Origin of the sequence: Lysinibacillus telephonicus, assembly GCF_003966145.1 — a bacterium.
GTDB lineage: Bacteria > Bacillota > Bacilli > Bacillales_A > Planococcaceae > Ureibacillus > Ureibacillus telephonicus.
On the sequence record NZ_RXNR01000006.1, the window covers coordinates 1 to 57,671 of the forward strand.

At 35.8% G+C, this 57,671-nt stretch carries 55 protein-coding genes and 1 other annotated feature (1 of these 56 running past the window's edge); of the genes, 5 read left to right on the top strand and 50 right to left on the bottom strand.

Going from position 1 to position 57,671, the window contains the following annotated elements; all coding sequences use genetic code 11:
* The first annotated feature begins 512 nt into the window (after positions 1-512).
* Entirely contained in the window at positions 513-2,060 is a 1,548-nt protein-coding gene (locus EKG35_RS03005; protein ID WP_246020147.1) for a methyl-accepting chemotaxis protein, read from the top strand.
* 51 nt (positions 2,061-2,111) lie between these two features.
* Here EKG35_RS03005 and pyrE read toward each other — a convergent pair whose 3' ends face one another.
* The 12 genes from pyrE to lspA form a co-directional block, all read right to left on the bottom strand.
* The gene (gene pyrE, locus EKG35_RS03010) at positions 2,112-2,741 is read right to left on the bottom strand and encodes an orotate phosphoribosyltransferase (protein WP_126292841.1); all 630 of its coding nucleotides are present in this window, start codon (positions 2,739-2,741) and stop codon (positions 2,112-2,114) included.
* Position 2,742: 1 nt separating this feature from the next.
* Positions 2,743-3,450, bottom strand: coding sequence for an orotidine-5'-phosphate decarboxylase (gene pyrF, locus EKG35_RS03015; protein WP_126292842.1), 708 nt, complete (start codon positions 3,448-3,450; stop codon positions 2,743-2,745).
* A gap of 1 nt (position 3,451) precedes the next feature.
* Entirely contained in the window at positions 3,452-4,363 is a 912-nt protein-coding gene (locus EKG35_RS03020; protein ID WP_126292843.1) for a dihydroorotate dehydrogenase, read from the bottom strand.
* Positions 4,360-5,133, bottom strand: coding sequence for a dihydroorotate dehydrogenase electron transfer subunit (locus tag EKG35_RS03025; protein WP_126292844.1), 774 nt, complete (start codon positions 5,131-5,133; stop codon positions 4,360-4,362). The genes EKG35_RS03020 and EKG35_RS03025 overlap by 4 nt, the downstream gene beginning before the upstream one ends.
* Positions 5,133-8,330 carry a carbamoyl-phosphate synthase large subunit gene (gene carB, locus EKG35_RS03030; protein ID WP_126292845.1) on the bottom strand — a complete coding sequence of 1,066 codons (3,198 nt, stop codon included), beginning with the start codon at positions 8,328-8,330 and terminating at the stop codon, positions 5,133-5,135. Before carB ends, EKG35_RS03025 begins: the two co-directional genes overlap by 1 nt.
* Positions 8,323-9,423, bottom strand: a complete 1,101-nt coding sequence (locus EKG35_RS03035) for a carbamoyl phosphate synthase small subunit (protein ID WP_126292846.1) — start codon at positions 9,421-9,423, stop codon at positions 8,323-8,325. The genes carB and EKG35_RS03035 overlap by 8 nt, the downstream gene beginning before the upstream one ends.
* A complete protein-coding gene (locus EKG35_RS03040; protein ID WP_126292847.1) occupies positions 9,423-10,697 on the bottom strand; it encodes a dihydroorotase in 1,275 nt (424 codons plus the stop codon). The genes EKG35_RS03035 and EKG35_RS03040 overlap by 1 nt, the downstream gene beginning before the upstream one ends.
* A 2-nt stretch (positions 10,698-10,699) precedes the next feature.
* On the bottom strand, positions 10,700-11,575 hold the full coding sequence (locus tag EKG35_RS03045; RefSeq protein WP_126292848.1) for an aspartate carbamoyltransferase catalytic subunit: 876 nt from the start codon (positions 11,573-11,575) through the stop codon (positions 10,700-10,702).
* 342 nt (positions 11,576-11,917) lie between these two features.
* Positions 11,918-13,252, bottom strand: coding sequence for a uracil-xanthine permease family protein (locus tag EKG35_RS03050; RefSeq protein ID WP_126292849.1), 1,335 nt, complete (start codon positions 13,250-13,252; stop codon positions 11,918-11,920).
* Positions 13,253-13,276: 24 nt separating this feature from the next.
* Positions 13,277-13,822 (bottom strand): bifunctional pyr operon transcriptional regulator/uracil phosphoribosyltransferase PyrR, encoded by a 546-nt coding sequence (gene pyrR, locus EKG35_RS03055; protein ID WP_126292850.1) that lies wholly within the window; start codon positions 13,820-13,822, stop codon positions 13,277-13,279.
* Between the two features lie 362 nt (positions 13,823-14,184).
* On the bottom strand, positions 14,185-15,096 hold the full coding sequence (locus EKG35_RS03060) for an RluA family pseudouridine synthase (RefSeq protein WP_126292851.1): 912 nt from the start codon (positions 15,094-15,096) through the stop codon (positions 14,185-14,187).
* Entirely contained in the window at positions 15,096-15,572 is a 477-nt protein-coding gene (gene lspA / locus EKG35_RS03065) for a signal peptidase II (RefSeq protein WP_126292852.1), read from the bottom strand. Before lspA ends, EKG35_RS03060 begins: the two co-directional genes overlap by 1 nt.
* A gap of 151 nt (positions 15,573-15,723) precedes the next feature.
* Between lspA and EKG35_RS03070 the strand changes: the two genes are divergently transcribed.
* Entirely contained in the window at positions 15,724-16,137 is a 414-nt protein-coding gene (locus EKG35_RS03070) for a hypothetical protein (RefSeq protein WP_126292853.1), read from the top strand.
* An 865-nt stretch (positions 16,138-17,002) separates the two neighbouring features.
* Here the strand turns inward: EKG35_RS03070 and ileS are convergent.
* From ileS to EKG35_RS03235, 33 genes are all read right to left on the bottom strand, one after another.
* Complete coding sequence (gene ileS, locus EKG35_RS03075; RefSeq protein WP_126292854.1) at positions 17,003-19,762, bottom strand: isoleucine--tRNA ligase; 2,760 nt, start codon at positions 19,760-19,762, stop codon at positions 17,003-17,005.
* Positions 19,763-19,879: 117 nt separating this feature from the next.
* Positions 19,880-20,119, bottom strand: a binding site (T-box leader).
* 204 nt (positions 20,120-20,323) lie between these two features.
* On the bottom strand, positions 20,324-20,866 hold the full coding sequence (locus EKG35_RS03080; protein WP_126292855.1) for a DivIVA domain-containing protein: 543 nt from the start codon (positions 20,864-20,866) through the stop codon (positions 20,324-20,326).
* Between the two features lie 94 nt (positions 20,867-20,960).
* Positions 20,961-21,746, bottom strand: coding sequence for a YlmH family RNA-binding protein (locus tag EKG35_RS03085; protein ID WP_126292856.1), 786 nt, complete (start codon positions 21,744-21,746; stop codon positions 20,961-20,963).
* Between the two features lie 78 nt (positions 21,747-21,824).
* On the bottom strand, positions 21,825-22,106 hold the full coding sequence (locus tag EKG35_RS03090) for a YggT family protein (RefSeq protein WP_126292857.1): 282 nt from the start codon (positions 22,104-22,106) through the stop codon (positions 21,825-21,827).
* A gap of 261 nt (positions 22,107-22,367) precedes the next feature.
* A complete protein-coding gene (locus tag EKG35_RS03095) occupies positions 22,368-22,838 on the bottom strand; it encodes a cell division protein SepF (RefSeq protein ID WP_126292858.1) in 471 nt (156 codons plus the stop codon).
* Positions 22,839-22,854: 16 nt separating this feature from the next.
* Positions 22,855-23,523 (bottom strand): YggS family pyridoxal phosphate-dependent enzyme, encoded by a 669-nt coding sequence (locus tag EKG35_RS03100; protein ID WP_126292859.1) that lies wholly within the window; start codon positions 23,521-23,523, stop codon positions 22,855-22,857.
* 75 nt (positions 23,524-23,598) lie between these two features.
* Positions 23,599-23,838, bottom strand: coding sequence for a PRC-barrel domain-containing protein (locus EKG35_RS03105; RefSeq protein WP_126292860.1), 240 nt, complete (start codon positions 23,836-23,838; stop codon positions 23,599-23,601).
* 66 nt (positions 23,839-23,904) lie between these two features.
* Positions 23,905-24,687, bottom strand: a complete 783-nt coding sequence (sigG, locus tag EKG35_RS03110; RefSeq protein WP_126292861.1) for an RNA polymerase sporulation sigma factor SigG — start codon at positions 24,685-24,687, stop codon at positions 23,905-23,907.
* A 147-nt stretch (positions 24,688-24,834) separates the two neighbouring features.
* Entirely contained in the window at positions 24,835-25,542 is a 708-nt protein-coding gene (gene sigE / locus EKG35_RS03115) for an RNA polymerase sporulation sigma factor SigE (RefSeq protein ID WP_126292862.1), read from the bottom strand.
* A 26-nt stretch (positions 25,543-25,568) separates the two neighbouring features.
* Positions 25,569-26,393, bottom strand: coding sequence for a sigma-E processing peptidase SpoIIGA (locus EKG35_RS03120; RefSeq protein ID WP_126292863.1), 825 nt, complete (start codon positions 26,391-26,393; stop codon positions 25,569-25,571).
* Positions 26,394-27,123: 730 nt separating this feature from the next.
* Positions 27,124-28,275 carry a cell division protein FtsZ gene (gene ftsZ, locus EKG35_RS03125; RefSeq protein ID WP_126292864.1) on the bottom strand — a complete coding sequence of 384 codons (1,152 nt, stop codon included), beginning with the start codon at positions 28,273-28,275 and terminating at the stop codon, positions 27,124-27,126.
* 32 nt (positions 28,276-28,307) lie between these two features.
* Positions 28,308-29,597, bottom strand: a complete 1,290-nt coding sequence (gene ftsA, locus EKG35_RS03130; protein ID WP_126292865.1) for a cell division protein FtsA — start codon at positions 29,595-29,597, stop codon at positions 28,308-28,310.
* A 101-nt stretch (positions 29,598-29,698) separates the two neighbouring features.
* Positions 29,699-30,070 (bottom strand): small basic family protein, encoded by a 372-nt coding sequence (locus EKG35_RS03135; protein ID WP_126292866.1) that lies wholly within the window; start codon positions 30,068-30,070, stop codon positions 29,699-29,701.
* Between the two features lie 3 nt (positions 30,071-30,073).
* Positions 30,074-30,793: a DUF881 domain-containing protein gene (locus EKG35_RS03140; protein WP_126292867.1), complete on the bottom strand. Its 720-nt coding sequence runs from the start codon at positions 30,791-30,793 to the stop codon at positions 30,074-30,076.
* A 51-nt stretch (positions 30,794-30,844) separates the two neighbouring features.
* Complete coding sequence (locus tag EKG35_RS03145; protein ID WP_126292868.1) at positions 30,845-31,561, bottom strand: DUF881 domain-containing protein; 717 nt, start codon at positions 31,559-31,561, stop codon at positions 30,845-30,847.
* The gene (locus tag EKG35_RS03150) at positions 31,539-32,381 is read right to left on the bottom strand and encodes a cell division protein FtsQ/DivIB (protein ID WP_126292869.1); all 843 of its coding nucleotides are present in this window, start codon (positions 32,379-32,381) and stop codon (positions 31,539-31,541) included. Before EKG35_RS03150 ends, EKG35_RS03145 begins: the two co-directional genes overlap by 23 nt.
* 188 nt (positions 32,382-32,569) lie before the next feature.
* Positions 32,570-33,649, bottom strand: a complete 1,080-nt coding sequence (ftsW, locus tag EKG35_RS03155) for a putative lipid II flippase FtsW (RefSeq protein ID WP_126292870.1) — start codon at positions 33,647-33,649, stop codon at positions 32,570-32,572.
* A gap of 242 nt (positions 33,650-33,891) precedes the next feature.
* Positions 33,892-35,241, bottom strand: a complete 1,350-nt coding sequence (murD, locus tag EKG35_RS03160) for a UDP-N-acetylmuramoyl-L-alanine--D-glutamate ligase (protein WP_126292871.1) — start codon at positions 35,239-35,241, stop codon at positions 33,892-33,894.
* Positions 35,238-36,212 (bottom strand): phospho-N-acetylmuramoyl-pentapeptide-transferase, encoded by a 975-nt coding sequence (mraY, locus tag EKG35_RS03165; protein ID WP_126292872.1) that lies wholly within the window; start codon positions 36,210-36,212, stop codon positions 35,238-35,240. The genes murD and mraY overlap by 4 nt, the downstream gene beginning before the upstream one ends.
* Positions 36,213-36,581: 369 nt before the next feature.
* A complete protein-coding gene (locus tag EKG35_RS03170; RefSeq protein ID WP_126292873.1) occupies positions 36,582-38,504 on the bottom strand; it encodes a penicillin-binding transpeptidase domain-containing protein in 1,923 nt (640 codons plus the stop codon).
* Positions 38,505-38,569: 65 nt separating this feature from the next.
* Complete coding sequence (locus EKG35_RS03175; RefSeq protein ID WP_185807626.1) at positions 38,570-40,786, bottom strand: penicillin-binding protein; 2,217 nt, start codon at positions 40,784-40,786, stop codon at positions 38,570-38,572.
* The gene (gene ftsL, locus EKG35_RS03180) at positions 40,783-41,154 is read right to left on the bottom strand and encodes a cell division protein FtsL (protein WP_126292875.1); all 372 of its coding nucleotides are present in this window, start codon (positions 41,152-41,154) and stop codon (positions 40,783-40,785) included. Before ftsL ends, EKG35_RS03175 begins: the two co-directional genes overlap by 4 nt.
* Positions 41,155-42,105: a 16S rRNA (cytosine(1402)-N(4))-methyltransferase RsmH gene (gene rsmH, locus EKG35_RS03185; protein ID WP_126292876.1), complete on the bottom strand. Its 951-nt coding sequence runs from the start codon at positions 42,103-42,105 to the stop codon at positions 41,155-41,157.
* Positions 42,106-42,138: 33 nt separating this feature from the next.
* Positions 42,139-42,570, bottom strand: a complete 432-nt coding sequence (gene mraZ / locus EKG35_RS03190; protein WP_126292877.1) for a division/cell wall cluster transcriptional repressor MraZ — start codon at positions 42,568-42,570, stop codon at positions 42,139-42,141.
* Positions 42,571-42,832: 262 nt separating this feature from the next.
* A complete protein-coding gene (bshC, locus tag EKG35_RS03195; RefSeq protein ID WP_126292878.1) occupies positions 42,833-44,449 on the bottom strand; it encodes a bacillithiol biosynthesis cysteine-adding enzyme BshC in 1,617 nt (538 codons plus the stop codon).
* 126 nt (positions 44,450-44,575) lie between these two features.
* Entirely contained in the window at positions 44,576-44,965 is a 390-nt protein-coding gene (locus tag EKG35_RS03200; RefSeq protein WP_126292879.1) for a DUF3397 family protein, read from the bottom strand.
* Positions 44,965-45,864, bottom strand: coding sequence for a ketopantoate reductase family protein (locus tag EKG35_RS03205; RefSeq protein ID WP_126292880.1), 900 nt, complete (start codon positions 45,862-45,864; stop codon positions 44,965-44,967). Before EKG35_RS03205 ends, EKG35_RS03200 begins: the two co-directional genes overlap by 1 nt.
* A 77-nt stretch (positions 45,865-45,941) precedes the next feature.
* Positions 45,942-47,474: an acyl-CoA carboxylase subunit beta gene (locus EKG35_RS03210; RefSeq protein WP_126292881.1), complete on the bottom strand. Its 1,533-nt coding sequence runs from the start codon at positions 47,472-47,474 to the stop codon at positions 45,942-45,944.
* 32 nt (positions 47,475-47,506) lie between these two features.
* Positions 47,507-47,719 carry an acyl-CoA carboxylase biotin carboxyl carrier protein subunit gene (locus tag EKG35_RS03215; RefSeq protein WP_126292882.1) on the bottom strand — a complete coding sequence of 71 codons (213 nt, stop codon included), beginning with the start codon at positions 47,717-47,719 and terminating at the stop codon, positions 47,507-47,509.
* Positions 47,720-47,803: 84 nt separating this feature from the next.
* Positions 47,804-48,187, bottom strand: a complete 384-nt coding sequence (locus tag EKG35_RS03220) for a transcriptional regulator (protein WP_126292883.1) — start codon at positions 48,185-48,187, stop codon at positions 47,804-47,806.
* Between the two features lie 369 nt (positions 48,188-48,556).
* Positions 48,557-49,318, bottom strand: coding sequence for an enoyl-CoA hydratase/isomerase family protein (locus EKG35_RS03225; protein WP_126292884.1), 762 nt, complete (start codon positions 49,316-49,318; stop codon positions 48,557-48,559).
* Positions 49,319-49,640: 322 nt separating this feature from the next.
* Positions 49,641-49,814, bottom strand: coding sequence for a 50S ribosomal protein L32 (gene rpmF, locus EKG35_RS03230; protein WP_036202717.1), 174 nt, complete (start codon positions 49,812-49,814; stop codon positions 49,641-49,643).
* A 24-nt stretch (positions 49,815-49,838) separates the two neighbouring features.
* The gene (locus tag EKG35_RS03235; RefSeq protein ID WP_126292885.1) at positions 49,839-50,372 is read right to left on the bottom strand and encodes a YceD family protein; all 534 of its coding nucleotides are present in this window, start codon (positions 50,370-50,372) and stop codon (positions 49,839-49,841) included.
* Between the two features lie 153 nt (positions 50,373-50,525).
* Between EKG35_RS03235 and EKG35_RS03240 the strand changes: the two genes are divergently transcribed.
* Positions 50,526-51,740: a nucleotidyltransferase gene (locus EKG35_RS03240; protein ID WP_126292886.1), complete on the top strand. Its 1,215-nt coding sequence runs from the start codon at positions 50,526-50,528 to the stop codon at positions 51,738-51,740.
* 401 nt (positions 51,741-52,141) lie between these two features.
* Here EKG35_RS03240 and EKG35_RS03245 read toward each other — a convergent pair whose 3' ends face one another.
* The gene (locus EKG35_RS03245; RefSeq protein ID WP_246020153.1) at positions 52,142-53,188 is read right to left on the bottom strand and encodes a SepM family pheromone-processing serine protease; all 1,047 of its coding nucleotides are present in this window, start codon (positions 53,186-53,188) and stop codon (positions 52,142-52,144) included.
* A gap of 118 nt (positions 53,189-53,306) precedes the next feature.
* Here EKG35_RS03245 and EKG35_RS03250 point away from each other — a divergent pair, with 118 nt between their 5' ends.
* Positions 53,307-54,218 (top strand): hypothetical protein, encoded by a 912-nt coding sequence (locus EKG35_RS03250; protein WP_126292887.1) that lies wholly within the window; start codon positions 53,307-53,309, stop codon positions 54,216-54,218.
* A 156-nt stretch (positions 54,219-54,374) separates the two neighbouring features.
* Here EKG35_RS03250 and coaD read toward each other — a convergent pair whose 3' ends face one another.
* Genes coaD through EKG35_RS03265 form a run of 3 tightly spaced genes read right to left on the bottom strand, consistent with a single transcriptional unit; the run spans position 54,375 to position 56,885 of the window.
* Positions 54,375-54,860, bottom strand: a complete 486-nt coding sequence (gene coaD / locus EKG35_RS03255) for a pantetheine-phosphate adenylyltransferase (protein WP_126292888.1) — start codon at positions 54,858-54,860, stop codon at positions 54,375-54,377.
* Between the two features lie 38 nt (positions 54,861-54,898).
* A complete protein-coding gene (gene rsmD / locus EKG35_RS03260; protein WP_126292934.1) occupies positions 54,899-55,444 on the bottom strand; it encodes a 16S rRNA (guanine(966)-N(2))-methyltransferase RsmD in 546 nt (181 codons plus the stop codon).
* 16 nt (positions 55,445-55,460) lie between these two features.
* Positions 55,461-56,885, bottom strand: a complete 1,425-nt coding sequence (locus EKG35_RS03265) for an RNA polymerase II (RefSeq protein WP_126292889.1) — start codon at positions 56,883-56,885, stop codon at positions 55,461-55,463.
* Between the two features lie 143 nt (positions 56,886-57,028).
* Here EKG35_RS03265 and EKG35_RS03270 point away from each other — a divergent pair, with 143 nt between their 5' ends.
* Complete coding sequence (locus EKG35_RS03270) at positions 57,029-57,418, top strand: DUF7147 family protein (RefSeq protein ID WP_126292890.1); 390 nt, start codon at positions 57,029-57,031, stop codon at positions 57,416-57,418.
* Between the two features lie 24 nt (positions 57,419-57,442).
* Here EKG35_RS03270 and EKG35_RS03275 read toward each other — a convergent pair whose 3' ends face one another.
* On the bottom strand, positions 57,443-57,671 hold the 3' portion of the coding sequence (locus tag EKG35_RS03275; RefSeq protein ID WP_126292891.1) for a YlbG family protein. Its footprint extends 44 nt past the window's final position; 229 of the gene's 273 nt are visible here — the last part of the coding sequence; the start codon falls outside the window, past its right edge; its stop codon occupies positions 57,443-57,445.

The window sequence follows — 57,671 nt, forward strand, 5'->3', positions numbered from 1 at the left end:
TAATTGTAAATAAATTTCCAAATGGATGGGGACACCTTTGATTGGGTATTTACTTTTTTGCCTCTAAACAGGGAAGGTGAGTAAACTGAAAATTATGACACTATTTATGCAACACTAGTGAAAAAAAATAAATAATTAAATAAAATCCACTCTCCTTTAATAGAGCTTTGCCTTCGCTTCTTTCTATTAAAGAGGGTGGATTTTCTATTCTCTTGAACTTTCTAGCTTATCTATTATTAAATTTAATTACTAATTAATCTTTTTAGTTCGTTCTACTTTCGTTCAGATTTTGTTCAATTCCCTCGTATAAAATAAAAAGTATTACAATCTTATAAGTATTTGAATAACAGTAAAACTGTTTTATGGAGGGGAATTATGTCAATAGGAAAAAAAATCGGGATTGGTTTCTTTACTGTAATAGTAGTATTTGTCATTTCATTAAGCCTCATTATAAAAGAAATAAACAATATTAATACTAAGTTGAACAAGCAATTGATGAACAAGTTGCCCAAGTGCAATTAGCAAATGATATAAAATTCGGAATGGCTATGCAAGGGCTTTATGTAAGAGCAATTATGATTGATGATACACCAGAAACACGTGACAACTTATCGACATATTCAAAATTTTTGGATAATAAAATCTTGGAACTTAGTAATCAAGCAACTGAAAATGAGTTAAAAAAATATGCTGATGAAATTTCAATGTATAATAATAATTTTAACGAAGCTATAGAAAAGATGTGGAATTACTATAACACCGGTGATAAAGAAAGTGCCATCAAAGTTGTAGTGGAAGAAGCTAAAACAGCAAACTCTGGTATTTCCGATTACTCTGATAAAATCTTAAACTATCAAGAAGATTTATTAAATAAAGTTTCTGCAAGTGCAAAGGAAACAGTTGAATTAACAAGAACAATTACTATTGTTTCTATTATTGTCGGAATATTAATAGGCATTATAATTATTATTTATGTTCGCCGTACGATTTCAAATCCATTACAAAAAATCGTCGATAGGGCAAATTTAATTGCAGAAGGCGATTTATCTGAAAAAGAGATTATACATAAGTCTAAAGATGAAATCGGTCAGCTTTCAATTGCATTTAATAAAATGAAATCTAACCTACAGCTTTTAATACGCAATGTACAATCGGGTACTGAGCAATTGTCGGCTGCTGCCGAAGAATTGTCTGCAAGCACTGAAGAAATGGCGGCAACTTCGGAAGATATGGCTAAACGAGTTGAGGAAACTGCAGAAATAGCAAAGATTTCATCAAGTGCTTCAAATGAAAGTGCAAGAGCAATGGATGAAACCGCTACTGGTATTCAAAAAATTGCAGAATCAGCACAAGCACTTCACCAAAATGCAACAGACTCTTCTGAAACTGCTGCCATAGGAAGTAAAAATGTTGAGCAAGCTCAAAATCAAATGAACATTATTAAAGAATCCTCTTCAGTTGTAAATAACTTAGTACAAAAACTAAGTAAACAGTCTGAAGAAATTGAAAATATTACACAGGTAATTACAGACATAACAGAACAAACAAATTTACTTGCCTTAAATGCAGCAATTGAAGCAGCTAGAGCTGGAGAGCATGGTAAAGGTTTTGCTGTCGTTGCAGAAGAAGTAAGAAAGCTTGCTGAAGAATCAAAACTCTCTGCAAGTAAGATTGTTGAAATAACAACTTTAATAAAAGCGGATACTAAAAATGTTGAAAATGCGGTAAATGACTCGCTTCACTCCGTTCATGAAGGCGTCGATATTATTGCCGAAACAGGGAAATCGTTTAACTTAATTCAACAAGCAATTTATTTAATGAATGACCAAATAAGTAATATTTCAGCTGCTTCCCAGCAAATATCAGCAAGTGCTGAAGAAGTCGCAGCTTCAGTTGAAGAAATTTCAAAAGGTTCTACTAATGCAGCTGACCATATGGAAACAATTGCTGCTTCAGTAGAAGAGCAAACAGCAACGATGGTTGGAGTAAACAATGTAGCTATAGAATTATCCGACCAATCAGTCGAGCTGCAACAACTGCTCAAAAAGTTTAAAGTATAAAATAATAGGTCAACTCAAAATTTGGTTAATTTTGAGTTGACCTTTAATATTTTATAGCTCCCCGGCTTTTAGTTTTTTATGCCAGTCCTTCAGAAATGGTATCTCTTCAGATTTAATTGCTCCAGACTCCATTGCCGCTTCTACTAAATAATCAAAATTTGTTAAACTTACATATTTAACGTTTCCATCCTTAAATGCCTGCTCTGCACGAGGCAAATTATATGTATATACACAAACTACTCCAACTACTTCACAACCAGCAGCACGCAATGCTTCAACTGCTGTAATAGATGAACCACCAGTAGAGATGATATCTTCAACTACGACTACTTTTTGACCTGCTTTAATTTTTCCTTCTATTTGGTTTCCACGCCCATGTTCTTTTGCTTTTGAACGTACATAAACCATTGGCAATTCTAAAATATCTGAAACCCAAGCAGCATGAGGAATACCAGCAGTAGCAGTACCAGCAACAACTTCTGTCTCAGAGAAATATTCCTTAATATTTTGTGCAAGACCATTTGCAATTTGTTTACGAATAATAGGATCTGAAATAGTTAAACGTGTATCACAGTAAATTGGTGATTTTATTCCAGATGCCCAAGTAAATAATTCATTCGGGTTTAACTCAACTGCACCAACCTTTAACATTGCATGTGCAATTTCTTTTTGTAATGACATTTTAGTTTTCCTCCCATAATTCGCTTACTGTTTTATATGCTTCAACTGGATCTTTTGCATTTGTTATTGCACGCCCTACTACAATTAAAGAAGAACCATCTCTGCGCGCTACGTCTGGTGTTGCTATTCGTTTCTGATCATGTATTTCTCCACCAGCTAAACGAATCCCTGGTGTTACACGTAGAAAATCTTCTCCGCATTGATTTCTAATTACATTTGCTTCATGCACCGAGCAAACTACTCCATCTAAGCCTGCTTGTTTTGTAATACTTGCATAATGTAATACTGATTCAAGCAAGGATAAGGTGATTTTTTGTTGCTGCTGCATTTGTTCTTCTGTTGTAGATGTTAGTTGTGTGACACTAATTAATTTTGCACGCTTCATACCTGATGGAGTCCCTGCCTCTAATCCTTCAAGTGCACTTTCCATCATATTGACGCCACCTGCTGCATGAACATTGACTAAATCGACGCCTAGTCTTGCTAAACCTTTCATTGCGGATTTAACAGTATTCGGAATATCATGCAGTTTTAAATCTAAGAAGATGTCATGGCCATGTTCCTTTACTTTGCGCACTATATCGGGACCTTCCTGTAAATAAAGTTCCATCCCGATTTTTACAAACAACGGCTCATTAAATTGACTCAAAAAAGCGAATACTTCTTTTTCACTAGGGAAATCTAGTGCAATGATTGGCTTACTATTCATTTTATCGATGGCTCCTTCCAATTAGTTCTTTAATATGTGTCACGCCTAATTCTTCCAATTTCTTCGGTAGTGCATCGATAATATTCGGACATACAAAATGATCTACAAAATTGGCAGTTCCAACTGCTACTGCTGAGGCTCCGGCAGACATGAAATCTATAACATCTTGGACGCATGACACACCGCCCATTCCAATAATCGGAATATCCACTGCTTTATACACGTCATATACCATTCTAATGGCAACAGGCTTTACTGCTGGCCCTGACAGCCCCCCTGTACCGTTTGCAATAACAGGCTTACCTGTACGTTCATCTAAGCGCATACCAATTAATGTATTAATCATTGTGATTCCATCTGCACCAGCAATTTCAACTGCTTGGGCAATTTCAACAATATTTGTTACATTAGGCGACAATTTGACATAGACAGGAACCTTTGAAACAGCTTTTACCGCTTCCACTAATTCACGTGCTATAACTGGATCTGTTCCGAAAGTAATACCACCATGCTTGACATTCGGACATGAAATGTTTAATTCTAAAGCTTTTACATTCGGTGCTGTACTAATTCTTCTCGCTACTTCAACATAGTCTTCTATTAATGTACCAGCAACGTTTGCAATAATAGGTACATCGTATTTCTCCAACCAAGGAAGCTCATCACTCATTACTTTATCAAGCCCTGGGTTTTGTAATCCGATTGCATTTAACATACCAGCAGGTGTCTCGGCTACACGAGGAGTTGGGTTTCCAAGACGTTTCTCAACTGTAGTTGCTTTTATCATAATTGCACCCAATTTTGACAAATCATAAAGCTGTGCGTATTCATGCCCAAAACCAAAACAGCCTGAAGCTGGCATAATTGGGTTTTTCAAATCCAATCCTGGGAGTTGAATGCTTAGCCGACTCATAGTTTAACAACTCCTTTCGGAAATACTGGTCCATCAGAGCAAACTTTTACATAATCCTTTTCTGAATCCTCTGTTGTTTTGCAAATACATGCAAAGCAAGCTCCGATACCACAGCCCATCCGTTCTTCAAATGACAGATAGCCTGGTTTATTAGGATAAAATTGTTCAAGGGCGCGAAGCATTGGCAGCGGACCACAAGAATAGAACACATCAAATTCTGGCTTTAACTCTCCAAGTAAATCTGTTACAAAGCCTTTTGTTCCCTTAGACCCATCTACTGTTACAAAATGTGTTTCACCTAATGTTGAAAACTTGTCCTCATAAAAAGCCACGTCTTCTGTAGCAAAACCAAATACATGGATTGTTCGAACTCCGCGTGCATTTAACTGTTTGGATAACTCATATAAAGGCGGTACACCAATTCCTCCTCCTACTAATAAGGCTGTTTTGCCTTTAGGAAGTTCATCAACAGGGAATCCATTTCCAAGCGGTCCAAGAACATCTACTTCGTCTCCTACTTGCTTTTCGGATAGAATCGTTGTACCACGGCCCTCTGCACGATAAATAAGTGTTACCTCTCCTGCTTCTTTGTCAATATTAGCTATACTAATTGGTCGTCGTAGGAGCGGCTCAAAGCTTTGCGACACACGAATGTGGACAAATTGTCCAGGATTCATTTCCTGAACAATTTGACCTTGTAAAGTGAGTTCAAAAATGTGATGAGCGATTTCTGTTTGACGAACGACAACCATTCGTTCTTGTTGAATCATTAATGGAATACCTCCGCTTTTGGCATTTCTTCTGCTGTGAATGTCATCGATTCAATAATTTCTAACATTGCCTCTGCTGTATCAAGTGATGTTAAACATGGCACACCATTTTCTACTGATTCACGACGAATACGGAATCCATCGCGAGCAGGCTGTTTCCCTTTTGTTAACGTGTTAACAACGAGTTGTGCTTCGCCATTTTGAATAACATCAAGTAAAGTTTTTTCTTTCGAGCCGATTTTGCCAACAACATCAGCCTGCACACCTGCTTCAGCAAAGCTTTGTGCCGTGCCTTCTGTTGCCATAATGCGATAACCAACCGTATTAAAACGTTTTGCTAATTGAATTGCTTCTTCCTTATCTTTATCAGATACTGTAAACAATACTGTACCGTAAGTTTTGATTTCCATACCTGCTGCAACAAAGCCTTTATACAATGCTTTTTCAAATGTTGCATCTTTCCCCATTACTTCACCCGTAGATTTCATTTCAGGCCCTAATGTAATGTCGACACGGCGCAGTTTTGCAAAGCTGAATACCGGTACTTTTACAAAGACACCTTTTTGTTCCTTAGCAAGTCCTGTTGGGTATCCTTGCTCTACAATCGATTGCCCTAAAATTGCCTTTGTCGCAATATTAGCCATTGGAATGTTTGTAATTTTACTTAAGAACGGCACAGTACGGCTTGAGCGAGGATTTACTTCAATTACATAAATTTCACCATTCGATAATACATATTGGATGTTCATTAATCCAATAATGTTTAATCCTTTTGCTAAGCGTGTTGTATAATCAACTAAAGTTGCTTTTTGCTGATCCGTTAATTTTTGTGGTGGATATACAGAAATTGAGTCGCCGGAGTGAACCCCTGCACGTTCAACATGCTCCATAATTCCTGGAATTAATACATTTTCTCCATCACAAATTGCATCAACTTCAATTTCCTGCCCTGTTAAATAACGGTCTACTAATACTGGATGATCAGGAGAAGCCTCTACTGCATTTTCCATATAATGCTCTAATTCTTGTTCATTATAGACAATTTCCATCGCACGCCCACCTAGTACATATGAAGGACGCACTAACACTGGGAAGCCAAGTTTTTTTCCAATCTCCAGCGCTTCCTCAGTTGATACAGCTGTCTCACCTGCTGGCTGTGGAATGCCTAATTCATGTAATGCCTGCTCAAATTTATCACGATTTTCAGCGCGGTCAATATCTTCTAAGTTTGTTCCTAAAATCTTCACACCATGCGCTGCTAATTTATCAGCTAAGTTAATTGCTGTTTGACCACCGAATTGAACAACAACCCCTATAGGTTTTTCAAGATCAATAATGTGCATTACATCTTCGATTGTTAATGGTTCAAAGTAAAGCTTATCTGAGATTGAGAAGTCAGTTGAAACCGTTTCAGGGTTTGAGTTAATAATGATTGCTTCATAACCTGCTTCTTGAATTGCCCATACAGAGTGTACTGTTGCGTAGTCGAATTCTACACCTTGACCGATACGAATCGGGCCCGAACCAAGTACTATAACGGATGGTTTATCTGTTACGATTGATTCGTTTTCCTCTTCATATGTTCCATAGAAATATGGTGTTGTTGATTCGAACTCAGCAGCGCAAGTATCCACCATTTTATAAACAGGGATAATGCCTTGTTCTTTACGGTATTGGTAAATTTCCTCTGCAGTAGTATCCCAAAGCTCAGCAATTTTCTTATCTGCAAAGCCTAAACGTTTTGCTTGGCGTAAAATTTCGGCATTATTTACGTTTTCAGATAACGATGCTTCCATATTAATAATGTTTTGCAGTTTGTTTAAGAACCATAAGTCAATCTGAGACCATTCATGAATTTGCTCTGCTGTAACACCTCGTCTCATTGCTTCTGCAATGAAGAATAATCGCTCGTCACCAGCTTTGCGAATGCGTTTTTCAATCCAGTTGTCTGAATTGTCTTCAGCATGCTTTAATTCAATGTGTGTATGACCAGTTTCAAGAGAGCGTACGGCTTTTAAGATTGCCTCTTCAAAAGTACGGCCAAGAGCCATAACTTCTCCTGTTGCCTTCATTTGTGTTCCTAAATTACGTTTGGCAGATTCGAATTTATCAAATGGCCAGCGTGGGATTTTGGCAACAATGTAATCAAGTGCCGGTTCAAAGTCTGCATAAGTTGATCCTGTTACTGGATTGATAATTTCATCTAAAGTCAAACCTACTGCAATTTTCGCCGCTAATTTTGCAATTGGATAACCTGTTGCTTTTGATGCTAGCGCTGATGAACGTGATACACGTGGATTAACTTCGATTACATAATAATTGAAGCTGTTTGGATCAAGCGCTAGTTGTACGTTACAGCCGCCTTCAATTTTTAATGCGCGAATAATATCTAAAGAGATATTACGCAGCATTTGATATTCGCGGTCGGATAATGTTTGAGATGGCGCTACTACGATTGAATCGCCTGTATGGATTCCTACTGGGTCAAAGTTTTCCATATTACATACAACGATTGCATTATCGATTGAATCTCGCATTACTTCGTATTCGATTTCTTTGTATCCAGCGATTGATTTTTCAAGCAAACATTGTGTAACTGGACTATATTTTAATCCGCTTGTTACGATTTCCTCTAATTCTTGTTCGTTGTTGCAAATACCGCCGCCTGTTCCACCAAGAGTGAATGCCGGGCGAACAATTACAGGATATCCAATTTTCGCAACAAATGCTTTTGCTTCTTCTAAATTATGAATAATATCTGATTCAGGCACAGGTGCACCTAATTCATACATAAGATTACGGAATTGGTCACGGTCTTCTGCTTTGTTAATGGCATCTAGCTTAGTACCTAGAATTTCAATGCCTAGCTCATCTAAAATTCCAGAGTTGTTTAATTCAATTGCCATATTTAATCCAGTTTGCCCACCGAGTGTCGGAAGAATCGCATCTGGGCGTTCTTTACGTAAAATACGGGATACGAACTCTAAAGAAATAGGTTCTAGATACACCTTATCTGCAATCTGAGTATCTGTCATAATTGTTGCAGGATTTGAGTTGATTAATATTACTCGGTAACCCTCTTCTTTTAATGAAAGACAAGCTTGTGTTCCTGCATAGTCAAATTCTGCTGCTTGACCGATGACAATTGGACCTGATCCAATTACTAAAATAGTTTCTATATCTGTACGTTTAGGCATGTTGTTTCTCCTTCCCAGCATGTACTTCCATTAGTTCGATAAATTCATCGAATAAGTGATTTGAATCTTCCGGCCCAGGTGAAGCTTCTGGGTGGTATTGTACTGTAAATACAGGATATTTTTTATGACGCAGCCCTTCAACCGTGCCATCATTTAGGGCAATATGTGTTACTTCTAGATCTGTACCTTCCAATGATTTTTCATCAACTGCATAACCATGATTTTGTGAAGTTAATTCTGTACGTCCAGTGCGTAAATCTTTTACTGGATGATTTGCACCTCGATGTCCGAATGGTAATTTGAAACTTTTTGCTCCACAAGCAAGTGCAAATAATTGGTGCCCTAAGCAAATTCCGAAGATTGGCACTTTTCCGATTAGGTTGCGTATTGTTTCAATACCTTCCGTAACATCCTGAGGGTCCCCAGGTCCATTTGATAGCATAATACCATCTGGATGCCATGCTAAAATAGTTTCAGCAGATGTGTTATATGGAACAACTAACACATCACAGTCACGTTTATTTAATTCACGTAAAATACCATGCTTCATTCCAAAGTCCATTATGACAACTCGTTTGCCACGTCCTGGACTCGGATATGCTGCTTTTGGAGAAACTTCTTTTACATGATTTGTAATAAGAGGTGTTTCTTTTAGTTTTGCAACTACTTCCTCTACATTAACTTCTTCATCTGCCGCTGTAAGAATTGCCTTTACAGCACCTTTCGAACGAATGATGCGTGTTAATTTACGCGTATCAATTCCTTCAATTCCTGGAATGTCTTGAGATAATAAATAATCATTTAGTGAAATGTCATTTCGAAAGTTTGATGGCTGTTTTGCCAACTCACGACAAACCATCCCTCTAATTGCTGGAGTAATCGATTCAAAATCATCACGGTTAATTCCATAATTTCCGATTAAAGGATATGTGAAAGTAACAATTTGTCCATAGAAAGATGGGTCAGATAATGTTTCTTGGTAACCCGTCATACCAGTTGTGAATACGACTTCACCTTGGGAAGCGCGGTCACTTCCAAATGCAATACCATTAAAAACTGTTCCGTCTTCCAAAATTAATAAACGTTTTTTCATTATTTCTCCTCCTTATAGACGATGTTGCCTTCAAAAATTGTCATAATTGGCCAACCTTTTGCAGCCCATCCGTTAAACGGTGTGTTCCGTCCTTTTGAGACAAACTCTTCTGCATGAATTGTTTGCTCTTTATTTAAATCGATGATAATCAAATCAGCTGATGCACCTACTTCAATTTTTCCATAAGGCAAGTTGAAAATTTGTGCTGGCTTTACTGTCATCCAATCAATTAATTGTTTTAAAGTCCATTTGCCTGTCTCTACAAATTGTGTATATAAAAGTGGGAATGCTGTTTCAAAACCGACAATTCCAAATGGCGCCCCAACCATTCCACAGCATTTTTCTTCAACTGTATGAGGTGCGTGATCCGTTGAGATACAGTCGATTGTTCCATCAAGTAGTGCTGCATGCAGGGAATCTTTATCCTCTAGAGCACGCAGTGGAGGATTCATCTTCCAGTTCGCATCATCCCCAGGAATATCCATCTCTTCTAATAACAGATGATGAGGACAAACCTCGGCTGTCACTCGGATGCCAGCTGCTTTTGCATCTCTTACTGCTCTCACTGATTCTTTCGTCGAAACATGACAAACGTGATATCTAGCACCTGCAGCTTCAGCTAGTAATACATCTCGAGCAATTTGCACTGATTCACAAACAGAAGGAATTCCTGGTAATCCAAGCTCTTTATTTCGTTTTCCTTCATGCATTACGCCATCATAAATTAATGAATTATCCTCACAATGTGCAACAACTACCATATCAAGCTTCGCTGCATCCTTCATTTGCTCGAACATTGTTGCAGCTAGCTGAACACCTACTCCATCGTCCGAAAATGCGACTGCACCATGGGCTTTTAAGTTAGCTAAATTGGTCCGCTCATCACCAGATTGTGCAACAGTTAGTGAACCATATGGAAGGACACGAACAACTGCACTTTCTTTAATTAATCCATTAATGAGTTGTAAGTTTTCCACTGAATCTGGCACTGGTTTTGTATTTGGCATCGCACAAATAGTAGTAAAGCCGCCTTTAGCCGCAGAAGCTGAACCAGTTGCGATTGTTTCTTTATGCTCAAAACCTGGTTCACGCAGATGAACGTGTAAATCAACAAAGCCGGGTGCTAGTAGGTTCCCATTGCCATCAATAATTTCTGCACCTTCTGGCTGTTTTCCACCAATTGCAATGATTTTTCCATTATCAATCGTTACACTTGAGTTTATTAATTCGCTTTGCTCGTTTAATAGTTTTATATTTTTTATATGTTTCGTCATGTTTATCTTCCTTTCAATATTGTTTCAAGTATCGCCATTCTGACAAAGACGCCATTTCTTACTTGATCAAAAATTCGGGAGCGCTCGCACTCAACTAATTCTGAAGCAATTTCTACATCGCGATTTACTGGTGCTGGATGCATAATTATTGCATTTTTTTTCATTTTTGCTTCACGCTCGAATGTTAATCCAAATTGTTCATGATAGCTTTCCTTTGAAAAGCTCTTATTTACAATATGACGTTCGTGCTGAATGCGTAATAACATGACAACATCGCTATCTTCAAGCAGTTCATCCCACGAATGATGGGCCGCGTAATCGCCTGCCCATTCAGGTGGGCAAAGGAAGCGTATATTAACACCCAGCCTTTTTAGAGCAGTTGCATTTGATTTTGCGACACGGCTATGAGAAATATCACCGACGATTGTTACATTCAACCCTTCAAATGAACCAAATTCCTTATAAATCGTATATAAATCTAGTAAGCTTTGTGAAGGATGCTGACCTGCTCCGTCCCCAGCATTTATGACTGCGACATTAATTCCTTCAAGTAATTCGTTATAATATTCATCTTCTTTGGCACGGATTACAACCGCATCCATCCCTATCATTTCTAGTGTTTTGACCGTATCGTACATTGTCTCTCCTTTTAATGCACTTGAAAAACTAGCATCAAATGGAATCACTGTACATCCTACTTTTCGCTCTGCCATTTCGAAACTTGTTTTTGTTCGTGTACTTGGCTCAAAGAACAGATTTGATACATTATATGACCGGTTAAGGACGCTTTCTTCTCCTGCCTCGAACTGTGCTGCCCGTTCTATTATCATCATTACTTCTTCATTAGATAAATGTTCCATTGAAAGTAAATTTCTCATTGCCTCTTCCTCCTGATAAGAAAAGCGAAAGCGCCCTGCTCAGCCCCGCGTCGGCGAAGGAGCCACATCGTGTGGCATCGCCGACATGACTCACATCGTGTGAGCCCCATGCGCTGGAAGGCCGGAATCGATAAGCTTTTCTAGCTTTCGACCCGAGGACAGACCGCGACCTCGAGGGGCTGGGCGCTGTAGCTAGACATTATTCAATGCTTTATAGTAAAAAAACCTCGCAAGCTTGCGAGGCGTAGGAGGTATGACAAGGCAAAGCACGTTAAATTTTAACGCACTGCCGCCATAATTCCCCTTTTTTGCCTCTCTGGACAATTCTTTAAAAGGTAATCTTTATTCATCTAACTCTTTAACTTCTTTATCTCTTCCCGGCAACATAAAGTTGAGAATAACACCAACAATTGCAGCTAAAGCCATTCCTTCAATTGCAAATGTATCTGTAAATCTCAAGGCTGCTCCGCCAATTCCCATAACAAGAATTACTGAAGCAATTACCATGTTTCGGCTATTACCAAAGTCAATGTTGTTTTCTACAAGCATGCGAAGACCACTTGATGCAATAATCCCGAACAATAGGATTGAAATCCCACCGAGTACTGATGTTGGAATTGTTTGTACTAACGCCATTGCTTTTCCAAAGAAAGAGAACAGAATGGCTAGTACTGCTGCACCGAGTATTACATAAACAGAGAATACTCTTGTTATCGCTAATACTCCTATATTCTCACCATAAGTTGTTTTTGGTGGACCACCAATAAGTGCACTTACAAATGTTCCTAAGCCGTCACCAAGCAAAGATCTGTGTAATCCAGGATCCTTTACATAGTTGCGGTTAACTACTTTGCCTAAAACCAACTGATGACCGATATGTTCTGAAATTGTTACAATAACGATTGGCACCATTGCTAGTAAAATAGTTAACGTTACATTAAAGTCATAGTGTACACCTGGTATTAAAAAGTCTGGCAAAGCAAACCAAGATGCCTCTTTTACAGGTGTAAAATCAACAATACCTACAATTGCTGAATATATGTATCCAACAATGATTCCTAATAGAATAGGCATAGTACTTAATACATTTTTAAAGTAAACATTGAAAATAATTGCTGCCAGCAATGTAACTAGTGCTGCAGAAAAATGCAAGACACTGTATTGTTTCACCATTTCAGCAACACCTGTATCTGGATTTACTTGCTCTACATTAATATTCATTGCCATATCTACCGCTGTTCCGGCAAGCCCTAAACCGATTACCATAATGACAGGTGCAACAACGATTGGCGGTAGAAGGCGCATTAGCCATTTGTAGCCTGTTTTCCAAATTAATAATGACACAATCCCATATACAACCCCGACTGCCATAGCACCGATCATTGCATTTCCTGGATTAACACTTGCTCCATTGTCATCTAGCCCACCAGCTGCGATTAAGATTGGAGCAATAAAGGCAAATGATGAACCTAAATAGGCAGGTACTTTAAATTGTGTAATTAGCAAGAAAATGATTGTTGCAATCCCACTAGTTAGTAATGCAATTGCAGGACTTAATCCTACGAGCTGCGGTACTAATATAGTTGAGCCGAACATTGCAAACATATGTTGAAAACTTAGCGTAATCAATTGTCCAGTTGTTGGTTTTTCATTGATGTCTAAAACCGCATTTGCCATGTTTTTTCCCTCTTTTTTTTAATGTTAGTCTGCTTTGTGTAGTGTTACGTTATCTTCCCCATCTACTTCAGTTAAACGAACGACGATTCTCTCCGAACTTGATGTAGGAATGTTTTTTCCTACATAGTCTGCACGAATTGGTAATTCTCTGTGTCCTCTATCTACTAGTACCGCTAACTGAATTTGAGAAGGTCTTCCTAAGTCTATTACTGCATCAAGTGCTGCACGCACTGTTCGTCCTGTGTATAGAACGTCATCAACAAGAACAATTTTTTGTGCCTCTACTACATAATCAATATCAACTTGTTGTACAAGCGCCTCGCCATTTTCATTTTTCGTTGATAAATCATCACGGTATAAAGTGATGTCTAGTTCACCTGTACGTATTGGTTGACCTTCTATTTTTTCAATTTTTTCTGCCAATCGTTTGGCTAAAAATGCACCTCGTGTTTTGATTCCAACTAAAATACATTGATCAATTCCTTTATTGCGTTCAATAATTTCATGGGCGATCCTTGTCAAAGCTCGATTCATTGACGGCCCATCCAATAGTTCTGTAATTTGTGGCATATCTTTTTCCTCCTCCCTATTTGAAAATAAAAAACCTCTTAAGCGCCAGCTTAAGAGGTTGGATATACATGTTGAAAGTGCATGCTTGGAAATTCTCTAATGATAATAAGCATAACATTGCCTATTAGGACACGATTCGACATTTGAATTCTTCAAATGAACAATGTGCTGCACACAAGAGCATAGAAATTCCCTTACATTTCTACAAGTACCTTCTCAGCCTCTCTGGACTGCCATTAAAGGTGAATATTTAATTTTTTGTCAGTTCCCATCTCTGTGGGTTTATTTATTTATTCACTGTTGTCAGTATAGTCTTATAACCTACTTAAGTCAATAATGTTTTTGAAATAATTTTCTCAAAGTTATTGATTTTGCCGTAACTGTTCAAGTAATGCCACAAAATCATCTGGAAGCGGTACTTCAAATTCTAAATATTCTTTTGATGTAGGATGAATGAATCCTAACACGCCTGCATGAAGGACTTGTCCACCAAAATCAATCGTTTTTTTAGGCCCGTATTTTGGGTCTCCTACTAACGGAAATCCAATATAGTTCATATGTACACGGATTTGATGTGTACGTCCTGTTTCTAAACGACATTCTACTAACGTGTAATTCCCCAGTCTTTCAGTTACCTGGAAATGGGTAACAGCATGTTTTCCATTATCAACAACCGCTTGTTTTTGGCGGTCTTTTGGGTCCCTAGCAATTGGCGCATCGATTGTACCTTTATCATGTGCAATATGGCCATGTACTAAAGCTGTATATTTACGGGTCACCGTTTTATTTACTAATTGTTCGACTAGTGAATGGTGTGCATGGTCATTTTTTGCAACCATTAATAAACCAGATGTATCTTTGTCAATTCGATGCACAATACCTGGTCTTAAGACGCCATTTATGCCCGACAAATCTTTACAATGATACATTAATCCATTGACTAAAGTACCTGTCATATGACCAGGTGCAGGATGTACAACCATTCCCTTTGGTTTGTTGACAACGAGTACGTCTGAATCTTCATAAACAATTTCTAAGTTTAAATCCTCAGGAATGACTTCTAAAGGCTCTGCTTCCGGAACGTCAACTTCAATGACGTCGCCTTCTTTTACTTTATATTTTGCTTTAACGCTTTCACCATTAACTTTTACAATACCATCTGTAATCCAGCTGGCTATTTGAGAACGCGACCAATCCTCTTGAATTGACGAAAGAGCCTTATCAATGCGTTCTCCCGCATTTTCTTGTTCTATTGTAATTGATACAACTGCCATTATTTCACCTTTTTCTTATTTTCCCGTTCTTCTTTTAACAATACTAAAATAATCATAATTACAGAAATTGTTAATGCTGCATCAGCGATATTAAATATTGGGAAATCATAATTAATTATTGGAATTAATACATCTATAAAATCGACAACTTCTCCACGGAAAATTCGGTCGATAAAATTACCAAGTGCTCCGCCTAATAATATCATTAAGCTTACTGCAAATAGTGGTTTATGTTTTGCTTCTTTATGAAAATAATAAATAATCCCACCAATTACAACGAGTGTAACGATTGTAAAAATCCACATTTGTCCTTGCAGCATTCCCCAAGCAGCACCACGGTTGCGATGAGACAGAATAGCAAACCATGGATCCCAGACCATAATTTGCTCGCCTAATTCCATATTTTTTACGATTAACCATTTAGTCCATTGATCTAATAAAACAACAATCGCTGCTAAACCATAGTATTTATACACAGTATTCCCCCGTTTACCAATAATCTCTCCTATTCTAACATAAAACAAAACGGAAATATAATTATACATGGTTGAAGAAGTTGCTCTGGTGAAGAAAAATTGTAACGAACTATACATATTAAACGTCTATTCGATATAAGGAGGAATCATTTTGAAAAAATACTCATTTATTACAATAATACTTTTAGGAAATCTAATGCTATGGGGATGTTGGAATGAAGAAAAGAATATCTCCTTATTATCACAAGTACCTATTACAGAAGTAACAATCGGTAATCCTACTGCAAAAGAGATCCTGGAGAATGATTCGCAAGCAGATATTTTTCAGTGGGATGATATTATCTATGAGACGAATATCGATTGGGTCAATGAACTTGTTTTAACTGAAGGTGATCTAGTAGGATTTATTAAATATAACACTTCCAACCCAACCGATTTTAAGAATGCTACAGCAAATATTTTACCAATAGGCACTGAATTATATAAGGTAAATGAACGCAATGATATATTCATTGCAAAATATAATGGTGAATGGAAGTACTATTATCAATTGGTTGAAGGGTAAATCACAGTGTATGTAATAATAGACGCAGGGACAAAACTAAAAGACGCCATTTTTCTTGATGAGAAAAATGACGTTTTTTTCTAAGGTGAAAATTTTCAGATTCTTATTAATAAGAAAAGCGAATTCTTACAAAAAATCCACTTATGTCCCAGCCCCATTGCTGCAAATTTAAAATTTTTAACATTTAAAAATACTAATTCTTAAAGTGAATTCATATATTTTATTTTTTATCATTTTTAGTTTTAACAGAAGAAGAAAATAACCAACGAAGGGCAAAAAATGCTACAATAAAAAAGAACGTGTCTAGAATATTTTCGCCCCATTGAAATTTACCCGTCCTATTATAGTCCCAAAAAACATAACTAAAAAATAAAGCTATACTAGCAATAATTGTAAATATAATTTTCATCTTTAATAACCTTTGCTTTTTTATATGCATAATAATATTCCATAATATACCATAAATTAACAAATTTAACAAAGGCCAATTTTAATATACATAGTTAAAGCGAAAAAGATGTACTACTTTAATTAAAACTGAAGAAATCTAAAATCTGTAATCCCATTAATCATCTTCTAATTTAGTTCCATTATATACCTTTCGATCAACACAGCAATCTTATTACGTGCCGTTTCAATTTGTCATTGCATAGTACTCTTCAGTGATGTATTTGCTGCGTCAGCAGTTATTCGTTAGTTCAATTATAGAAGGTCAACATACATATAGATTCAATTCTCGTTGGCAAAGTTTTACTAACCAAACTTATACACTGCCATATAAAAAGCTGCTCACTTTACTATAATGAGCAGCTTCTTAATTTTATGGAACAGTCCTTATAAACAGCTCCGAATTTTTTAAATAGAATTAAACATAATACTTCTCAACTACATCGGCACAACGTTTACATGCTGTTGGATGCTTTTCGTGTTGACCTACTGTTGTTGAGTAAGACCAGCAGCGTTCACATTTTTCACCATCTGCATGCTCTACAACGATTGCACATTTTTCAAGTACAAGTGCATTTTCTGGTGCACTTTCCTTGCTTCCACCGACAACAAATTGTGATACGATACAGCTTTGAGCAAAGTTAATTGCTGAATCATTTAATAATGTTTGAATAGCTTCATCAGCAAATACTGTAACTTTCGCTTCTAATGATTTACCAATTGTTTTTGCATTACGTGCTTCTTCAAGCGCTTTTAACACCTCGTCACGGATTTCTATAACCTTTTCCCATTTCGTGCGTAGTTCAGCGAAATTGCTGCGCTCATCAACTTCAGGGAAATCTGTTAATTGAACAGAAAGCTCTTCCTCATTTAAGTAAGACCATAATTCATCTGTCGTATGAGGTAAAATTGGCGTTAAAACTTTTAATAAAGTTAATAGTGTATCATACATAACTGTTTGCATCGCACGACTGTCTTTATTATCTACACCTTCAATATAAACAACGTCTTTTGCAACATCTAAATAGAATGCTGATAATTCAACTGCGACAAAATTATTAATTGTATGATATACAGAAGCAAATTCATATCGGTCGTATGCATTGCGAACTGTTTTTAATACATCTTGCAAACGCATATACATGTATTGATCGATCTCACGTAAATCTTCATAAGCGACGCGATCAGTTTTTGGATTAAAGTCAGTAACATTCCCATGTAGGAAACGAAGTGTGTTGCGGATTTTACGATACACTTCTGAAATTTGCTTCAACATATCCATAGAGATACGAACATCGCCAGTATAGTCAACTGATGCTACCCATAAACGTAGAATATCTGCACCATATTGGTTCATTACTTTTTCAGGTATAATAACATTTCCTAAAGATTTACTCATTTTGCGGCCTTCACCATCTAATACGAAACCATGAGTTAAAAGACCTCTATAAGGAGCATAACCATTAATTGCAACAGATGTTATTAATGACGAGTTAAACCATCCACGGTGTTGGTCAGAACCTTCAAGGTAAAGGTCAGCAGGATATTTAATTCCGCGTTCTACAAGTACACCTTGATGAGATGAACCTGAGTCAAACCATACGTCCATAATGTCATTTTCTTTTGTGAATTTTCCATTTGGACTTCCTGGATGAGTAAATCCTTCTGGTAGAAGATCTTTTGCTTCACGCTGGAACCAAATGTTAGAGCCATGCTCACGGAATAGTTTTGACACATGTTCAATAGTTTCTGGTGTAATAATTTCTTCCCCATTTTCAGCATAGAACACTGGAATTGGAACACCCCAGGCACGTTGTCTTGAAATACACCAGTCACCACGGTCACGAATCATATTATAAAGACGTGTTTCACCCCATGCTGGAGTAAAAGCAGTACTGCTTACTGCATTTAATAACTCATCACGGAATGCTTCTACAGAACAGAACCATTGTGGTGTCGCACGATAAATTACCGGCTTCTTCGTACGCCAGTCATGTGGGTATGAGTGCGTGAAGAATGATAATTTTTCTAATGCACCAACCTCTTTTAATTTTTCAGTAATGACTTTATTTGCATCATCATAAAACAGACCTTCAAATCCAGGTGCTTCATGTGTATAGCATCCTTGGTCATTTAATGGACTTAAAATGTCTAAGCCATATCTTTTGCTAACTAAATAGTCATCTTCCCCGTGACCTGGAGCTGTGTGAACACACCCTGTACCTGCTTCTGTTGTAACATGGTCACCAAGCATGATTAAAGAATCACGATCATAGAATGGGTGTTTTGCAACAATATATTCTAGTTGCTCCCCTTTAACTTCTTGCAGAACTTCAGCGTTTTCCCATTCTAGTGTATTTGAAACCGTTTCTAATAAGTCTTTTGCAATAATATATTTATTATTATTTGCTGATACAACGATATAAGTAATTTCAGGGTTTACTGAAATACCTAGGTTTGCTGGCATAGTCCATGGAGTTGTCGTCCAAATGATAAATTTTGCATCCTCTGGTACAACGCCTTTTGAATCTTTAATTTCAAAACTTACATAAATCGAAGGTGATTTAATATCTTTATATTCAATCTCTGCTTCTGCCAAAGCTGACTCAGAAGACGGCGACCAGTAAACTGGTTTTAATCCTTTGTAAATATATCCTTTTTCCGCCATTTTACCGAACACTTCGATTTGGCGTGATTCAAACTCTGGTTTTAATGTAATATACGGATTTTTCCAATCTCCGCGGACACCTAAACGCATAAATTGAGTTTTTTGATTTTCAATTTGTTCATAGGCATATTTTTCACATAATTCACGGAACTCAGCTACTGTCATTTCTTTACGTTTAACACCTTTGTTTGCAAGTGCTTGCTCGATTGGCAGTCCATGAGTATCCCAACCAGGAATATAAGGTACATGATAGCCAGTCATTGAACGATGACGAGTAATCATGTCCTTTAATACTTTATTTAAAGCGTGGCCAATATGAATATCTCCATTGGCATATGGAGGTCCATCATGTAGAACATATTCTGGACGGCCCTTTGTACGCTCTAAAACTAGTGTATTAATGTCAATTTCATCCCATTTTTCTTGCATTTTTGGTTCATTTGCCGGCAAATTCCCGCGCATCGGGAAATCTGTTTTTGGCATTCGTAACGTATCTTTATACTCTACCATTTAAAATTCCTCCTTAATTGAATTATCTGTTTTTAAATGCGACTATATAGCTTTCTAAGAGGGAACATTGCGGTACTAAAAATAAGTATACTAAATAAAAAAAGTTCCTCATCCCAGTAAAGGGACGAGAAACTATAACTCGTGGTACCACCCTAATTTGCGGAGAAATTGCATACAAAATCCGCCTCTTAGACACTGTAACGCCGTGTGTACGAAATCACTTAATCAAATACCATGTATTTTTTCAGTGATTTAGCTCAGGAGTGATGTTCATTTTTGAAGCTTAGTCGAGCTTTCACCATCCTCGACTCGCTATTGATCACTTTCAAAAATTACTGTCTCCATCAACGCCAAATATTTATTATCAACTACGCCTTGGCGTAATTGCTTCCGGGTTTCTACTCGTGTATTCACGAGTCAACTCCTCTACGAAATCGCAAGACTCGCAGATGGCAATATTTCATTCATCTTATACTAAAATGAATATAAATTCTATACTCGTGTATCAGTATATGGAAATAGTGAAATTCAGTCAAGTAAATCGTTAACCATTAAAGATAATTATTTTATATCATCTGTTAATAATTCAAAATCGTCTTGATCCGTTCTTGCTTGGTTTTGAATTTCCGTTAATCCAATTTCATATTCCATTAAATGATCCCAGTCATCTGTATTTAGCAAGTCTAATTGAGCTTCTACCAGCATTTTAAAACGATTGCGGAATACTTTAGATTGCTTTTTTAATCCATCGATTTCAATCGTAATTTTCCGTGCTTTTGCAAGCGCTTCATTAATAATTCGATCAGCATTTTTTTCAGCTTCTTTAATAATTAATTTAGCTTCTTGCTGCGAATTGCGGCGTACTTCTTCTGCAGCTTCTTGTGCCACAACAATAGATTTTTGCAAAGTTTCTTCTAAAGTATTATAGTGTTTCATTTGCTGTGTCATTGTTCTAACTTTTTCTTCAAGCTCTTTCTTTTCACGTAAAATTATTTCATAGTCTTTAATTATTTGCTCTAAAAAATCATTTACTTCGTCTTCTGCATACCCGCGAAAACCTCGAGTAAATTCTTTATTATGTATATCAAGAGGTGATAATGGCATCGGTCAACACTCCTTTACGTTAAATATATAATTTTATTATACAGTGGTACACCATTCTTGACATCAAATTTTCGTAAATTTTCACTATAATCTACTATTTTTGCTCTAAGCGACCTACTTGAAGGCGAATTTTATCCTTTTTAGTTCGGCCTTCAGTCATAGCTATTTTCAATCTTCCAAATCCACGAGCAGAAATGATATCCCCTTCTTGTACCTCAAAAGACGTCCCCTCACGTACTGTCCAATTTACTTTCACTTTTCCAGCTTGAATAAGCATTTGTGATTTTTGCCTTGAAATATTTAATACCGTAGCTAAAATAACATCTAATCTCATCGAAGAAACCGTATAGATCTTTTCAACCCACTCGTCCTTCATTTCAATTAGTTGTGTTAAATCATCTATTTGCTTGAGTTGTACCTTTGTCTTTCCAATGCTTGTTAAATTTGTTTTTACATAATCTTTTACTTCCTGTGCAACTGCAAATTGAATTATATCTTCTTCTATATGAATATCACCAAATTTATTTCGCCCAATTCCAATCGATAATAAAGCACCTAATACGTTAGGATGCTTTAATTGAACAAATTTTGCTGGATAATGAATTGAAAAAATCGCAATTTGAAAGTCGTCCCTTAAAGGGATAAAGTAACTAGGACTAATATAGAGTCGTTGTCTTTCTGCTTCTTTAAAACCTCCGTCAGTAGAAATAGATAGATCCTGATTTTGACCAATAATAGATGATACGATAAAACGTTCACGCGGATCTAAAAAGTCAGTTAATTTTGGAGCAAAACGATCTTCTACTTCGCGTTGCCATCCAACTACCCGTTCAATAAAAACTTGTTCATCTTTTCGAAAATGCTGAATTAAATGCTCCATTTCTACAACTCACTTTTGTCTTATGATTCAAATACATCTTTATTAAAAAACCCCCACTTCGTAGTAGGGGGTAAATTACTAAGCTACCATTTTTAAAATATTTAGGAGAACGATTTGTACACCACGTTCTATAAAGCTTAATAATAGTATCGCGATAATTGGTGAGAAATCAATCATCCCAATTGGTGGTATAAATTTTCTAAAGAAACCTAAATAAGGCTCACAAAATTTCGCAAGCAAACGACCAAACCCCGAACTTTGGGCAGCTGGAACCCACGACATTAAAATATAGATGATTAGCATAAACGAATAAATTGAAAAAATCATTGATATAACTGGAATAATTGATAGTAAATTCATATAAATAAATTACCCTCTCTAATAATCAAATTCCTTCAGCGTATTAATACCTTACGTAGCTTGAAGTTAAAAATAAATATGTACAGCAAGTCCATAATAAAAGCGGAAACGCCCTAATTCGCCCTGATAAGTGCTGAAAGGCATGAATCGAAAACGTCTTCCCAGAGCTTTCGACCGAGGGACAGACCGCGACCTCGAGGGGCTGGGCGATGGAGCACACTCTACAAGAAGGATTAACTTCATTCCGAAAATGGAATAAAGTTAATATTCCTCATATAAATAATTTGAAATTTCACCTGTAACTTCTACATTTTCTGGGGTGCATAGAAAAATATCTGTACCAATACGTTGAATGTCCCCGCCTAGTGCATAAACAGTTCCACTTAAAAAGTCGATTATACGAACACCGGCATCACGATCAATTCTTTGCAAATTAACAATTATTGCACGTCTATTTTTCAAATGCTCTGATATATCTTGAGCTTCGGAATATACTCGAGGTTCAACAATTACTACCTTAGAGTTTTTAGCAGAGTTTGTTGCTTGTAAACTTACTACATTATGAGGTGTATGTGTGTCTACCTTCGTGTAATTACGATTTTTTTTAGGACTCGCCTTTACAACAGGCTGCTCTTTTGTAATATTTATCGGTTTACTTGATGTTTCAACTTCAACAGTCTCTTCTTCTTCTTCTAAGTAAAAGAAATTTTTAATTTTATTTTTCATACTCATCTAGCATCCCTCTTTTCTATCCAACAAGAGCTGTTCCAATTCTTACAAATGTTGCACCTTCTTCTACCGCAATTTCGTAGTCGTTTGACATCCCCATTGAAAGCTCGTGGCAAGGTGCGTAAGGCAAGTTTAATTTAACAACTTCCTGTTGTAAATTCTTTAAATTTTTAAATACATTTCTTATAACAGTTTGATCCTCAGTGTTTGGAGCCATTGTCATTAAACCTACAACTCGAATTTTATCAAATTGTCCTAAAGATTGTATAAATGGAATAACTTCCTCTGTTTTTAATCCATGTTTAGACTGTTCGCCTGAGACATTAGCTTGAACAAAGCAATTGATTGTTTTTTCTGCTCTTTTATTAATTTCCTCTGCTAAACTAATGCGGTCTAAAGAATGTAAATAATCAATCTCATTTATTACCTGTTTAACTTTCCTAGATTGTAAAGAGCCAATATAATGCCATTTTGCTTGATTATTTAATTCGCTTTTTTTAGCTAATAATCCTTCTGGTCGGTTCTCTCCCAAATGGATTAATCCAGCATTAATTGCCTCTTGTGCTCTATCTATAGAAACTTGCTTTGTAACTGCAATAATAGTTACATCGTGGTTAACGTTTGCTCTATTTTTTGCTTCTTCGATTTTATTTTTAATTTCGCTTAATTTAGAACTTATTTTTTCCACACTAAACCCAACTTTACATAAATAGTTTCCTTCATTGTATCAATCTGTATATTAATTTTCAATGAATAGCACGACCTATTCAGAAATCTCCTTCACTAAAATTACATCTTTTCCTACTACAAGAATATCATTTATTAGTACTTTTCTTACATGGTCCTCTCCTTGAATGAAGGACATAAACTTTTTTGGTTCTGCTACAAGGAAAGCTATTATATTACCCGTTTTCTCACAAACCTCGGCATCAATAATATAACCTATAAATCTCCCGTTGCCAGCTTCAATAATTTCCTTTTGTTGAACGGCAGAAAAACGCAAAGAGATCTCCTTTCTATCGTTAATTTATAAAATAAAAACGCACTTAAAATAAAGTGCGCGATAATTTTAGCCTAATTTATAGTCTTTTTGCATTGTCTCAATTGCATTTTTTTCCAATCTTGAAATTTGTGCTTGAGAAATGCCGAGTGATTTTGCAATTTCAGTTTGTGTTTCGCCATAATAGAATCGTTTAGATAAAATCATTTGTTGTCGTTCATCTAATTTTTGCATACTTTCTTTTACACTAACATACGCAACCCATTGATCTTCTGATACATCGTCATCTCTTAATTGATCCATAATATATACTGCATCACCGCCGTCAGAATATATTGGCTCCTGTAATGATAAAGGATCTTGAATTGCATCTAATGCATAAAGTACATCTTCTTTTTTCATTTCAATAGCTTCCGCTAATTGTTCAATTGTCGGTTCATGCAAATTTTCTGAAATAAATTTTTCTTTTGCCTGCATCGCTTTATATGCAATATCTCTTAATGATCTAGATACTCGAAGTGCATGGTGATCTCTTAAATGTCTTCGAATCTCACCAATAATCATTGGTACAGCATATGTTGAAAATCGAACATTATGCTTCAAATCAAAATGATCAATAGCCTTTAATAAACCGATACAACCAACCTGAAACAGGTCATCTGCCTGTTCACCACGATATGAAAATCGACCGACAATACTTAAAACTAATCTTAAATTACAAATCACAAGTTCATCTCTTACCCATTCTTCCCCAGATTGTAGACGAACGAACAGCTCTCTCATCTCTTCATGTTTTAGTACTGGCAAAGAAGCAGTATCTACACCACAAAGTTCTACTTTTGTACGGACCATCTTCTTTTCCTCCGAACTTTTTTTTATCTCTGAACTGTTTTTTAAGTTTGTCCGGAATAAAGAAGAATATGCACCAAAAGCGTGTCCAATTTCATCCAGTAATCTATCGTAACTTGTCTTAAACCTGCCTGTTGCAAGTTAAAAAACTTATGAAATTGGTTGATTTAGATGTTCTCGTAAATCTAAAATAATTTTCTTTTCTAACCTTGAAATATATGATTGGGATATTCCCAAATGGTCGGCTACTTCTTTTTGCGTCATTTCTTGTTTCCCATTTAAGCCAAATCGACACTCCATAATGTATCGTTCACGTTCACTTAAACCATTAATAGCTTGAAACATATGCTGACGCTCTATTTTCTTTTCAACATCATTCATAATAATTTGTTCCTCAGTACCTAAAATATCTGATAAAAGAAGCTCATTTCCATCAGGATCTGAATTTAATGGCTCGTCTAATGAAACTTCTCCCTTCATTCGGCTTGTCTTTCTTAAGTGCATTAATATTTCATTTTCTATACATCTAGATGCATAGGTAGCCAATTTGATATTCTTTTCAGTGTTAAAAGTTTCAATTGCTTTAATTAGTCCAATTGAACCAATACTTATTAAATCTTCAATTGGAGTACCTGTGTTATCAAAACGTCTCGCAATATAAACAACTAGACGTAAATTTCTTTCAATTAGTGTATCTCTTGCTCTTAAATCACCATTCATAAAGGCTTCAATAACTGTCATCTCTTCTTCTCTAGTTAATGGTACTGGCAATGAATCATGCCCTCCTATATAGTATGTTCCATTAGTACGAAACTTACTCCAAATTTTTCTAAATAAGTCGATTAATTTATTAAACAATCATTTTCCCCCTTTATGCATCATTTTTATAACGATAAAACGTGAAGAATTATTTGTGCGTTATGTGGATATTTCGCATCATTACGTGTGAAAACAACATATTGCTCGGAAATTTCCTTATCCTTTGTCCCACTTATTTTCAATCGATCAAAACGAAAGGCAAGTACTGTTGATTTTTCCTTTTGTACCGTTGAAAGAGACAATATTCGAATCTTTGGATAGACATAAGTAGGAAACATCTTTAAGTCATAGGGATTTTTTTCATCCCATTTCAATAACGCTTCGTGAAAATCTTCCGATAAATCTTTTGCAACAGCATTATATGAAAGAAAATGTACCGGTTTACCACTTAAAGGTTCAATACATTCATTGCCGGTATCAATAAATCCCTTTAAGCAATATGTTCTTTTTAATAGGTCAAGCTCACAATCCACGACAAATGAAGATTGAATATTCATTTGCATCATTTTTCTCCATTTTGAGTGAATCGTTGTTAAACTCAAGAAAGCGATTGCTGAACAAAAAATAAAAAAAGTTACTTCGCTTTGATTTAATAAAAAGGGCAGTAAACTTGTAAGTACTCCACCGAGGAAAAAAGTAGTTATAAATAGGATTGTCCCTTGCTTTAACAACGATTGGATTCGAAAAGAGAATGCGAGCCCGATTAGTACAATAAAACTAACTGCTGCTCCTAATAATGATTGATAAAAAATCGATGAAATTAATCCACTGCAAAACGCACTAAGTAGCAATCTACTCCTTTTTACATACAATCCCGTTATTTCTTGTGTGAATTTTAATAAAAAGTAATTGAACAACGTATTGTATAGTACGAGTAATTCTCCAATCATTTTAGCGTCCTCCTAGAAATAGATTAACACTAGGAAGACGAAGAAAATGTCAAACCGTTGTACAAAAAGCTAAAATCTTTTTGACAAAATTTTTATTAAATTAAGAATTTCGACATGAATATTGAGCGAAAAATGAATTTTTAAGAAAAATGAGGGTAAAAAAAAGGTGTGTTATACTTGCTGAAAAACATTAGGGAAAATCAGTAGTGAATCATTTGATATAAATGTGAGCGGTCTAGGAGCTACACGATGGTTCATGGGAGCCATGAATCATGGACGCAACTTTCTCACTTCCCACACAAGCCGCAAAGCCACTTTGTATCTCTACCACTTGTCTTTGGGGCAACAGGGCGTTGGTGATGGTGACAAGACATGCGATGTGGCGTTTTAGTCACCTGCTTTGTATAAGTCCGATAGCAGTTAAAGAGTGCTTCTAACTTTTTTATATTATTTACAACTTACATGATAGGATCCTTGTTGTAATCCTACTACATGCATTCGACATTCTTGCATGAATTTTATAAGTTGTTCATTATTCTTTAAAATTAGAATAGAGGATCTGCTTTCAAAAAGCAAAATTAATAAAAGTCCTCGTAAGATCTATCAACAAATTTGAATTCGTTAAACAATAAAAAAACTGCCCATCCATTTTAAAAGAATGAGCAATTTTGAATATAATCGCATAACAAGAACTTAAAATAGCCCCTTATGTCGAATAGTTTCGAATTAATTAACCACGGTTACGTCGATTACGTAAGAATGTTGGAATATCTAACATATCTTCTTGTTGATAAACTTGACGTTGTGGTTCTTGTTGTTGCACCGGTTGTTCTTGTACACGTTCACGAATTGGAGATTGTTGTTGTTGTGTTTGCGTATTGCGTACATTCCCCATTGGTCGTGTATTTTGTGGTCGTTGTTGTGCAACATCATCAGAAAATCCTGTAGCAATGACTGTTACAATAATTTCGTCATTTAAGTTTTCATTGATAACAGAACCGAAAATCATATTTACTTCTTCATCTGAAGCAGATGCAACAATATCAGCAGCTTCCTGTACTTCAAATAAACTTAAATTCGTTCCACCTGTAATGTTCATAATTACACCTTTTGCACCATCAATAGATGTTTCAAGAAGCGGACTTGAAATTGCTTTTTTTGCAGCTTCTGTTGCACGGTTTTCACCTGTTGCAATCCCAATTCCCATTAGTGCTGATCCTTTGTCAGACATAATAGTTTTAACGTCTGCAAAGTCTAAGTTAATTAGTCCTGGTGTAGCAATTAAATCAGAGATACCCTGTACACCTTGTCGTAAAACATTATCAGCTTCACGGAATGCCTCGAGCATTGGTGTACTCTTATCAACAATTTGTAAAAGCTTATCATTCGGGATAACGATAAGGGTGTCAACAGCTTCCTTCATTGCTGCAATACCGCCAATCGCCTGTGTTTGGCGTTTGCGGCCTTCAAATGAAAATGGACGTGTTACAACACCAACAGTTAATGCTCCTAATTCGCGAGCAATGGTTGCAATTACTGGAGCAGCACCTGTACCAGTACCACCGCCCATACCTGCAGTAACAAATACCATATCTGCCCCTCTAAGAACTTCCTCAATTTGCTCTCGGCTTTCTTCAGCAGCCTTTTTTCCAACTTCCGGATTAGCACCAGCACCAAGCCCTCGAGTCAGTTTATTACCAATCTGTAATTTATATTCTGCTTTTGATAGATTTAAAGCTTGTGCATCAGTATTAACAGCGATAAAGTCAACACCTTGTACGCCATGTTCAATCATTCTATTTACTGCGTTATTACCACCACCGCCAACTCCAATTACTTTAATGTTGGCTAGCTGGTCTACACTTGTATCAAATTCTAACATAGTTTCTCCTCCTACCACACTAGTCTCGAAAATTATTCAAAAAACTTATCAAATAGTTTCTTAGCTTTGTTAATGACGCTTGTTTTATTCATGTTATTATCTCGTTCTGATGCATTAGATTGTTTTTTAGGAGGAGTTGTCCCTGCTCCAATTGTTGCATAAACAGGTGTTTGATTTGCACTTCTACCATAAAATTCATCCTCTAAATGTGCATAGCGTATTAAACCAACAGCTGTTGTATAAGCCGGCTCACGGACACCTATATAATCTGGAGTATAAATTCTTACACGTGTTTGCATTGTTTGTCTTGCCAATTGGGCAATTCCTTCCAACTGAGCAACACCACCTGTAAGGACTACTCCACCAGGTAAATCACGCACCCCTAAGCGAGCTAACTCATCTAAAATAAGCTCAAACAATTCTTCTAAACGTACACCAATGATTTCTGAAATAAATTTTTGGCTATATTGATCCATCGTATCAGTTCCTGAAACTGGTACTTCAAATACTTCTTCATCAGAGGCATCATCAAAAAATGCATGTCCAAACTGCTTTTTTATTATTTCGGCTTGTTCTGTTGGGGTTTTAAGAACAATAGATAAATCTTTTGTTATATGCTCCCCACCCACTGGAATAACGCCCGCACGTGTCAATAAACCATCCTCAAATACTGCAATTGTAGTTGAGCCGCCTCCTAAATCTATGAAGGCAGTACCTTGGTTTTTTTCATCTTCCGTTAAAGCAAAATAGCCTGCTGCTAAAGGTTGTAAATAAATTTCTCTAATTTTTAATCCTGCACGTTCTACACATCTCAATACATTATGAACTAATGTTTTTGATGTAGTGATCATCGTTGCATCCATCTCTAAGCGAATACCAATCATTCCACGCGGATCTTTAATTTCATCTAAATTATCAACGATGAACTGACGCGGAATTAAATTTACAAGTTCTCGTTCAGGCGGGATTGACATTACTTGAGCGGATTCAATAACTCTCTCTAAATCCTCATCAGTAATTTCGCGGTTCTCACTATTTACAGCTACAACCCCTTTAACCGGTTGAAGGGCAGTTTGGTTTGCAGGTATACCCAACACTACATCGTCTATTTTAATTCCTGTCATTCGTTCTGCTTGATCCACTGCTTTTTTAATTGATTGTACAGTAGCATCTATATCAACAATTGCGCCTTTTCGAATTCCATTAGATTTAACATTTCCGACCCCGATGACATGTAATTGATTATCTGTTATATCTCCTATCAACACTTTGATAGAAGATGATCCTATATCAAGTGAAATGTAAATATCTTGATGACTCACTATACCGCCCCTCCTTCAATTACTACTCCTATATATTATTCTATTGTAATTTCCACCTATTGTCTAAGTAAATCCATGTATACTATACAATTTTACAGCTATTATACTGTATTTTCATCCTTTTTTATATGTCTCTCTTCCCATTTTGTTATCAAAATTCGTCGAATGACAGCGATATTCTGGAAAAGTCGAACACCAAAGGCAAAAATTGCAGCCAAATATAGGTCTACACCTAAATGAACACCTAAAAATGCTAGGGCAGCAGCTAATGCGATATTAAAGAAAAATCCTGAAATAAATACTTTATCGTCATATACTTGTTGTAAATTTGCTCTTATTCCTCCAAAAATTGTATCAAGCGCAGCAAGCACAGCAATTGATAAATAATGTTCATACACTGCTGGAATTTGAATATCGGTTAATAGCCCAAAAGCGAGTCCTAAAAGTAATCCTAATAATGGTAGTAACCACATTCTCTAATCCCCTTTGCTGTTCTCAACTAAGTAAGTATTTGTTAAGTCACCATCATATTCATCTATTGTTAAATTTGATTGTGCTTCATTAATAACTAAATTTAAATTGTCAAGGTAAAACTCATCTCGAAACGATGAAGCGTATAAATAACTATACAATTTTTCAGCGTCTTCATAGCTGTTTGTAATAACTCGTATTTCTAGGTTCGACTTGTCTATTGGAACACCGTTTACTGTTGTTGCACCGTTAATATCACGTATCGCTGATGTGTGAACGATTCGTTGCCCTCCAATCTCAACAAATAAACCGTTATAGTGATATATTTCATTTACTAATCGAATTAATAAATCAGGTGAAATAGGTTCTATTCTATAGCCAAACTCGATTAATTCAGATGCTGGAACGATGTTTAAAATTACACCAGGTCCAGAAACTGAGGTAATACCTGTTTGCTGCGCTAAGCTATCCACTGTATTTTTTAATAATTGAGCTTGACTTTCAGCATCGTTTTGTTCGTATTCCTCAACAATTTTGTTTAAGGCTGATATTTCTGATAATAATTCTGAATGCCGCTTTTTTTCTTCAGATAACTCTTGGCGTATTTCCCAAATGTCTCTAGTATCTCTTGCCGTCGGTTGCTGCATTGTATTATATTGGACTGCTATCATTAAGCCTACAATAGTTGATACAATGGTTATTTTTGCAACTATTTTTTTATTCATCGAAACACTCCTAAACGATACTATAATTTATAAGCAAGTCCCGCGAATAATTTATGATTCATCATTTACTGAAGGCATTTGGATAAGGTCACTTTCTTCAATTGTAACAACAATTCGATCATTTAATAATTGGTCAAAAATTCCTCCAACAATTTTCATTGATGCAACTAGAGATTGTGAGTCACCTACAGCTTCAATTACAAAAGGGGCTGGATATTGCTTGCCGTCAATTGTAATAACGGGGCCATTACACCTGATATATGAATTCGATTTTAACCTTTGTCCATTAATTGAAATTGCTTCTGCACCAGAAATTTTCAATTCATTTATTACGGATAAAACATGGCTTTCATGAACTATATATTCATTTGGATTTGTAGAATTGGGGTCATATTCGCCATCTTTTAAAGTGACTCGTACTCCCTCTCCTTGGGCTGGAATCTCACCAACAATTAACCTGAGTTTTTCCGCCTCATCAAGCAAATGCTCGTACTCATCTTTGTTTTCTGCGAAAGACTTTTCAAATTCTCGTATTCGCACTTGCAAGTTATTAAGTTCTTCAGTTAATTCCTTATTCCTCTCTTGTTGTTCAATTAAATCTTCCCGATATGATTCTTCTTGATTTAGATATGAATTGTTTACCTTTTCTTCATCTTTTGTAAGGTTATATGAATACCCGATAATAAACCCTGTAACAATACAAACAATTAAAATAATGAAATGCTTCCTTGTGATTTTATTATTCTTATTCTGAAATGATTTCTTCATCAGCAATCACTTCCTGTTCTTCTTCTGTATCAGGATCTATTTCATCACTAGTTAAATCTACTTGTGTATATTCATCACTATAAGATCTGTAATATGACCCTACTTCAATATCAATAATCCCTTTTTCATATCCTCCAGCACTTTCAATTTGAGCAACAATTGATGGATAAAACTTAAGCTTGTCCGCGAGGGACGTAATCTCTGCCCGCACCTCATAGCCATCATTCATAAAAAGCGTTATAGAATACGGATCTGAGCTTGATGGTGTAGCATTAATTTGTGAAATTAGTGCTAGTACAGTAGGGTCTAACTTTGCAAGCTCTTTTAATAATTTTTTCCTTAATTCCTCATCCTCAAATTCTAAAAATAATGGAGCATCAATGGGCTCCAATGTACTACCCTGTGTGAAAATTTCACCGTTTTCCAGCATTGGATAAAATTCATTGTCGACTGAAATATAAGCAACTTTCTGCCATTCTTTAATTTCAATTTCAACAGTTGTTAACCACTTTCTTTTCACTTGAACATCTTTTACCCAATGTTGTTGTTTAATTTTTTTCTCAATTTCATCTGCATGAAATCCCCACATTGAATTGCCAATTTGCAAGGTGGATTGCTGCAAATAAACTTCTTCATCCACAAGCTTAGAGCCTTGAATGTCAATTTTCTTTATATCGCTATAAGGTGATTGAAAATAAAGGAGTAAAAATAATGTTAGAAAAAACAACAATAATAATGTGATAAATTTAAAATTTGTTCTTCTTCTTCTTTTTTCTCTTAAAGTTGGTATACGCTCTTCAATGTCAATTACTTTATCCATAATTTTTACTCCTCCTTTCACGATAAAAACTGAAGAGACTCGGTCCGGCTCGCGTCGACGAAATGAGCCACCAATGTGATCCTCTTTGGCCGGAGACTTCCGTAAAGTGTGCTTACACTCGTAAAAAGGAAGTCGAAGCGACGCTAGAACTAATTCACTGTAGCTAGACACTGTTAAAAATCCGATAGTTAATCGGTTCGATTTGAAAAACTAACGACAATCGCTACTATAAACCAGATAATTAAAAGCGATGTTCCACCATAGCTAATAAAAGGCAGTGTTACACCTGTTACCGGAATAAGCCCAATAACTACACCTATATTTAAAGCTGCTTGGAATCCAACCATTGCGACTAATGCCGATATTGCATAAAAATCCGAGCTTTTCGTAGTCTGCAGTGCCAGTCCACAACCTGAGTAAATGAAAAGCGCAAAAAGAACTAACACTACACATCCGCCTAAAAATCCAATTTCCTCTAAAATAATCGAAAAAATAAAATCATTTTGAGGCTCTGGTAAATATAAAAACTTTTGACGACTTTCTTGGAAGCCATGTCCCAATAATCCCGCAGGCCCAATTGCCAATAGGGATTGAACCGCTTGGAAACCACTTCCTAACGGGTCTGCCCATGGGTTAATAAAAGCTTCAATTCTTTTTAACCGATAAGGTGCCGATGCGATTAATGCGACTAATCCGATGATGCCAAGAGCAATAAAACCGACATACAGTTTTATCGGATATTTAGCAATAAACAGCAGTATGAATGCAGATACTACTAAAATAAATACAGAGCCAAAGTCAGGTTGCAGCATAATCAAAGCGCAGGGAATAATAATGATAACAAAATGTTGCAGCCGTATAACTCGTTCCCCATTTTTCACCTTGCTTAACATATAGCTAAGATACATTAGGGTGGTAATTTTCACTAACTCAGCAGGCTGAATCGTTAATGGACCGATGCCAATCCAACTTTGAGAACCGTTTCGGACAATCCCAATTCCTGGTATCAAAACCAAAACTAGTAGTAAAAGCGAAAATACATATAGAGTAATCCATGTTTTTTGTAATGTGAAAATCGGCATGTTTGCAATAACTGTAAATACAACTATGGCAAGAATTAAGTAAATAAGCTGTTTCACATAAAATGGCATTTGTCCTTCGTAGTGAATTGAACTCCAATATGTACCAGCAGAATAAATAAAAATAATACCTATAGTCGACAACAGTAAAGCAGAAATAATAAATAGCCTCTTATAAGTAAACTTCAGTTAAGGCATCCTTTCCTCTTAAGAACTTAAGAAAATCATAAGCGCCCCCAACCCTACTGCTCTTTTCATACCGAATTGCAAGTCGAAACAACATGACTTCGCATCCATAGGACCCTGCTAATAGCATTAAAAGAGCTTTTGCCCTTGTCAGGGAAGCAGCAGCTGAAAAGGGATAAGCGCTTATGGTAGGCACTTTTCAATATAATGTTTTGCAATAAACAAACCTGATTAAAGTACTAGATTTAAAGGTTCATTACTTCCTGGATGAATAAATCTCCACGCACCTCAAAGCTCTTATATTGATCCCAACTTGCACAAGCCGGCGACAACAAAATAATGTCTCCTATTTCTGATAACGGTATGGATAAACTCACAGCATCTTCAACATTCTTTGCAAGAATTGTTTTTTCAATACCACACGATTTGGCAAATTCAATAAACCTTTCGCCAGTGTCTCCAAATGCTACAACGGCTTTAACATTTTTCATCGACTCTCGTAATTCTTCAAAGGAATGACCTCGGTCAAGTCCCCCTGCAAGTAAAACAATCGGCTGATTGAAAGCTTCTAGCGCGACTTTTGTTGCTAAGCAATTTGTTGCTTTAGAATCGTTATAAAATTTCCGACCATTCCATTCACGTACAAACTGAGTGCGATGTCGAACTCCTGTAAACGTTTTTAATACTTCTTCCAAGGGAGATTTATCACAACCATAGATTATACATGCAGCAAGAGCTGCTAATATATTTTCTAAATTATGTTTCCCTGGTAATGCAATATTTACTCTACTTAGATAAGGTTCACCCTGCCAGTAAATTGTTGTGTTATCAGCACTTATGCCATGTTCAGTACGTCCACTTGCATTAAATGGCACCTTTTTAGCCTTTGAGCGGCTCGCATATTTTTTTACAATCTCTTGTTCTGCGTTAAATATTAGCCAATCAGTTTCACCCTGATTTTTGGTAATGCCAAACTTCGCCTCTGCATATTGTTCAAACGTCCCATGGTAGTCTAAATGTGCATCATATAAATTTGTTAGGATGGCAATTTTAGGTTTAAACTCAATTGTTCCCATTAATTGAAAAGAAGATAGCTCAGTCACGATTACATTTTCAGCAGTCGCCTCAGCAGCAACACCGCATGCAACAGTACCTATATTTCCTGCAATTAAAGGATGTCGGTTGGCGTTTTTTAGCATGTCATAAATTAATGTCGTTGTTGTTGTTTTACCATTCGTACCAGTTATCCCTATAATCGGCGCCTCACTAACTAAATAAGCCAGCTCAACCTCTGTTATAACAGGTATCTCCCGCTTTAAAGCATCTTCGATAATCGGATTAGTGTAAGGAATTCCAGGATTTTTCACAATTAGTTCAAAACCTTCATCTAATAAATCCTCTGGATGTCTCCCACATATAACAGTTATTCCTTTTTGAAGCAGCTGTTGCGCTTGAGGGTTCTCGTCAAAGGGCTTTGAATCATTAACAGTTACGAAAGCCCCCAACTGATGAAGGAGCTCAGCGGCCGCTACACCACTTTTCGCCAAACCAAGAACCAGCACTTTTTTATGTTGTAGTTTTGAATATTGAATCATAACATTGCCTCCGTAACTACTGCAATCAATGCAACAATTAATGCAGTTGACCAAAATACCCCAACCACTTTGCGCTCAGACCAACCTGATAGCTCGAAATGATGATGTATTGGACTCATTTTAAATATACGCTTACCGCGCAATTTAAAACTTCCTACTTGTAAAATTACTGATAACGTTTCTATTACAAAAACTAAGCCTATTAATAATAGCAACAGTTCTTCCTTCACTATAACTGAGACAAGTGCTAAAGCCCCCCCCAATGCTAATGAACCTGTATCACCCATAAACACTTTTGCCGGATTTGCATTAAAAATTAAAAATCCTAGTAAAGCTCCTGTTACAGCGAATGTAAATAACGCAACATCTGCTTGTTCATTAAAAAGGGCAATGACACCATAAGCGGTGAAAGCAATAGATGCTGTTCCAGCAACTAAGCCATCTAATCCATCTGTTAAATTAACTGCATTCGAAAAGCCTACTAACCAAAAAATTAAAAATGCAACATATAAAATACCTAAATCAATCGATAGTTGTGTAAATGGGATGGTAATTGATGTATCAAATGTTCCTAAACGTAACAATAAGAATGCTGCAATTGAAATAATAATTTGAGCTATTAATTTTTGCAATGACGTTAATCCTAAATTACGTTTAAAAATTACTTTAATACCGTCATCTAACAAGCCTATTAATCCAAAACCAGCCAGTACTAATAACATTACAACTGATTGAGTCGTAAATAAGTCGAAACCATTTCCAACAATTACCGTTGTAGCAATTATCGATATTAAAAATATAACGCCACCCATTGTAGGGGTACCAGCCTTTTTCATATGAGACTGTGGGCCTTCTTCTCGAATGCTCTGTCCAAATTTTAAACGCCGTAGAATTGGGATTAATATTGGAGCTAGAACCACAGAAACGATAAATGAAATTGCTAGAATGGTTATTGTTGTTGTGATTGTCATGTTAAATCTCCTCTTTTGTCTAGCTTCGCACGTTACGTTCTAAGCAGCTTTACTTACGTCCTTGGTCATGCACTTATGATGAAATTTCCAACATACAAAGTTAAATGCACTAGTATTCATAGTGCAGCAGGACAAAGCGTTTTCGCTGACCAATGCTTAGAGCTCAGGTAATGTGAATGCTGTCGACGATGCCACCAAACTGCCTTTGCGACGAAAGTGTAGCAGCAGGAGCAGAATGTGGCGTTTTCCGTCGACCAGCACTTGCCGGAGCTAAGCATACGCACTCCGCTTTTCTTATATACTTGTTCTTTCAAAATGATTCATCATTTATAATAGTTGTTTTTAAATCATTTTTAAAGCTAATTAAAATTAATCTTTGTCTAAATAAAGATGAATAGTGCCATCTTGTTGAATGATATTATCTGGTTCTGGCAATTGAGCTGTTACTACATCCCCTTCACCATGCCACTCAATTTTATATGGGTATTGTAACTTCATAACCTCAGCTTTTTCATAGCCAATCAAATTTGGGACCCGATCTGTTATTGGATCTCCCCAACGATATTGCTTTTCTAACTGACCTTCACGATTTACTTCTATCCCTACTTTTGGTGCGATGTCTTCAATTATTTGACCGACAATTGGTGCTGCTATCGTACTGCCAAATACTACTGAACTTTTCGGATGATCAATTGCAACATATACAACAACTTCTGGATCATTAGCAGGAGCAAATCCAATGAAAGATACAATATAGTCCCCTTGCTTATAACGACCATTCTCTACCTTTTGAGCTGTACCCGTTTTACCACCGATCCTTAATCCATCGCGATATGCTTGACGGCCTGACCCATTTGCTACAACAGATTCAAGAGCATGACGTACTTCTTTAGATGTTTCTTCACTAATTACAGTACGCTTTAGTTGCGGTTTATTCTCAGCAATTGTTTTACCTGTTTCTGAATCATACACTTTCGATACAACATACGGGGTGAACAACTTTCCTCCATTTACTGCTGCTGCAACTGCTTGGACTTGTTGAATAGGTGTTACAGATATTCCTTGGCCAAATGATGTAGTGGCATGCTCCACAGGTCCAAATGCCTCTTCTGAAAACAATATACCTGAAGCTTCACCAGCAATATTTGAGCCCGTTGTTTCGCCAAAGCCGAAATCTTTTATATATTGCAGCAGCTTTGTTGAACCAACGCGTTGACCAAGTTCAATAAATCCAGGGTTGCATGAATTTTCTACAACTTGTAAAAATGTCTCACTACCATGGCCAGAACGTTTCCAACAACGAAGTCTCGCTCCCTCTACTAGCGTATATCCTTGGTCGTAAAATCGATCATTCTCTAAATCCACAACGCCCTCTTCCAGAGCAGCGCTTAAAGTAATAATTTTAAAGGTTGACCCAGGCTCATATGTCATCCAAACGGGCAAATTCCGATTGTAAATTGATGAATCTACCTCTTCAAAATTCGATGGATCATATGTAGGATACGAGGAAAGTGCTAATATTTCACCAGTATTTACATTCATAGCAATAGCCAATGCCTGATCAGCATCATATTTTTCCATTGCTTGTGATAATTCTCTTTCAACAACTTGCTGAACTTCTAAATCAATTGTTAGTTCAACAGTTGCACCTTGGTCACCCTCACGCCATTCATCATCAACATGGGGAAGAGAGTTGCCTTTTGCATCTGTAAAGAGTCGAATTGCTGCGGCCCTAGACGTAAGAAACTCGTTATATTGATATTCAATTCCAGCCAATCCTTGGGTATCATATCCGGTAAAGCCTATAAATCGAGACAATAAATCACCATATGGATAATGTCTTACATAATCTACACCACTGTACAAGCCATCAATTTTAAGACCTTGAATTTGTACAGCTTGTTCATACGTAATATTTTTTGCTTCTGGTGCAAGTTTTACTAGATAAGCTGTCGAATTCATTTTTTCAAACAACTTTTGTTCATCAATCTTTAGAACGGATGCAATTTGTTTTGCAGCTTGTTCGATATTATCATTTTGAGCAGGCATAAAGTAAAGTGTTGGAGCAAGCTTATTTGTAACAAGCACTTCACCATTACGGTCGAGTATTTCTCCGCGTTCAGATGCAAAGGGGATTTCTCGATCCCAGTTTATTTTAGCAAGCTCCGTTAACTTATCATGCTGTATAACTTGGACATAAAATAATCGAATGACAACTGCAATGCCAAAAAGAATAAACCCATAGACGATTAGTTTCAAGCGTTTTTTTGAAATGGTTGATATCCACTTCATTTTCTATTCACACCTCGTTTTTAACAAAGTATGTATAGAAGTTGACTTCTATTCGAACGCTTTTCCTAATCTTGTGGCAAACTCTCACTTTCTTCATCTGGTTCTTCATTTACTTGAGTATATTTTTCTTCAGGTGTTTTCAATTTCACAACAATTGGTGAGGAATCGGTGATTGTCGTATTTGCTGAAACACTTTGACTTTCAACATACCCTTCTCCAACTATTTCAATAGATAAACCTGTCATCATCCTATAGACTAAAATATTTCGAAGAGACCAATTTTCAAATGATGGAATGGTAATTGCTCCTTCGGTTTTAAGAAATACTATACTTCCTTTTGTAATCGGTATACCAGCTTGCGGATATTGATCCGTTATTTGTCCACCTTCACCAATCACGATTGGGGTTAAGCCTTCGTTTGCAAGCTCTACTTGAACACTTTCCACCGTTTTACCGATGTAATCATCTATTTTTGCGGTTTTTACCTCCGCTACATCTTCTGGTTTAATGTTTAAGTACTTTAAACTGTTTTGAACTACAGATGTGAACACTTTAGCTACTGGTTCGGAACCAACTTCAGTTGCAGACAATTTAGGTTGCTTCACTGCAACGTAAACAATAAGTTGTGGGTCATCTATTGGAGCTAGTCCTAAAAATGAATAAAGATAATTATTTTTCCCTGTTAAATAACCTCCACCTGGTCGAGCTATTTGTGCAGTACCGGTTTTTCCGCCGACTTCATAGCCATCAATTGCAAACCTTTGAGCAGTTCCTGCTTCAGAAGTAACAGTTGAAGCCAAAATTTGACGAACTTGACTAGCAGTCTCTGCAGATATAGGTTTACCTTTCACAACAGGTTCACTTTCTTTTATTATTTCACCAGTATTGGTATCTACTACTTTATCTATTACATAGGGCTGCATCATTTTACCATCATTTGCAATGGCAGTCATAGCCTGTACAAGTTGGATTGGTGTTACTGTAGAGCCCTGCCCAAACGATGTCGTTACCCGGTTTATAGGATACGTAGTTAAAAGTGTACCTGTTACTTCACCTGGTAAATCGATGCCTGTTTTTTCTCCAAAACCAAACTTCTTTAAATATTCAATAAATGTTTCGTCACCAATTTGCTCTAGCAAATTTGCCATAGCTGTATTTGCAGATCGTTGGAATCCTTCTAAATAAGTAATACTACCCCACCCAACAATATTGTGGTCACGAATTGTTCTATCTAATACTGTATAGCTTCCTGATTTGAAATAAGCATTTGGGTTCCACTTTCCAGTTTCAATTGCTGTCGCCAATGTAAATGTTTTCATTGTAGAACCTGGCTCCATTACTTTTTCAGTCACTTCATTCAGCCAATTATCACTTAATCCTTCTCGTGAATCGGGATCAAATGTTGGACGCTGCGTCATAGCTAAAATTTCACCTGTTTTAGGATCTGCAACAACTGCTACCATTGATTCTGGGTTATATTCTTTATAAACTTCTGTCATTGATTCTTCCAAGAAGTTTTGAATTGTTTTATCGATTGTTAAATAAATATCACTGCCATTTTCAGCAGGCTTTACCATTTTTTTGCTATTTGGAAGTAAATAGCCGAAAATATCACTTTCATATTGAATAGACCCATTTTTCCCAGTTAATTCTTTATTATAAATGTACTCTAAACCCATTTTCCCAACTGTATTAAATGTACCATCATCTTGCTTTTCTTTCAGTGCAAAACCGATTAAATGAGACGCAAATGGTCCATTTGGATAATATCGTTTCGAGTCACTTGCAAAAGTAATTCCTGGTAATTTTTCTTCTTTAATCGCATTCATTGTTTCATGACTTATACTACGGCCAGCAACCCCAAATTCAACTTGGTAAGGCTGTCTGCCGTCACTTAATTTTTTTGTTAAGTTCTTATATATTTCCGACTCTTCCATTGGAATATACTGGGCTAAAATTTTTGCCGTTTTTTCAGGATCAGTAACATGTTTAGGATGTTTTTTATCTGTAGTCGCTTTTGGACTAACAACTGCAATAAGACGATAGCTTAATGTATCTTCTGCAATGATATTCCCGTTTCTATCTTTAATTTTCCCTCGTTCGGCCGTTAACACTGCTTCTTTTTCATAAAGTGCAGCTGCTTTTGCTTCCAATTGCTGTCCAGCTACTTCTCCTGTCGCCTGAATATAAAAAATCCGGATAAATAATGCAAAAAAGAGCCCTCCATATAGTAATAACATTAGAAAGGCTCCCCATTGGAATCGAAATGTCTTTTTTTTCATTCTCCCGGCACTACCTTTACATTTTTCTCATTAAGAGTTAAACCGAGTGCTTTTGCTTTTTCCCAAATTCTCTCATACGTTGATAACTCGCTTACTTGTACCTTTAAGTCAGCATTTTTTTCTTCAGTTTTAGCAATTTCAGATTCGATTTGTTGAATTTCCATCGTCGTTTGCTGAATCGAACTTTGCTTATGTAATATCGAAACAGCAAACACAGCAACTAAGACTATAAAAGCGATATAGATTAGTTTTTCTTTTGCAGTGATAAGTTTTTTCTTTTTATGACTATTTTGCTTTTTAGAGGGGTGTTGCTGTTCCGGAACTACAGGCTGCTGAATATATGAATTTTGCCTAACACGAACTGCCATTTACCCACGTCCTTTGTCATTTATTTTTTCAGCTATTCGAAGCTTTGCTGATCGTGAACGATTATTTGCTTCTAGTTCTTCCTCGCTTGGAAGAATCGGTTTTCTCGTAATTAGTTTTAATGTCGGTTTATACTCGTCTGGAATTACTGGTAATCCAGGAGGTAAATCTGGTAATGAAGAAGCCTCTTTAAAAATTGTTTTTGTTAATCGATCTTCTAATGAGTGGAATGTGATAACACTTATCCTTCCGCCGACCTTCAATAAGTCAATTGCATCAACTAATGAATCCTCAGCTGCTCCAAGTTCATCATTTACCGCAATACGAATTGCTTGAAAGACTCTTTTTGCAGGATGTCCGCCTTTTCTTCGAGCGGGTGCTGGAATCCCCTCTTTAATTAACTCTACAAGCTCTCCAGTTGTTTCAATCGGAGCGTGTTTTCTTGCTTCCTCAATTTTGCGAGCTATTTGCTTAGAAAACTTTTCTTCCCCATATCGGAAGAAAATACGAACCAAATCTTCATAAGACCATTCATTGACTACATGAAATGCAGAGATTTCTGCTGTTTGATCCATTCGCATATCTAAAGGTGCATCATGATGATAACTAAATCCGCGCTCAGGTGTATCTAATTGGGGTGAAGAAACTCCTAAGTCATATAAGATACCATCAATTTTTTCAATATTTAGTTTTTGAAGCTCTTCTTTTATATAACGGAAATTAGAATGAACAAATGTTACACGATCTAAGTAGTTCTCTAAACGGACTTTTGCATTTTCTATTGCCGTTATATCTTGATCGAAACAAATTAATCTCCCTTTGGTTGACAGTTGTTGTACTAAATATTCGCTATGACCTGCACCGCCTAACGTACAATCAACATATATTCCATCAGGATTGATGCTCAATCCATCAACTGTTTCTTTTAATAGTACGGTTGTATGATCGAACATTTAACCATTACTCCTTCTCTGCGCGCGACTTTTCTAGAAGTCAAAGCCAATTAAATTTTCTGCAATTTCATTAAAAGAATCCTCTGCTTCGCTGAAATAAGATTCCCAAGAATCTTTAGCCCAAATTTCAATCTTGCTTGATACTCCTAAAACTACACACTCTTTTTCAAGCTTTGCGTAAGTGGCAAGTGTTGATGGGATATTAATTCTTCCTTGTTTATCTATTTCAACTTCAGTTGCCCCTGAAAAGAAGAACCTTGCAAAAGCACGAGCATCTTTTTTTGTCATGGGCAATTCCTTTAATTTTTCTTCGAGTTTTCGCCATTCATCCATAGGATATCCAAATAGACAGTTATCAAGTCCGCGCGTAATAACAAAAGTAGCACCTAATTCTTCACGAAACTTTGAAGGTATAATTAGACGCCCTTTTGTATCAACGGAATGTTGATATTCTCCCATGAACATGCTACTCACCCCACTTTAGTAAATAATGTACCACATTCCCCCACTTTCCTCCACATTTTTAAAGAGATTGTTATTAACTTTTAATAAATTGTGCATATAGTACTTTTTGCGATATTTTCAACTAATATAATAGACACAAAAAAGAGGTCGTCTCATATGCCTTTGAGACGACCTTCTTTTATGCAGAATATCAATTTAAGGACTATTAACCTAAATTAATCAACATTTATATTACATAGTAATATCTTTATTTTCGAAAACACTACAATTTTACTATGTAATGTTTATTCGAAATTGTCATTGGTAATTTACATAAATCATTTATTAAATCTATTCCATATACATTTAAATATTGGAACGGGTTATAAACTCTTTCTTGAAGATTTTCATTAGGGTAAATTTCAGCGTTGAGCAAATTGAATTGACCAATAGTTTTGTCATGTTTTGCTAAAACTTCTTGTTCTATTTTTTTATTTAAATATTCTAATTGCATTTCATGATATTTTTTATTTTTGTTTATAATCGGCAGCAGCTTAATTTGTTGTTCTGTCAAGTGAACAGCTAACTTTTCATATTGCTCGTTTAATAATCCTTTCAATTCAGCAATTTGTTTTTTCGCTTCAACATCTTGCACACTGTTGATAAATTTTTCTTTTAAAGACTGTGCACTTCCATCCATTACTTGTGCAATTGTTAACTCGTAATCTAAAAGCAGCTGATTAACTTTTCTTGTAAGCAGAGTGATGTTTAGTCGGGGCGCTAATATTGGCATCTGCAAATCAAGCAGCTCGAATGCATCTTTTAACGTCGCCCAATACGCTAGTTCTCCAGGCCCACCAACAAAAGCTAATACCGGTATGGCCATTTCCTGTATTAAAGGCCTAGTAACCACATTATTACTTAGATTTTCTGGGCTTGTTTTTGCAATATCTAATAATTGCTCTTTTGTAAATTTAAATAGTCCGTTTGAATTTTGATAGCCATTTGCTGTTCTTTCCAATAAAAAGCGTTCACCGTCTTGAACATAGAAAAGGTTTGCATTTTCAATAGTAGCAGAAATCGGTTTTCCATACCCTTCTTTATCAAGTAATTGCTCCTTCTCTACTACAACTTTAGAAATGCCCTCATTTTGTTCAATTATTTTTACAAAAAACGATGATTCAAATTTTCGGAAAGGAGTAAATGCAGCATCAATCATTAATAAACCTTCATTTTTAAATAAATGGTTCATGATACGAGCAAATAAATCAGTAAATGTATCGCTTTGTTCTATTTGATGCAATACAAATTTAAAGAGATCTTGTGTGTATTCAGTTTCCCCATAATCATTAAAAATGGATTCTATTAAATTGATTAATTCATCTTTTTGAATTTTAGTTGCAGAAGCCATTGTTTTTTTAGAAGATCGTTTATCATATACTTGTTTCTTCGGAATTCCATTATGAATAGTAAAAGTATGATTGATTTCTTCTAAATCGTGATCTTCTCCAGCGATCCAAAAAATAGGCACTACCTTTTCTCCAAGCTTTTCACTTTGTTCTTTTGATAATAAAATAACAGTAATCGCTTTATGAACAGAATATAATGGACCAGTTAAAATTCCTGCTTGCTGACCACCTACTACAGCAACTGCACCTTTTTCAAGATGTTTCAAATTCTCTTCTACTTTTTCGGAAATGCCCAAAGGCTCCATATAGGAACGAATGATATTACTTAACTCTTCATTGTTCGTATATCGACTTTTCAAATAATCAAGTCGAGTGGTAAAAGAATAATCATTAAATTCGTATTGATAAAAAGGTTGTAGCTTCTCACTACCTGACCAATAATCAAAAAGTAATTGATTGCTAACTGGTAATTCTACCTGTTCCAGCTTCATAAAAAATCTCCTCTACTCTATGAACAGTTTTCAAAAGTTGTTCGTTTTCTCTCTTTTGTGTTTTATTTCATTTCACTTACTATATTGTAAACGTTCCTACTTTTACTTCAAAAGAAAATGCTTCATTTAATTGACAATGTATTCAATTATACTTTGAATTAAACCGATAATCCATATCGCCATGTAAGCGATGGTTAATATGATAAAGTATAATCTCCAAGTTTTTTTTAACAGCGGTAATATTTCAATTTCTTTTTTAGTGCGCCAATCTATGTATGTAAAAATAATCGCAATAACAATTTCAATCACAAATACAATTATATTGTACTTCATTCCCCATAAGCTTGAGATTGAAAGTGGTACAGAGAAGAGCAAAATGAATGTCGTTGCATCCGCTGCATAACCAAAACTTTTCGCAACACTTTTTTTCCGTTTATGAAAAATAGCATATGTAATAAAAAATAGAATAATGGGAAAACAAATAATTGCACTGATTATATATTGGATGACAAGCATCACATTTTCTCACCGCTCTCTATTGCCAACAGCAAATGATATAGTGTGGTTAATGTCGGTAAAGGTTTTTCTCTTTTAGCAGCTCTTTGTATAACCTCTCCTATAATCGTTTCAGCTTCAGTTGGACGCATTTGTAATCTGTCGGACAGCATGGATGAAGTATTTGCAGCAGTTTTTATACATAAATTTTTAACATCTTCAAATTGAAAATCTTCTCTCTTTTCAGGGAATGCTTCCATTAACTCGTCATATAAATTTAATAGAAGCTGATATGTATATTGATTTTCAATTAGTTGTCCATTTTTCATCTGAACGATAGCGGTAATTGGATTAATAAAACAATTTAGTAATGCTTTTTCAAAAAGCATTTGCTCTGCGTCCTCTTCCATAACTAATTGAATCTTACCATCTAAAGTGCTAGCTAATTTTTTAAATAATTCTTTTTGCCCCTTTTCTACAGCTAATTTCAATACACCTTGCCCTCGATGAACAACAATATGATCACTTTCTTTTTCAGCGCCAAATTGGCAAGCACCAAATGCGATTGTTTTTTGCGGCAAGCGTAATGCTTCCTGAAAATGTGCTAAGCCATTCTGCAAAAATAACAAGGGAGATTCAATATTTAATGTTTTAAGCGTTTTATACAATGGCTTTAGCTGCCCATATTTAACTGCAACAATAACTAATGAATCTTCTTTTATAGATGAAAAGTCAGTTTCTACCTGGATTTTTGCTGTATAGAATGAACCATCAAGATTTTTTCTTATTAAACCAAATTTTTGAATTTCTAAGGCTTGTTCCTTTCTACGAACAATAAGTGTAACATTTATATTTTGTTCAGCTAAGAAACTTGCAATAAGCATTCCTACTGATCCTGCACCTATTATAGTAATCCTCATACAATTTCCACCTTCTTTGATTGTAAGAAAAGTAAAGGTCTACCGATTATGGCAGACCTTGTTTTATTTATATTTTATTATACTGGATACACGGGGTGTTTTCGATAAGGTAATGAAATTTGTTTACTTGAATAATGCAGTAAGCGTTGCGCAAGGGTCGTTCGTAGATTACTTGGCGAAACAATTTCATCAATTACCAACTGTGATGCAAGCTTATAAATATCGATTTCTTCTTTATACTGATCAATTTTATCCTTAACGAAATTCATACGTTCTTTATTATCGTTTATTTCAGCCAGCTTATTCGAATAGACAGCATTTATTGCAGCTTCCGGCCCCATAACGGCAATTTGTGCTGTTGGAAGAGCTATACAAACATCCGGTTCAAAAGCGGGTCCACACATTGCGTACAATCCTGCCCCATATGCTTTACGAATAATAACAGAAATCTTTGGAACGGTTGCACTGCTCATGGCAGAGATAAATTTAGCCCCATGTCGAATAATACCTGCTTTTTCAACCATTGTTCCAATCATGAATCCTGGTACATCAGCTAGAAATAACAATGGTATCGAATAAGCATCACACAATTGAATAAATTTGGCCGCTTTATCGGATGAATCAACGAATAACACTCCACCTTTTACTTTTGGCTGATTTGCAACTATTCCAACAACTTGCCCATTAATTCTGGCTAATCCTGTAATAAGTTCTGGTGCAAATAATTTTTTTATTTCAAAAAAGCTTTCTTCATCTATTAGTTGATGGATTAATTCATACATGTCAAATGGAACATTTTGATTTTCTGGTATGATTTCTTCTAATGAACGACCAGGTATTGGCATCTTAGGCGTTTCTTTATTAGGCAACTTTTGAAAATTTGCGCCAAAGTAGCCTAAATATTTTTTTGCATATTCAATAGCCTGTTGCTCATTTTGAGCTAGAACATCTCCACAGCCACTTATTGTACAATGCATTTTTGCGCCGCCCATTTCTTCTAAAGAAACTTTTTCACCTATTACTTTCTCAGCCATGCGAGGCGACCCTAAATACATCGATGCATTTCCTTCAACCATAATAACGATATCACAAAAGGCTGGAATATATGCACCTCCTGCTGCAGAAGGGCCAAATAAAATACATATTTGCGGAATCATTCCACTTAACTTCACTTGGTTATGAAATATTCGACCAGCACCCCGTCTACCTGGAAACATTTCTAGTTGATCTGTAATACGTGCTCCTGCAGAATCGACTAAGTACAATAGTGGTACTTGCAATTTTTCCGCGGTTTCTTGAATGCGAATAATTTTTTCAACCGTCCTAGCACCCCATGTACCTGCTTTGACAGTCGAATCATTAGCCATGACGCAGACCGTTTGATTATTTATTTTTCCTATTGCAGTCACTACCCCGTCTGCCGGTAAATCCTTTTCTACACAGTTGGCAAATCGGCCATCTTCTTCGTATTCTCCATTATCGAACAAAATCAACAATCTATCTCGGACAAATAATTTATTTGCTTCCCTTAATTTTTCGTGGTATTTCTTTTGACCGCCTGCGGTAATTTTCTCGATTTTTTCTGCTAGTTTTTCGTTATATGTTTTCAATACCTAACACTCCCCTTTGTGCGGCTCTTCCATTATGCAATTGTGATTAGTACATCCTCTTCGTTGACAAAATCTCCTTCAGCTACGTTAATTTTAATAACAGTTCCATCAGCCTCTGCTTCAAATGGAATCTCCATTTTCATAGATTCAATGATAATGACCGTTTGACCAGCAGTTACTTGTTGTCCTTCCTTTACTAGTAACTCATATACAATTCCGGCCATTTGCGCCTTCAATTCCACCATAAATGACTCCCCTTTCCTCAAATGGAAGATGTTCTTTAAGTGAATCTCTTTAGTTCATTTATGTTTAATGATGAAATGATCTTATTATTTTTGATGTTCAATAAAATTTGCGCCTTGTTGGAGCCATTTAATTATTTTTTCGTGTTCTGTCTGCAATTCTCTATATTTTATTTCTAGCTCGTTATATGCTTCAGTTAATTCATCAAAACTATTAAGCGCTAGCTTTAAATGACTGCGCATTAATTGCTTTGGACGTTTTCGCACACTGTTTAGCATTTGGCCATATTGACCGCGCAATGTTTTATTCCAACGGAAACCACACGCTTGCTTTGTACGATTTAAAACTGCTGCCGCTTCAGAAAAAGCCTCTAGTTGCGTTTTACCATTTTGAACAGCTTGAATAACAATTTCTGCTAATTTCTCATCATCATCGGCTGTCCATTGATCTTTACGTCTTTTTCCATCCATTTCTATCACCTCACATTTTTTACTACTATATGCTGACAAATAGAATAAATAGAATAGCATTCGATAGAAAAAATAGGTTGCGACATATTAAAATTCTTTCTACTTCCATATGGTTTATAACAAAAGAAAAAAACGCCTCAAAAGAGACGTTTCAATTATTAATAAGGGAAATAATGGGACACCTTCAATATTTTTTAAGCATATGTTAAGAAGTTTTTTATAATAGCCAAAAAATACGTTGTTCTCACCTTTTATGCTGCTCTCAAAGTGTAAGAATCAATTTTTCGGTTTTCTCGTTGATTTTAGATTGCATATGATGGCTGTGATTAGCACAAGCGATATATCATATCTTTTTTAAAACCATAGTCTCTATTTTGATTTATTTAAAAATCGGTATACTGCTTCATTATGCGCATCACTTTCCCATAGTTTTGCACATAGACGGATCTCTTCCATTACACGTTCATACATATTTCTTTCCTTCCATTTTCGCAACTCTATTTCTTTATACGCTTGATGTACAGAAGGGTGAATTTTCCTCATTTCTAAAATAAATTCATCTAGTGCTTGTTCTTTTGATCCTTCAAAAATACGCATTGCCCAACCAATTTCATATAAAAGATTTGCATCATAGCTTTTCGCATCAACTAGCATTTTTAGTGCTCTATCATGCCTCAATCCTCTTTCAAATAGATACGTTCCTCCACCCCAGCCGGTAGTAATAGAAAGGGTGCCTTGTATAAAACCACATTTTGCATGACTAGCGACTAATCTAAAGTCGCAAGCTGTCGCAATCTCGCAGCCACCCCCAACTGCAGCTCCGTTAATTAACGCAATTGTTGGTACACGTAATGTTGCCAAATCATACAAAATATTACCCATTTTACTTAACATGCTAAAAGCCTGTTCCTCAGTTTTCAAACTATGAAATTCAGATAAATCGCCACCTGAACAAAAGGCTTTTTCTCCAGCCCCGGTTATTACTAAAAAACTTATCGATTTATTTTCTTTTATATATGAAATAACTTCTCTTAATCCGTTCATGACTTCATCATTCACAGCATTTCGTTTTTCTTCCCGATTAATCGTAAATATACAAACCCCATTGTCATTTTCAATTTTATAAGCCAAACTTTACATCCCCTTTAAGTGCTCATTATTTCAACATAACGTAAGACTTTGATTTAAATAGTAAATGACTAAATCTATTTTTACAAGTTGCGTTTATAAAGAATTAGAAAATTGTTTCTATTATTTTGTTCAAAATTAAAAAGGCTATTAGAGAGCCATGGCCTCTCTAATAGCCTAAAAGAGCTTGCAGTGTGAATTTCGGAATACTCACTGCTGATATTTTGCGCTGCACGTTCATATTATAAGATTAGTAAACCTCTTACTTATGTAAAATACATTTTATAGGTTTTTTAATACTTATACCTTACGTGCCTTCGCTTTATTATTTGCTTACTACTTCTTTACCTTTGTAGTGTCCACAAGCTTTACATACGTGGTGAGCTAAAGTTGCTTCTCCACAGTTTGGGCAAGCTACCATACCAGGTACAGATAATTTGAAATGCGTACGACGCTTTCTTTTAGCAGTTTTAGAAGTTCTTCTAAATGGTACAGCCATTATTGGCACCTCCTTACAGATTATCTATTCATCTGTTTGATCAAAATACTTAGCTAAATCAGCCAGTCTTGGATCCACTTTTGGTTCGTCATTTTCCTTTTGACGTCGGACATCTTCTTCTGTTGAATAGCTCCAACCTTTACCACCATGTACCTGCCCTTCAGTATTTTCTTTAAATACTTGCATTGGCACTTCAAGAAGCACAAGCTCCTCTAAAACCGGTTTTAAGTCGATTACTTCACCATCAATATAATGGATATCTTCATCGTCATTAACACGGTGTTCTTGATCAACCCAGCTGAAAATTTCAACTGCATCGACTTTTATTGGATATTCAACATCTTCCCAAGTCCTAGATTCAGGAAGTGTTAATGTCGCCGTCATCGTAAACTGACATGTCATTTGCGATGCACCGAAAGTACAGTGTCCTTTTACATGAACGGGTGAAATATGACGAATATCTTTATTTCGTTTCATTACATCATCCAATTGTACTTCTGCATCAATCGGCATCCCATTTTGGCGATACTTTGATAATTGATGAATTGACCATTTCATTCATTAATCACCTCGAGACAACAATGTTGATTATATAATGTGTATTTTTAGATGTCAAGATATTTTCTTGTCACTCAAGCATTTGAGGACTATAATTTTTAGTAAATGCAAGCTCTTTTTAATAAAAAAATTTTCTACCTAGGAGTGTAACGAATGAAAGCAGTCGGCGTTGTCGTTGAATATAATCCTTTTCATAATGGCCACCTATATCATATGGAACAATCAAAAATACAAACAAATGCTGATGTGTCGATTGCCGTTATGAGTGGGCACTTTCTACAACGGGGCGAACCTGCTTTAGTTGATAAATGGCATCGTACAAAAATGGCTCTTTTAAATGGAATCGATATTGTTATAGAGCTTCCTTACGTGTTTAGCACAGGCAATGCCACTCACTTTTCACAAGGTGCAATACAGCTTTTAGATGCTATCAATTGTGATACATTTGCTTTTGGAAGTGAACAAGGTACTATACAGCCATTTTTAAGCACCTATTCATTGCTGGAAAAAAATAAAGAACAGTATAATACGTTAATCAAGCAATTCGTTACAACTGGTGTTAGTTATCCCCAAAGTTTATATATGGCATACGAAAAACTTAAACAAAAAGAACCTGGAGAATATATTGATTTATCTCAGCCAAATAACATTTTAGGATACCATTACATTGAAGCAGCCAACCGCTTAAAACTTTCTATAAAGCCGGTTACAATTCAAAGAATTCAAGCTGGTTATCACGACTCTATCGATTGTGATTCTACAATTGCAAGTGCCACTGGTATTCGAAAAGCAATATTTGAACATCAAGCTATAGAAGAAATAGCTGCTTATGTACCACCGGCAACTCTATTGCAGTTAGAAGATTGGAAAACAAAATATAACACATTTATAAGCTGGGAATTGCTCTGGCCTCTGCTACGCTTTGCAATTTTGCGCAATACGCCGGAGCAATTAACCCATTTTGCAGATATGACAGAGGGAATTGAATTTGCTATCAGAAAGGCAGCAAAAAAAAGTGATACTTTTGCTGAATTCATGGTGAACCTAAAATCAAAACGCTATACATGGACTAGGCTTCAACGAATGGTAACACATATCTATACGGGTATTACGAGGGAGCAATTGCATCAATTTTCAGAACCAACTTATATACGTTTACTAGGAATGACTTCAAAAGGTCAAGCGTATATATCCGAAAATAAAAAGCATTTCAAGCTACCTTTAATAAGTCGAGTAGCATCCACTAAGGATCCAATGCTAGAGTTAGATATCCGTGCATCCGATATGTACGCGCAATGCATCAATCTTGCTTCAAACCAAAAAATAAACGGAGACTACAACACCCCGCCTATAAGGATACAGGTATAAGAGGAACAATTGAAATTGTTAATTTCCTAATACGTTCCAGTAGGCTGAACGAATTTTAGAACACTCAGCCTACAACTGTAAGCTGCGTACTATTTTAGTATCATAAGAAGCACGCTCTAATTTGTTAGCGGGCCTTACACAAAGCAGGTGACAAAAACGCCACATCGCATGTCTTGTCACCATGACCAACGTCCTGTTGGCCCCAAAGACAAGTCGTAAAGACACAACGTGGCTCTGCGATTTGTGTGCTTAGCCCGCTCACTCAATCCAAAATTTTTAAAAAAATTTTTATTTGTAATTCAATTAAAAATTATCCTTAAGTCTATAACTATAAAAAATACAATCCAGATTGGTACTGGATTGTATTTTCTGCGTTCGAATTCAATTATCCGTGAAATTAACTATGAGACGTCTTCCTTTGGTTCTAATTGCTCCAAATACTCAAGCGCATCATCAATTGTCTTAACAGGAACAATTTCCATATTAGTTCCTATTTTTTTCGCCGTTTCAACAGCAGCCTCATAGTTGGATTTTACATTTGGATTTACTTTTAACATTGCATCTGTTATGTCATCGTCTGGAGCAAAGAAAATTTCTATATGATCTTCATTGGCAGCAACAACCTTCTTCTCAATCCCGCCAATTCGACCAACTGTTCCATCTTCATTCATTTCTCCGGTTCCTGCGATATTGTAGCCCTTTGTTAAATCCTTATCAAGAATTTGATCCAAAATTTCTAATGTAAACATTAAGCCTGCTGAGGGACCGCCAATATCTTCTGCCTTTACTTTTACTCTTGGATCTGTTTTAATCGATTTATTTTCAGAATACGAGATGCCTATGCCGACTCGATGATTTTCATCGCCGGGAATTTTCTTTAAACTAATTGTACGATCAAGCAATTCATCATTTCGATTAATAACTAGCTTTACTTCATCATGTTCTTTTTTCGAATTTAAAATATTGGATAAATCTTCTGCCTTTTCTATTAACTGTCCATCTATCTCAACAATATTATCGCCAGGCAGTAGTTGACCATCCGCTGCTCCCTTTGAAAGAACATTCAAAACCGTAACACCATTGTATTCAATCGTATATGGTAAACCAGCTTTTTTAAATGCGACGTAAAGCGCATTGAATTGTGAGTCTGACATAAGCTTTAATTGTCGAATACTATATTCTGTTTCGTCTTCCTCTTCTTGACGAACATCCTTTAGCTCCATAATTTCTTCAAACTCTCTAAAATGTGCAATGACATATGTAAGAGGAGTTGCAGTACCCATGGCAACAGTCATTAGATTGAGGGTACCTTTATCATCTTGATCCCCGTCTTCAACCGTTACAAATTGGCTAACATCATAGGCGCTCCCAGGTTTCATAATATAGTAATCAAGCTTATAAAAGGCTAAGAAAAAAACGATGCCTAGTGGGATGATAAAAGAAAGCATCTTCTTCAATATGTATAGCACCTCCTGAAGTTACCCTTTCATAGACTATTTATTTTTTAGTTTGCATATATTATTTTAGCATTTGATTATACAGAAAACAAAACAATGAAAAGAGTTGATGCATATTCCACTACTATATTTATTCGTTTGTCTAACATTAATTTGTTTACTATTATTATTTCCTGGTATTGCTCACGAAGGGACAGATTTAGGTGTAGAGTTGTTTATGGAAGCATTATTTCCATATTTACTGCCATATCTGATACTTACACAATGGTTCATCCGGTTGACACCGAACAAAAGTAATTCCTTATCAAAATTCAAATTATACTTTAAAACATATGGAATCAGTGCTCTTGGTGGTTTTCCAACAGGCGCTGCAACGATTGCCTATTTAAAAAAAAGCAATCAAATTTCTCTCCGTGAAGCAAACATCCTTTTAAGTATTTGTCATAGTCCAAGCCCTTTATTCGTATTAGGATTCGTTGGAAATGATTTACTAAATGACAATCGTTTTAGTTGGCAATTCTTAATTTTATATCATGTAGTTTCCATTATCATCTTAACAGGTGTTTATTATTATTATCGTCAAGGAAGTATAGACACTGTTCATATTACCGAGCCTCAAAAAACGAAACAACAAAATCCTTTTACAAGCAGTATTAAAGATAGCATCCCTACTGTTTTAGTTGTAGGATCGACAATCATTTTTTTCACAACAATCTATACAGTCGTTATGCATTCAGTAAAAAGCTTTCTTCCAGACATACATAATAATGGTATGCTGCTCATCGCAGCGATGTTGGAAATGACAAATGGTTTAAAAATTGGACAACAGTTGTTTGAAAGTCAATCAACTATTCTTTTATTGCTTTTAGCAACTTTTTTAACAAGCCAAAGTTTAAGTATTCATATGCAAGTTGCCGTTATTGCTAAAAGTGAGAACATTTCTTTAAAACCATATATGCTTATGCGAATTTTATATACTATTTTTATCCCAATACTGTTCTATTTGATTTTTTTATATTGAAGGCAACACCTGCTTAGCCCAGACAAGTGGGGGACTTCAAAAAATTGTGATATTAGTACTTTGCAGCAAGAAGTTGAAGTTCCGTGATGCTTTTGCTTGTTTTAATTTAACGTAAAAAAATCGACAAAATCTTTAAAAGGATTTTGTCGATCTTTTTTACTTTTTAAATTTTTCCAGTAATGCGGATTCTACTTCACTTGGTACTAAACCAGTTACACTTCCGCCATATTTCGCTACCTCTTTTACGATGCTTGAGCTTAAGAAAGCATATTGATTTTTCGTCATAATGAAAAATGTTTCAATTGACTCATCTAAAAAGCGATTCATTGAAGTAATTTGCATTTCATATTCAAAATCAGAAACTGCACGCAAGCCACGTACTATTGCTTTTGCATTTTTCGATTGAGCATAATCAATTAATAAACCAGATGAGCTATCAATACGAATATTTGGGATATCCTTCGTTACTTCTGCCATTAAAGCCATACGTTCATCAATTGTAAAGAGCGGCTTTTTTGAAGAATTATTTAAAACAGCTACATATACAATATCAAAAACATCTGCTGCACGCTTTATAATATCTAAATGGCCGTTTGTTATAGGATCAAAGCTTCCTGGTACTACTGCTATTTTTTCAGACAACGATTTCTCCCTCTTCCCTTTATCAATCGTCTTTAAAGTCAACGATATATAGAAATAATTGTACCCCCGTAACTTTCTTGTCGTGTTAAAGTATAGGGGCCATAAGTCGAAGGCAAGCTAACTTCTGCAGCATGTTCACAAACAATTACGGCATTTTCAGAAAGCTTTCCACCATCTATTAATGTTAAAATAAGATCATAATACTCAATTTTACGATATGGGGGGTCTAAAAAAAGGTAATCTATTTGTATATCTCGTTTTATTAGACCTTTTACCGCGCGTGTTGCATCAGTTTTAAAAGTTTCAGCAACATCCTCATAACGGCATTTTTTTATATTTTCCTGCAGTGTTTGATAAGCACGTCCATCCTTTTCAACAAAGATTGCTCTTTGAACGCCTCGACTTAAAGCTTCTATCCCTAAACCTCCACTACCCGCAAATAAATCAAGTACAGTCCCCCCATCAAAATAGGGGCCAATCATATTAAAAATTGATTCTTTTACTTTATCAGTTGTAGGTCTAGTTGTAGTCCCTGTAATCGCTTTTAAAGGCATTCCCTTTCTTTCACCTGCTACAACTCTCATATACTCACCAAGCTTTCTATTGTTGTAAAGTTGCTGTAGGTTTAATTGAAATTGCATTATCACTTTTATCAATTTCTACTGCAAATAGTCGTTGCAGCCACGTTTCTTCTACGTAATGGCTTCCTGCAATTTCAATAACTGGCTCTGAAACAGTATTATAGCGTGTTTCATTATAAACATAAAATCCGTAGTCTTTTGGGAATCGGAAATTACTAGCTTCATTACGTACATAATACCCATTTTTCCCAACCGATACTTCATATCCTAAATGCTTTAATAATGGATCGGCTGTATAGTAAACAAAACCGTCTTTAAAAACTACTTTTACATTATCAATTTGATCTGTACCTACATAAACACCCCGATTATCATTAAATAAAAATGGAAAAATACCTTCTATTGAAGCGTTTAATGATAAGTACTGTGTATGATGGCCAAAAACTTCTGATAATCCTTCATCTAGAATTTTAGGAGAAACTTTTTCACCTTTTAATTTTTCTAAACGCTCAACCCACTCTTTTAACTGTTCGTCAGTCATTTGATTTTTTAAGGTATCTACTATTTCTGTAGATTTCTTTCCGCCAATCTCAGAATCTGTAATAAATGAAGCAACAACCTGGCTTAGCCATTTCGGGCTGTCGCCAAAATCATATAGAGATTTTGCTTGGCTAACAATTACATTTTTTTCTATAGAATCAATCGTTAAATCTCCTAAAAATAAAATACGCTTTCCTTGCTGTGAAGACAGATTCTGCCCCTGAACGATTGCGATATGCTTATCATTTAGGAAATGTAAATTTTCTAATCCCTTTAAAAGTTCATTTGATAATGCAGACTTAGAAAATATTGATAAGTTATCAGTAGATTTTTGAAGCTTTATATTTCCATCCTGCCAATAAACTTCTGAAACAGGACCTGCTCCACTAAACAGGGCATAATTTACAAGCGATAATTGCTGTTGACCAATCAAAGGTAAACCTGTTATCCATTGACCTAAAATTTCACTATCAGTGGAAATATGTACTGTTGAATATGAAACTTTTCCATTAGACAGTCCTACAAAAATATCTTTTATTAATTGCTTTGATTTTAAACCACCGTCTAAAGGGATTATGTATGATAGAGATTGACTTAAAGCGTCTCCCTTTTCAAATTTTGACTTATCTTCACTTAATCGGCTGCAGCTAGTTTCGGATTCAATAGAACAATCGGGACTTTCGGCATTTTTTGGCCAAACAATATCAATCGTTTGGTTCGGCAAATTTTTAAAATGCTGTCTTATATCTAAGCTGTTACTGCGATACGTAATTTCAATTTCCTGAGTATAATAAAAGTCACCTTCACCAGCTTCAAGCTTGTCCGAATATACCTGGTACTGAAAGAATAGTACTCCACTAATGATTAAAATAAGAAGTCCAAAAAAACTTATTGCATATTTCATGTGCCTTACCCCCTGCATCATGATACTATTATTATTAGAAAACTTGGCTAATCGGCAAGCTTTTTTCGATTAGCTCTAGTTGCACTTATGCAGATAGGAAAGTTTTATCCTCACTTATCTGCCGAAGAAAGGATGTATGAAATTTGATTCAACAATTTATTGAGCTCGGACAAGGTTACGGCGATGTTTATGAACTTTGCGAACTTATTAAAACAAATGAAAAAAGATTCCATAATGCATTTATTTTTATTTCAGATAAAGGGGACAAAAAAGTTGCTTCACTGGCTGTTGCTTTTAAAGCGGTAGGCGAAAGCAATTTTATGCCAATCTATATTTGCCGTGAAGGCATACCATATAATATTGAAAAGCCTTCTAAAAGAATTGCTATTTTTGAAGATACATTAAATGAAATCGGTAAAAAAGCAATTCCAATGGAAGTAAAGCATTCCTCAATTTATTCTGAAACAGTGCTGTACTACCAGCATTTAATTGGAATCTTAAGAATGAATCATTTTATTCCACCAAAGCAATAAAACCTCGCTATTGAATGTCAAAAATTATAAACCGACTTTATAGTCATATTCTTTCGCTTTGTCTGGTTTAGCATTTTCAAATTCCGTTTTCAAAAACGGACGGAATGACTCTACAACGTCTTTCACAAAAGGAAGGCGTTGTAATTTCAGTTTTGTCGATTCAATTTCTTCTCGATCACAGTACATCACAACATATTTTAACTTACGTGAAATATAATGGACGTGCCCATATTTTCTTAAGCCCTTTGCATGT

Coding starts and splice junctions, on each gene's coding strand:
- pyrE (WP_126292841.1), bottom strand. CDS start 2,741: ATGTCATTACAAAAAGAAATTGCACATGCAATGTTAAAGGTTGGTGCA.
- pyrF (WP_126292842.1), bottom strand. CDS start 3,450: ATGAATAGTAAGCCAATCATTGCACTAGATTTCCCTAGTGAAAAAGAA.
- EKG35_RS03020 (WP_126292843.1), bottom strand. CDS start 4,363: ATGAGTCGGCTAAGCATTCAACTCCCAGGATTGGATTTGAAAAACCCA.
- EKG35_RS03025 (WP_126292844.1), bottom strand. CDS start 5,133: ATGATTCAACAAGAACGAATGGTTGTCGTTCGTCAAACAGAAATCGCT.
- carB (WP_126292845.1), bottom strand. CDS start 8,330: ATGCCTAAACGTACAGATATAGAAACTATTTTAGTAATTGGATCAGGT.
- EKG35_RS03035 (WP_126292846.1), bottom strand. CDS start 9,423: ATGAAAAAACGTTTATTAATTTTGGAAGACGGAACAGTTTTTAATGGT.
- EKG35_RS03040 (WP_126292847.1), bottom strand. CDS start 10,697: ATGACGAAACATATAAAAAATATAAAACTATTAAACGAGCAAAGCGAA.
- EKG35_RS03045 (WP_126292848.1), bottom strand. CDS start 11,575: ATGAGAAATTTACTTTCAATGGAACATTTATCTAATGAAGAAGTAATG.
- EKG35_RS03050 (WP_126292849.1), bottom strand. CDS start 13,252: ATGGCAAATGCGGTTTTAGACATCAATGAAAAACCAACAACTGGACAA.
- pyrR (WP_126292850.1), bottom strand. CDS start 13,822: ATGCCACAAATTACAGAACTATTGGATGGGCCGTCAATGAATCGAGCT.
- EKG35_RS03060 (WP_126292851.1), bottom strand. CDS start 15,096: ATGGCAGTTGTATCAATTACAATAGAACAAGAAAATGCGGGAGAACGC.
- ileS (WP_126292854.1), bottom strand. CDS start 19,762: ATGGTAGAGTATAAAGATACGTTACGAATGCCAAAAACAGATTTCCCG.
- EKG35_RS03080 (WP_126292855.1), bottom strand. CDS start 20,866: ATGCCATTATCACCTCTTGATATACATAATAAAGAATTTACTCGAGGT.
- EKG35_RS03085 (WP_126292856.1), bottom strand. CDS start 21,746: ATGGAGCATTTAATTCAGCATTTTCGAAAAGATGAACAAGTTTTTATT.
- EKG35_RS03090 (WP_126292857.1), bottom strand. CDS start 22,106: ATGAATTTACTATCAATTATTCCAGTTATATCAATGATTTTTTCAATT.
- EKG35_RS03095 (WP_126292858.1), bottom strand. CDS start 22,838: ATGAGTATGAAAAATAAAATTAAAAATTTCTTTTACTTAGAAGAAGAA.
- sigG (WP_126292861.1), bottom strand. CDS start 24,687: ATGGTCCGTACAAAAGTAGAACTTTGTGGTGTAGATACTGCTTCTTTG.
- EKG35_RS03120 (WP_126292863.1), bottom strand. CDS start 26,393: ATGATTGGAGAATTACTCGTACTATACAATACGTTGTTCAATTACTTT.
- ftsZ (WP_126292864.1), bottom strand. CDS start 28,275: ATGTTAGAATTTGATACAAGTGTAGACCAGCTAGCCAACATTAAAGTA.
- EKG35_RS03135 (WP_126292866.1), bottom strand. CDS start 30,070: ATGTGGTTACTACCATTATTAGGATTACTTTTAGGACTCGCTTTTGGG.
- EKG35_RS03140 (WP_126292867.1), bottom strand. CDS start 30,793: ATGAATAAAAAAATAGTTGCAAAAATAACCATTGTATCAACTATTGTA.
- EKG35_RS03145 (WP_126292868.1), bottom strand. CDS start 31,561: ATGAAGAAATCATTTCAGAATAAGAATAATAAAATCACAAGGAAGCAT.
- EKG35_RS03150 (WP_126292869.1), bottom strand. CDS start 32,381: ATGGATAAAGTAATTGACATTGAAGAGCGTATACCAACTTTAAGAGAA.
- murD (WP_126292871.1), bottom strand. CDS start 35,241: ATGATTCAATATTCAAAACTACAACATAAAAAAGTGCTGGTTCTTGGT.
- mraY (WP_126292872.1), bottom strand. CDS start 36,212: ATGACAATCACAACAACAATAACCATTCTAGCAATTTCATTTATCGTT.
- EKG35_RS03170 (WP_126292873.1), bottom strand. CDS start 38,504: ATGAAGTGGATATCAACCATTTCAAAAAAACGCTTGAAACTAATCGTC.
- EKG35_RS03175 (WP_185807626.1), bottom strand. CDS start 40,786: ATGAAAAAAAAGACATTTCGATTCCAATGGGGAGCCTTTCTAATGTTA.
- ftsL (WP_126292875.1), bottom strand. CDS start 41,154: ATGGCAGTTCGTGTTAGGCAAAATTCATATATTCAGCAGCCTGTAGTT.
- rsmH (WP_126292876.1), bottom strand. CDS start 42,105: ATGTTCGATCATACAACCGTACTATTAAAAGAAACAGTTGATGGATTG.
- mraZ (WP_126292877.1), bottom strand. CDS start 42,570: ATGTTCATGGGAGAATATCAACATTCCGTTGATACAAAAGGGCGTCTA.
- bshC (WP_126292878.1), bottom strand. CDS start 44,449: ATGAAGCTGGAACAGGTAGAATTACCAGTTAGCAATCAATTACTTTTT.
- EKG35_RS03200 (WP_126292879.1), bottom strand. CDS start 44,965: ATGCTTGTCATCCAATATATAATCAGTGCAATTATTTGTTTTCCCATT.
- EKG35_RS03205 (WP_126292880.1), bottom strand. CDS start 45,864: ATGAGGATTACTATAATAGGTGCAGGATCAGTAGGAATGCTTATTGCA.
- EKG35_RS03215 (WP_126292882.1), bottom strand. CDS start 47,719: ATGGTGGAATTGAAGGCGCAAATGGCCGGAATTGTATATGAGTTACTA.
- EKG35_RS03220 (WP_126292883.1), bottom strand. CDS start 48,187: ATGGATGGAAAAAGACGTAAAGATCAATGGACAGCCGATGATGATGAG.
- rpmF (WP_036202717.1), bottom strand. CDS start 49,814: ATGGCTGTACCATTTAGAAGAACTTCTAAAACTGCTAAAAGAAAGCGT.
- EKG35_RS03235 (WP_126292885.1), bottom strand. CDS start 50,372: ATGAAATGGTCAATTCATCAATTATCAAAGTATCGCCAAAATGGGATG.
- EKG35_RS03240 (WP_126292886.1), top strand. CDS start 50,526: ATGAAAGCAGTCGGCGTTGTCGTTGAATATAATCCTTTTCATAATGGC.
- EKG35_RS03245 (WP_246020153.1), bottom strand. CDS start 53,188: ATGCTTTCTTTTATCATCCCACTAGGCATCGTTTTTTTCTTAGCCTTT.
- EKG35_RS03250 (WP_126292887.1), top strand. CDS start 53,307: ATGCATATTCCACTACTATATTTATTCGTTTGTCTAACATTAATTTGT.
- rsmD (WP_126292934.1), bottom strand. CDS start 55,444: ATGAGAGTTGTAGCAGGTGAAAGAAAGGGAATGCCTTTAAAAGCGATT.
- EKG35_RS03265 (WP_126292889.1), bottom strand. CDS start 56,885: ATGAAATATGCAATAAGTTTTTTTGGACTTCTTATTTTAATCATTAGT.